Annotated in this window: 57 protein-coding genes (1 of these 57 running past the window's edge); 34 read left to right on the forward strand and 23 right to left on the reverse strand. The window is 68.4% G+C overall.

The window, feature by feature from the left end:
- Positions 1–4 precede the first annotated feature (4 nt).
- Complete coding sequence (locus RN51_RS02725; protein ID WP_045262515.1) at positions 5–652, reverse strand: TetR/AcrR family transcriptional regulator; 648 nt, start codon at positions 650–652, stop codon at positions 5–7.
- Positions 653–809: 157 nt separating this feature from the next.
- Here RN51_RS02725 and RN51_RS02730 point away from each other — a divergent pair, with 157 nt between their 5' ends.
- The 6 genes from RN51_RS02730 (at position 810) to RN51_RS02755 (ending at position 8657) form a co-directional block, all read left to right on the forward strand.
- Positions 810–2468, forward strand: a complete 1659-nt coding sequence (locus tag RN51_RS02730; RefSeq protein WP_045262516.1) for an ABC transporter substrate-binding protein — start codon at positions 810–812, stop codon at positions 2466–2468.
- Positions 2469–2539: 71 nt separating this feature from the next.
- Positions 2540–3364: an ABC transporter ATP-binding protein gene (locus tag RN51_RS02735; protein ID WP_045262517.1), complete on the forward strand. Its 825-nt coding sequence runs from the start codon at positions 2540–2542 to the stop codon at positions 3362–3364.
- On the forward strand, positions 3361–4167 hold the full coding sequence (locus RN51_RS02740) for an ABC transporter ATP-binding protein (RefSeq protein WP_045262518.1): 807 nt from the start codon (positions 3361–3363) through the stop codon (positions 4165–4167). Before RN51_RS02735 ends, RN51_RS02740 begins: the two co-directional genes overlap by 4 nt.
- Entirely contained in the window at positions 4164–5252 is a 1089-nt protein-coding gene (locus RN51_RS02745; protein ID WP_045262519.1) for an ABC transporter permease, read from the forward strand. Before RN51_RS02740 ends, RN51_RS02745 begins: the two co-directional genes overlap by 4 nt.
- Position 5253: 1 nt before the next feature.
- Positions 5254–6411 (forward strand): ABC transporter permease, encoded by a 1158-nt coding sequence (locus RN51_RS02750; protein WP_052674551.1) that lies wholly within the window; start codon positions 5254–5256, stop codon positions 6409–6411.
- Positions 6411–8657 carry a glycoside hydrolase family 3 N-terminal domain-containing protein gene (locus tag RN51_RS02755; protein WP_045262520.1) on the forward strand — a complete coding sequence of 749 codons (2247 nt, stop codon included), beginning with the start codon at positions 6411–6413 and terminating at the stop codon, positions 8655–8657. The genes RN51_RS02750 and RN51_RS02755 overlap by 1 nt, the downstream gene beginning before the upstream one ends.
- Positions 8658–8763: 106 nt before the next feature.
- On the opposite strand, the gene soxR is transcribed toward RN51_RS02755, so the two are convergent.
- Positions 8764–9213, reverse strand: coding sequence for a redox-sensitive transcriptional activator SoxR (soxR, locus tag RN51_RS02760; RefSeq protein WP_045262521.1), 450 nt, complete (start codon positions 9211–9213; stop codon positions 8764–8766).
- A gap of 119 nt (positions 9214–9332) precedes the next feature.
- Between soxR and fdxA the strand changes: the two genes are divergently transcribed.
- Genes fdxA through RN51_RS02780 form a run of 4 tightly spaced genes read left to right on the forward strand, consistent with a single transcriptional unit; the run spans position 9333 to position 12201 of the window.
- Positions 9333–9659: a ferredoxin gene (fdxA, locus tag RN51_RS02765; RefSeq protein WP_045262522.1), complete on the forward strand. Its 327-nt coding sequence runs from the start codon at positions 9333–9335 to the stop codon at positions 9657–9659.
- A complete protein-coding gene (locus RN51_RS02770) occupies positions 9656–11029 on the forward strand; it encodes an FAD-dependent oxidoreductase (protein WP_045262523.1) in 1374 nt (457 codons plus the stop codon). Before fdxA ends, RN51_RS02770 begins: the two co-directional genes overlap by 4 nt.
- Entirely contained in the window at positions 11026–11535 is a 510-nt protein-coding gene (locus RN51_RS02775; RefSeq protein ID WP_045262524.1) for a flavin reductase family protein, read from the forward strand. Before RN51_RS02770 ends, RN51_RS02775 begins: the two co-directional genes overlap by 4 nt.
- A gap of 36 nt (positions 11536–11571) precedes the next feature.
- On the forward strand, positions 11572–12201 hold the full coding sequence (locus RN51_RS02780) for a superoxide dismutase (RefSeq protein WP_045262525.1): 630 nt from the start codon (positions 11572–11574) through the stop codon (positions 12199–12201).
- A 10-nt stretch (positions 12202–12211) separates the two neighbouring features.
- Here the strand turns inward: RN51_RS02780 and RN51_RS02785 are convergent, their stop codons facing one another.
- The gene (locus tag RN51_RS02785; RefSeq protein WP_045262526.1) at positions 12212–12514 is read right to left on the reverse strand and encodes a metal-sensitive transcriptional regulator; all 303 of its coding nucleotides are present in this window, start codon (positions 12512–12514) and stop codon (positions 12212–12214) included.
- Between the two features lie 256 nt (positions 12515–12770).
- Here RN51_RS02785 and RN51_RS02790 point away from each other — a divergent pair, with 256 nt between their 5' ends.
- A complete protein-coding gene (locus RN51_RS02790; protein WP_045262527.1) occupies positions 12771–14417 on the forward strand; it encodes an FAD-dependent oxidoreductase in 1647 nt (548 codons plus the stop codon).
- Here the strand turns inward: RN51_RS02790 and RN51_RS02795 are convergent.
- Entirely contained in the window at positions 14414–15421 is a 1008-nt protein-coding gene (locus RN51_RS02795) for a LacI family DNA-binding transcriptional regulator (RefSeq protein WP_045262528.1), read from the reverse strand. The two genes, RN51_RS02790 and RN51_RS02795, sit on opposite strands and share 4 nt — an antisense overlap.
- Positions 15422–15505: 84 nt before the next feature.
- Entirely contained in the window at positions 15506–17176 is a 1671-nt protein-coding gene (locus tag RN51_RS02800) for a glycoside hydrolase family 13 protein (RefSeq protein WP_045262529.1), read from the reverse strand.
- Positions 17177–17401: 225 nt separating this feature from the next.
- Here RN51_RS02800 and RN51_RS02805 point away from each other — a divergent pair, with 225 nt between their 5' ends.
- Entirely contained in the window at positions 17402–17833 is a 432-nt protein-coding gene (locus RN51_RS02805) for a DUF1761 domain-containing protein (RefSeq protein WP_045262530.1), read from the forward strand.
- Positions 17834–17846: 13 nt separating this feature from the next.
- On the opposite strand, the gene RN51_RS02810 is transcribed toward RN51_RS02805, so the two are convergent.
- The gene (locus RN51_RS02810; protein WP_045262531.1) at positions 17847–18743 is read right to left on the reverse strand and encodes an SDR family oxidoreductase; all 897 of its coding nucleotides are present in this window, start codon (positions 18741–18743) and stop codon (positions 17847–17849) included.
- A gap of 167 nt (positions 18744–18910) precedes the next feature.
- Here RN51_RS02810 and RN51_RS02815 point away from each other — a divergent pair, with 167 nt between their 5' ends.
- Positions 18911–20248, forward strand: coding sequence for a hypothetical protein (locus RN51_RS02815; RefSeq protein WP_231579194.1), 1338 nt, complete (start codon positions 18911–18913; stop codon positions 20246–20248).
- Positions 20249–20293: 45 nt separating this feature from the next.
- On the opposite strand, the gene purQ is transcribed toward RN51_RS02815, so the two are convergent.
- The 3 genes from purQ to RN51_RS02830 form a co-directional block, all read right to left on the reverse strand.
- The gene (gene purQ / locus RN51_RS02820) at positions 20294–21001 is read right to left on the reverse strand and encodes a phosphoribosylformylglycinamidine synthase subunit PurQ (protein ID WP_045262533.1); all 708 of its coding nucleotides are present in this window, start codon (positions 20999–21001) and stop codon (positions 20294–20296) included.
- On the reverse strand, positions 20998–21246 hold the full coding sequence (purS, locus tag RN51_RS02825; protein ID WP_017831295.1) for a phosphoribosylformylglycinamidine synthase subunit PurS: 249 nt from the start codon (positions 21244–21246) through the stop codon (positions 20998–21000). The genes purQ and purS overlap by 4 nt, the downstream gene beginning before the upstream one ends.
- Before the next feature lie 78 nt (positions 21247–21324).
- Complete coding sequence (locus RN51_RS02830) at positions 21325–21858, reverse strand: adenine phosphoribosyltransferase (RefSeq protein WP_045262534.1); 534 nt, start codon at positions 21856–21858, stop codon at positions 21325–21327.
- Between the two features lie 233 nt (positions 21859–22091).
- Between RN51_RS02830 and RN51_RS02835 the strand changes: the two genes are divergently transcribed.
- The 5 genes from RN51_RS02835 to RN51_RS02855 all read left to right on the forward strand — a co-directional run bounded on the left by RN51_RS02835 (position 22092) and on the right by RN51_RS02855 (position 28036).
- Positions 22092–23402 (forward strand): ABC transporter substrate-binding protein, encoded by a 1311-nt coding sequence (locus RN51_RS02835; RefSeq protein WP_045262535.1) that lies wholly within the window; start codon positions 22092–22094, stop codon positions 23400–23402.
- A 99-nt stretch (positions 23403–23501) separates the two neighbouring features.
- Positions 23502–24590, forward strand: coding sequence for a carbohydrate ABC transporter permease (locus tag RN51_RS02840; RefSeq protein ID WP_045262536.1), 1089 nt, complete (start codon positions 23502–23504; stop codon positions 24588–24590).
- Positions 24587–25477: a carbohydrate ABC transporter permease gene (locus RN51_RS02845; protein WP_045262537.1), complete on the forward strand. Its 891-nt coding sequence runs from the start codon at positions 24587–24589 to the stop codon at positions 25475–25477. Before RN51_RS02840 ends, RN51_RS02845 begins: the two co-directional genes overlap by 4 nt.
- 5 nt (positions 25478–25482) lie before the next feature.
- Entirely contained in the window at positions 25483–26913 is a 1431-nt protein-coding gene (locus RN51_RS02850; protein WP_197073169.1) for a GH1 family beta-glucosidase, read from the forward strand.
- A 127-nt stretch (positions 26914–27040) separates the two neighbouring features.
- Complete coding sequence (locus RN51_RS02855; RefSeq protein WP_045262539.1) at positions 27041–28036, forward strand: LacI family DNA-binding transcriptional regulator; 996 nt, start codon at positions 27041–27043, stop codon at positions 28034–28036.
- Positions 28037–28124: 88 nt separating this feature from the next.
- On the opposite strand, the gene RN51_RS02860 is transcribed toward RN51_RS02855, so the two are convergent.
- Both RN51_RS02860 and RN51_RS02865 read right to left on the reverse strand, forming a co-directional pair.
- Positions 28125–29186, reverse strand: coding sequence for a hypothetical protein (locus RN51_RS02860; RefSeq protein ID WP_156149066.1), 1062 nt, complete (start codon positions 29184–29186; stop codon positions 28125–28127).
- A complete protein-coding gene (locus tag RN51_RS02865; RefSeq protein ID WP_045262541.1) occupies positions 29159–30031 on the reverse strand; it encodes a DUF1266 domain-containing protein in 873 nt (290 codons plus the stop codon). The genes RN51_RS02860 and RN51_RS02865 overlap by 28 nt, the downstream gene beginning before the upstream one ends.
- A gap of 124 nt (positions 30032–30155) precedes the next feature.
- On the opposite strand from RN51_RS02865, the gene RN51_RS02870 reads away from it, so the two are divergent.
- On the forward strand, positions 30156–30842 hold the full coding sequence (locus tag RN51_RS02870; protein WP_045262542.1) for a TetR/AcrR family transcriptional regulator: 687 nt from the start codon (positions 30156–30158) through the stop codon (positions 30840–30842).
- Between the two features lie 72 nt (positions 30843–30914).
- Here RN51_RS02870 and RN51_RS02875 read toward each other — a convergent pair whose 3' ends face one another.
- Positions 30915–31733, reverse strand: a complete 819-nt coding sequence (locus RN51_RS02875; RefSeq protein WP_045262543.1) for a matrixin family metalloprotease — start codon at positions 31731–31733, stop codon at positions 30915–30917.
- Between the two features lie 235 nt (positions 31734–31968).
- Positions 31969–32607, reverse strand: coding sequence for a GntR family transcriptional regulator (locus RN51_RS02880; protein ID WP_045262544.1), 639 nt, complete (start codon positions 32605–32607; stop codon positions 31969–31971).
- 185 nt (positions 32608–32792) lie between these two features.
- Here RN51_RS02880 and RN51_RS02885 point away from each other — a divergent pair, with 185 nt between their 5' ends.
- The 4 genes from RN51_RS02885 to RN51_RS02900 are packed head-to-tail and all read left to right on the forward strand — an operon-like array spanning position 32793 to position 38216.
- Positions 32793–34070 (forward strand): NRAMP family divalent metal transporter, encoded by a 1278-nt coding sequence (locus tag RN51_RS02885; RefSeq protein WP_045262545.1) that lies wholly within the window; start codon positions 32793–32795, stop codon positions 34068–34070.
- Between the two features lie 4 nt (positions 34071–34074).
- Entirely contained in the window at positions 34075–34839 is a 765-nt protein-coding gene (locus RN51_RS02890) for a LamB/YcsF family protein (protein WP_045262546.1), read from the forward strand.
- A gap of 45 nt (positions 34840–34884) precedes the next feature.
- Positions 34885–36489 carry an urea amidolyase family protein gene (locus RN51_RS02895; RefSeq protein WP_045262547.1) on the forward strand — a complete coding sequence of 535 codons (1605 nt, stop codon included), beginning with the start codon at positions 34885–34887 and terminating at the stop codon, positions 36487–36489.
- Positions 36486–38216: an acetyl/propionyl/methylcrotonyl-CoA carboxylase subunit alpha gene (locus RN51_RS02900; protein WP_045262548.1), complete on the forward strand. Its 1731-nt coding sequence runs from the start codon at positions 36486–36488 to the stop codon at positions 38214–38216. The genes RN51_RS02895 and RN51_RS02900 overlap by 4 nt, the downstream gene beginning before the upstream one ends.
- A 114-nt stretch (positions 38217–38330) precedes the next feature.
- Here RN51_RS02900 and RN51_RS02905 read toward each other — a convergent pair whose 3' ends face one another.
- A complete protein-coding gene (locus RN51_RS02905) occupies positions 38331–39659 on the reverse strand; it encodes a uracil-xanthine permease family protein (protein WP_045262549.1) in 1329 nt (442 codons plus the stop codon).
- Positions 39660–39771: 112 nt separating this feature from the next.
- Between RN51_RS02905 and RN51_RS02910 the strand changes: the two genes are divergently transcribed.
- On the forward strand, positions 39772–40035 hold the full coding sequence (locus tag RN51_RS02910) for a type II toxin-antitoxin system VapB family antitoxin (protein ID WP_045262550.1): 264 nt from the start codon (positions 39772–39774) through the stop codon (positions 40033–40035).
- Positions 40032–40427: a type II toxin-antitoxin system VapC family toxin gene (locus RN51_RS02915; RefSeq protein WP_045262551.1), complete on the forward strand. Its 396-nt coding sequence runs from the start codon at positions 40032–40034 to the stop codon at positions 40425–40427. The genes RN51_RS02910 and RN51_RS02915 overlap by 4 nt, the downstream gene beginning before the upstream one ends.
- Positions 40428–40431: 4 nt before the next feature.
- Here RN51_RS02915 and RN51_RS02920 read toward each other — a convergent pair whose 3' ends face one another.
- Complete coding sequence (locus RN51_RS02920) at positions 40432–41310, reverse strand: phosphoribosylaminoimidazolesuccinocarboxamide synthase (RefSeq protein WP_045262552.1); 879 nt, start codon at positions 41308–41310, stop codon at positions 40432–40434.
- 77 nt (positions 41311–41387) lie between these two features.
- Here RN51_RS02920 and RN51_RS02925 point away from each other — a divergent pair, with 77 nt between their 5' ends.
- The 7 genes from RN51_RS02925 to RN51_RS02955 all read left to right on the forward strand — a co-directional run bounded on the left by RN51_RS02925 (position 41388) and on the right by RN51_RS02955 (position 47506).
- Positions 41388–41936 carry a GNAT family N-acetyltransferase gene (locus RN51_RS02925; RefSeq protein WP_045262553.1) on the forward strand — a complete coding sequence of 183 codons (549 nt, stop codon included), beginning with the start codon at positions 41388–41390 and terminating at the stop codon, positions 41934–41936.
- Between the two features lie 82 nt (positions 41937–42018).
- Positions 42019–42645: a PadR family transcriptional regulator gene (locus RN51_RS02930; RefSeq protein ID WP_045262554.1), complete on the forward strand. Its 627-nt coding sequence runs from the start codon at positions 42019–42021 to the stop codon at positions 42643–42645.
- Positions 42642–44213 carry an MFS transporter gene (locus RN51_RS02935; RefSeq protein WP_045262555.1) on the forward strand — a complete coding sequence of 524 codons (1572 nt, stop codon included), beginning with the start codon at positions 42642–42644 and terminating at the stop codon, positions 44211–44213. Before RN51_RS02930 ends, RN51_RS02935 begins: the two co-directional genes overlap by 4 nt.
- A 202-nt stretch (positions 44214–44415) precedes the next feature.
- Complete coding sequence (locus tag RN51_RS02940; RefSeq protein ID WP_045262556.1) at positions 44416–44652, forward strand: DUF2442 domain-containing protein; 237 nt, start codon at positions 44416–44418, stop codon at positions 44650–44652.
- 41 nt (positions 44653–44693) lie between these two features.
- The gene (locus RN51_RS02945) at positions 44694–45233 is read left to right on the forward strand and encodes a GNAT family N-acetyltransferase (protein ID WP_045262557.1); all 540 of its coding nucleotides are present in this window, start codon (positions 44694–44696) and stop codon (positions 45231–45233) included.
- A 69-nt stretch (positions 45234–45302) separates the two neighbouring features.
- Entirely contained in the window at positions 45303–46781 is a 1479-nt protein-coding gene (locus RN51_RS02950; RefSeq protein WP_082066305.1) for an amino acid ABC transporter substrate-binding protein/permease, read from the forward strand.
- A complete protein-coding gene (locus tag RN51_RS02955; protein ID WP_045262558.1) occupies positions 46778–47506 on the forward strand; it encodes an amino acid ABC transporter ATP-binding protein in 729 nt (242 codons plus the stop codon). Before RN51_RS02950 ends, RN51_RS02955 begins: the two co-directional genes overlap by 4 nt.
- Positions 47507–47581: 75 nt before the next feature.
- Here RN51_RS02955 and RN51_RS02960 read toward each other — a convergent pair whose 3' ends face one another.
- The 4 genes from RN51_RS02960 to RN51_RS02975 form a co-directional block, all read right to left on the reverse strand.
- On the reverse strand, positions 47582–48883 hold the full coding sequence (locus RN51_RS02960; RefSeq protein ID WP_045262559.1) for an MFS transporter: 1302 nt from the start codon (positions 48881–48883) through the stop codon (positions 47582–47584).
- Positions 48880–49359, reverse strand: a complete 480-nt coding sequence (locus RN51_RS02965; protein WP_045262560.1) for a winged helix-turn-helix transcriptional regulator — start codon at positions 49357–49359, stop codon at positions 48880–48882. Before RN51_RS02965 ends, RN51_RS02960 begins: the two co-directional genes overlap by 4 nt.
- A gap of 198 nt (positions 49360–49557) precedes the next feature.
- A complete protein-coding gene (gene purD / locus RN51_RS02970; RefSeq protein ID WP_045262561.1) occupies positions 49558–50835 on the reverse strand; it encodes a phosphoribosylamine--glycine ligase in 1278 nt (425 codons plus the stop codon).
- 68 nt (positions 50836–50903) lie between these two features.
- Positions 50904–51578, reverse strand: a complete 675-nt coding sequence (locus RN51_RS02975; protein ID WP_082066316.1) for an NUDIX hydrolase — start codon at positions 51576–51578, stop codon at positions 50904–50906.
- A gap of 48 nt (positions 51579–51626) precedes the next feature.
- Between RN51_RS02975 and RN51_RS02980 the strand changes: the two genes are divergently transcribed.
- The gene (locus tag RN51_RS02980) at positions 51627–51995 is read left to right on the forward strand and encodes a sterol carrier family protein (RefSeq protein ID WP_045262563.1); all 369 of its coding nucleotides are present in this window, start codon (positions 51627–51629) and stop codon (positions 51993–51995) included.
- A 35-nt stretch (positions 51996–52030) separates the two neighbouring features.
- On the opposite strand, the gene RN51_RS02985 is transcribed toward RN51_RS02980, so the two are convergent.
- From RN51_RS02985 to RN51_RS03000, 4 genes are read right to left on the reverse strand one after another with little or no spacing between them, the layout of a single operon-like run.
- The gene (locus tag RN51_RS02985) at positions 52031–52483 is read right to left on the reverse strand and encodes a hypothetical protein (RefSeq protein WP_045262564.1); all 453 of its coding nucleotides are present in this window, start codon (positions 52481–52483) and stop codon (positions 52031–52033) included.
- A gap of 59 nt (positions 52484–52542) precedes the next feature.
- On the reverse strand, positions 52543–53316 hold the full coding sequence (locus tag RN51_RS02990) for a heme ABC transporter ATP-binding protein (protein ID WP_052674552.1): 774 nt from the start codon (positions 53314–53316) through the stop codon (positions 52543–52545).
- Positions 53313–54386, reverse strand: a complete 1074-nt coding sequence (locus RN51_RS02995; RefSeq protein WP_045262566.1) for a FecCD family ABC transporter permease — start codon at positions 54384–54386, stop codon at positions 53313–53315. The genes RN51_RS02990 and RN51_RS02995 overlap by 4 nt, the downstream gene beginning before the upstream one ends.
- Positions 54383–55489, reverse strand: coding sequence for a heme/hemin ABC transporter substrate-binding protein (locus RN51_RS03000; RefSeq protein WP_045262567.1), 1107 nt, complete (start codon positions 55487–55489; stop codon positions 54383–54385). The genes RN51_RS02995 and RN51_RS03000 overlap by 4 nt, the downstream gene beginning before the upstream one ends.
- Before the next feature lie 162 nt (positions 55490–55651).
- On the opposite strand from RN51_RS03000, the gene RN51_RS17910 reads away from it, so the two are divergent.
- Positions 55652–55664: the beginning of an HtaA domain-containing protein gene (locus RN51_RS17910; protein WP_156149067.1), read on the forward strand. Its footprint extends 3386 nt past the window's final position; only the first 13 of its 3399 coding nucleotides appear in the window; the start codon lies at positions 55652–55654; its stop codon lies beyond the right edge, outside the window.

Raw genomic sequence — 55664 nt, forward strand, 5'->3', positions numbered from 1 at the left:
GGGGTCAGGAGGGGTGGACGTAGGTCGTGAGCTCCGGGCCGGGGTGCAGCACGCCGTTGACGATCGCCCGGATCGCGAACTCGCTGGTCGCGCCGAGCTCGATCGCCTCCGGGCGCAGGAGCCACTGCAGCTGCAGCCCGTCCATCACCGCGAGGATCGCCGCAGAGGCCGCGGCGACGGAGTCAGGATCGCGCACGCCCTCCTGGGCGCACAGCTCGTGGAACGCGTCGGCGACCTCGCGCCGCAGCGTCGTGTACCTGTCGTCGAAGAACGGGCGCGAAGGATGCTCGTCGGTGACGGATTCCGCGGAGAGCACCGTGTACGCCTGCACGATGCCCGGTCGCTTCTCGTTCGTGAAGGCGGTGCGCACGAGGTGCAGGAACAGCTCCGGTCCTCCGGGGATGTGCTTCTGGGCGAGGCCTGCGACGTCGTCTCTGTCGCGGTAGGCGAGCACCTCGAGCAGGAGCTTCTGCTTCGAACCGAAGTGGTGCAGCACTCCGGCGTGCGTGATGCCGACCTGCTCGGCGACGTCTGCCAGGGTCCCGTTGGTCGAGCCCTTGTTTCCGAAGATCTCGATCGCGGCCTTGAGGATCTGCTCGCGTTTCTCGAGCGTCGCCGGGCGCACGCGTACTGTCTGGTCGCTGTCTGCCACCGCGGCCTCCTCTCCATCGTGGGACTGTGCTTGCGGTCAAACTTACTACTCGGTAACCTCACGGAAGCTTACTTTCTCGACAGTAAGCAAATCACGATGGCCGGCGGGCCCCCGTCCGCCGGCGACACAGCACAAAGACCCGTGCCTAGGAGAAGCAATGAAGCTCAGAAAGTCTCTGATCGCCGCGACCGCGATCACCGCACTCGGCGTGTCAGCCCTCGCCGGCTGTTCGGCGGGCGGTGGATCCGCTGACGGCGGTTCCGCATCCCTCACCATCGCCAAGCCGGACGGCGCGATCACCACCGAGTCGAACAACCCGTTCGTCGGCGACTCCGCCGCGTCGAAGTACGGCTACGCCAAGGTCGTGTTCGAGACCCTGGCCCTCGTGAACCAGACCGGCGACCGCGGTGTCACGCCGTGGCTCGCCGAGAGCCTCGAGTGGAACGACGACTACACGCAGCTCACGGTCGTCCCCCGCGCCGACGTCACCTGGAGCGACGGCGAGCCGTTCACGGCCGAGGACATCGTCTTCTCCTTCGAGACCGCCTCGATCCCCGCCCTCGACACCGCCGGCCTCAAGTTCGAGGGCGCCGAGGTCGACGGTGACAAGGTCGTGCTGAGCTTCGGCGACTCCAAGTACGTCAACCAGGCACGCGTGCTGCACGTGCCGATCGTCCCCAAGCACATCTGGGAGAACTTCGACGACCCGGCCACCGACCCCGTCAAGGGCGACGACCTCGTCGGCACCGGCCCCTACGCGATGGCGAACTGGTCGACCGAGTCGGTCACGCTCGACGCGCGCGACGACTACTGGGGCGGCGACCTCGCCGTGCCGGAGCTGCACTACGTCTCGTACGGCGACAACACCGCCCTCACCACGGCCCTCGCGAACGGCGACGCCGACTGGGCGCAGGCGTTCATCCCGCAGATCCAGGAGCAGTTCATCTCGGCCGACCCCGAGCACAACCAGTTCCTCGCCTCGCCGACCACCGGCTCTGCCACGCTGTTCATGAACCTGCAGCAGAAGCCGTTCGACGACCCGGCCTTCCGTCAGGCGCTCGCCTGGGTGATCGACCGCGACGCCTACGTCGACATCGCGCGCGAGGGCGCCAGCGAGGCCGTCTGGTCGGTCACCGGTCTGTCGTCGATCCTCGAAGACGAGATCCAGCCCGAGTTCCAGGGCGTCGACTACAAGGTCGACGCCGAGAAGGCGCGTGGCCTGCTGGAGACCGCCGGCTACACCTGGAAGGACGACGCCCTGATGGACCCCGACGGCACGCCCGTCTCCTTCACGCTCTCCGTCCCGTCCGGCTGGAGCGACTGGAACACCGCGCAGGAGCTCATCGCCGAGGACGTGAAGGACAGCATCGGCGCCGAGGTCAAGATCGACATGCCCGACTGGGGCGGCTGGGCCGATCCCCGCGACAACGGCACGTTCTCGGCGATCATCCACTGGCTGGAGGACAGCGGCACCGCATACGGTCTCTACACGTCGACCATGGACCCGCGCTGGATCTCGCCCGAGGGCAAGGCCGGCTTCAACTTCGGCCGCTTCGACGACCCGGAGGCGACCGCTGCGCTGAACACCTACGCCAACGCCTCGTCCGACGAGGAGCGCACCACCGCGATCGACACGCTGCAGACGATCTTCTCGGAGCAGGTGCCGGCCATCCCGCTGGGCGCCCACCCGCTGCTGGGTGAGTTCAACACGCGCAACTACGTCGGCTGGCCGTCGGAGACCGACACCTACGCGTCCGCCGACCCGACGCAGCCGAACATCGTGCAGATCCTCACGAAGCTGAAGCCCGCCGAGTAAGCACCACCCGAAGGGGAGCCCGGTCCGGTCACACGGCTCGGGCTCCCCACCAGGTCGACGAAGGACACCCCATGCCAGATCCCCTGCTCACCGTGCGCGACTTCTCCGTCGTGTACGACGTCGATCCGCCCGTCGAGGCGGTGAAGAACGTGACCCTCGAACTGCAGCGCGGCGAGATCCTCGGCCTCGCCGGGGAGAGCGGATGCGGCAAGACCACGCTCGCCTACGGTGTGCAGCGCCTGCTGCGTGCCCCGGCCGTGATCACGGGTGGCAGCGTCACCTTCCACGATGCGACCGGCATCGACGTCGACATCAACGCGCTCGACGTCGACGCGATGCAGCGGTTCCGCTGGGACAAGGTGTCGATGGTGTTCCAGGGCGCGATGAACGCCCTCAACCCCGTGGCGACGATCGGCTCGCAGCTGGAGGACGTGTTCGAGATCCACCGCCCCGACATGAACCGCAAGCAGCGGCGTGCCGAGGCCGAGGAGCTGCTCGAGATCGTCAAGGTCGGCCGTCAGCGTGTGCGCTCCTTCCCGCACGAGCTCTCCGGCGGCATGCGTCAGCGCGTCATGATCGCCATGGCCCTGGCGCTGCGTCCGCAGCTGATGGTCATGGACGAGCCGACGACCGCGCTCGACGTGCTGGTGCAGCGGGAGATCCTCAAGCAGATCTCGCAGCTGCGGCACGAGTTCGGCTTCTCGGTGATCTTCATCACCCACGACCTGCCGCTCCTGCTGGAGATCAGCGACCGGATCGCGATCATGCGCGAAGGCGAGATCATCGAGCTCGATACGGCAGAGCGCATCTGGACGCAGCCGGAGCACGAGTACACGAAGACGCTGCTGTCGTCGTTCCCCCGGCTCACCGGGGAGAGAGGGGTGCTGGTGCGATGACCACCCTCGAATTCCGCCACGTCACGAAGGCCTACAACGTCCGAGGTGCAGGGCAGATCAAAGCCCTCGACGACGTGAGCTTCACCCTGACGTCGGGCCAGACGATCGGCCTGGTCGGACAGTCCGGCAGCGGCAAGTCCACGATCGCGAAGATCCTCACCCAGCTCGAGACCCCGACCAGCGGCGAGGTGCTGCTCGACGGCACGCCCATCCCGCGCCGCGGCAAGGGCCTGCGAAAGTACCGCCAGCAGCTGCGGATGGTGTTCCAGGATCCGTTCGCCTCGCTCAACCCCTACCACTCGATCCGCTACCACCTGGAGCGGCCCATCCGCCTCGACGATGTGGTGCCCAAGAAGGACACCGAGAACGAGGTGCGCCGACTCCTCGACCGGGTGCGCCTCGATGCGGACGCGGTGATCGACCGCCGCCCCCACGAGCTGTCGGGTGGTCAGCGTCAGCGTGTGGCCATCGCCCGTGCCCTGGCCTCGCGTCCCTCGCTCCTCGTCGCCGACGAGCCGGTGTCGATGCTCGACGTCTCCATCCGGCTCGGCGTGCTGAACCTGCTCGCCGACCTGCAGCGCGAAGAGGGACTAGGCGTGCTCTACATCACGCACGACCTGGCCACGGCCCGTCACTTCAGCGACGAGATCATGGTCCTCAACCAGGGGCGCGTGGTCGAGTACGGCACCGCAGACGACGTGATCCTCGACCCGCAGGACCCCTACACCCGCGAACTGCGCGCGGCCTCTCCCGATCCGGAGAAGCATTTCGCCGCAGCGGCATCGAACGGAGGCGCGCTGTGAGCACCGCATTCCCCCAGCTCGACGACAACGACCTCGTCGCCCGCGATGCCCTCGAGGTCGGCACGACGGCGACCAAGGCAGAGCGCACCAGGCGGCCGGTGCCGTGGCGCTTCTTCGCCGGCCGTGCGGCGTTCTACCTGTTCACGCTCTGGGCAGCGATCACGATCAACTTCTTCCTGCCCCGCCTCATGAAGGGCGATGCGGTCAGCTCGTATCTCGCGCGCAACCGCACCGTGAGCCCCGAGGCGGCAGATGCCCTGCGCGTGCTGCTCGGCATCGACACCGACACCTCGATCTGGCAGCAGTACCTCGAGTACTGGGGGATGCTGCTGCGCGGCGACCTCGGCATCTCGACCCTGCACGGTTTGCGGCCCGTCGCCGAGGTGCTCGCCGCCGCCCTGCCCTGGACGCTCGGGCTGGTCGGCATCGCGACCATCATCTCGTTCGCGATCGGCACGCTGCTCGGAGCCGTCGTCGGATGGAAGCGGGGAAGCAGGCTCGACGCGATCATCCCGGTGACGACGTTCTTCAACACGATCCCGTACTTCTGGCTGGGACTCATCGCGATCGCGATCTTCTCCTCGACCCTGAAGTGGTTCCCGTCCTCGCACGCCTACGACAAGGGGCAGTCGCCGGAATGGAGTCTCGACTTCATCGGCCAGGTGATCATGCACGGCACGCTCCCGGCACTGACCATCGTGGTCGCCTCGCTCGGCGGCTGGGTGCTCGGCATGCGCAACATGATGCTGACGGTGCTCGACGACGACTACATCACGGTCGCGCAGGCGAAGGGCATGCCCAACAAGCGGGTGCTCTGGGGCTACGCCGCCCGCAACGCGGTGCTGCCGCAGATCCAGAGCTTCGCGCTGTCGATCGGCTTCATCGTCGGCGGCACGATCGTCATGGAGATGGTCTTCAGCTATCCGGGTGTCGGCAAGCTGCTGCTCGACGCGACCAACGCCAAGGACTTCGCCCTCATGCAGGGCGTGTTCCTCGTGATCACGCTGTCGGTGCTCGTGGCCAACATCCTCGCCGATGTCGTCTACGCCTACCTCGACCCGCGCACGCGCCAGATGGAGTCCTGACATGACCGTTCCCACCACCGCAGCGACCACGGCGCCGGACGGATCGGCCGTCGTCTCCGGCATGCCAGAGACCGCCACGTTGCGCACCCCGCCGGCGGGAACGCCACCGCGCAAGACCTTCTGGTCGCAGCTCGCGCAGGCGTTCGCGATGTTCCGCAACCCCAAGTCGATCGCCGGGCTCATCATCCTCGGGGTGTTCGTGCTCATCGCGATCCTCGCCCCGTGGATCGCCCCGTACGGGCCGACCCAGAAGGACCGCACGGCGCTGCGTCAGCCGCCCTCCTGGGAGCACTGGCTGGGCACGACGCACATGGGCGAAGACGTCTTGAGCCAGATCATCTACGGCACCCGCGGGGTGATCGTCGTCGGCTTCCTCGCGGCGTTCATCGCCACGATCATCGCGATCACGATCGGCGTGATCGCCGGCTACGTGCGCGGCTGGAAGAGCGAATCGCTCTCGGCGCTGACCAACGTGTTCCTGGTGATCCCCGGCATCCCGCTCATCATCATCATCGCCTCGCAGTTCGAGAACCCGCCGCTGATCGTGATCGCCGCGGTGCTCGGGATAACGGGATGGGCATGGGGTGCCCGCGTGCTCCGTGCGCAGACCATGTCGCTGCGCAACCGCGACTTCATCCAGGCCGCCCGCGCGAACGGCGAGCCGCTGCGCCGCATCATCACGGTCGAGATGCTCCCGAACCTCATGGCGCTCATCGCCTCGAGCTTCGTCGGCACCGTGACCGCGGCCATCCTCGGGCTCACGACCCTGGCCTTCATCGGCGTGATCCCGGTCAGCAACCTGAACTGGGGCACCATCCTTTTCTGGGCGCAGCAGAACGGCGCCTTCCCGCGGCTGTGGTGGTGGTACGTGCCGGCAGGGCTGTGCATCGCGATCATCGGCGTCGCGCTCTCGCTCATCAACTTCGGCATCGACGAGTACGTCAATCCGAGGCTGCGGTCGGCCGGAGAGCGGGCCAGGGCGATGAAGAAGAAGGGGCTGAACGTGAACGACGCCGTCACGGTGGTCCGCAGCGTGCCCCTGCCGAAGAAGGCACCCGATCCCGTATCGTCGGCGACCTCGTCGGGCGCTTCCGACACGACCGACACGACCGACTCCTCGAAGACCTCGACACCGAACACGAACCAGAACACGAAGTGATGACCTCTCAGACTCTGACCACGCAGCTTCCGTACCAGGACCCCGCCCTCTCGATCCCCGAGCGCGTGGCGGACCTCCTCAGCCGCATGACGCTGGAGGAGAAGGTCGGGCAGATGCTCCAGCTCGACGCCCGCGACGACATCGACGACCACATCGCCCGTCGGCACGCGGGGTCGATCCTGCACACCTCTCCCGAGCGCATCCTGCGGGCGAACGAGCTCACGGCGCAGACCCGGCTCCGCATCCCGCTGCTGGTGGGCGAGGACTGCATCCACGGGCACTCGTTCTGGCCCGGGGCGACCATCTACCCCACGCAGCTCGGCATGGCCGCGTCGTGGGATTCCGAGCTCGTGGAACGCGTCGCCCGCGCCACGGCCGAGGAGGTCGCGGTGACCGGCATCCACTGGACGTTCTCGCCCGTGCTGTGCATCGCCCGCGATCTGCGCTGGGGCCGTATCGACGAGACCTTCGGCGAGGACCCATTCCTCATCGGCGAGCTGGCCTCGGCGATGGTGCGCGGCTACCAGGGCGAGGGACTCGACGACCCCACGGCCATCCTCGCCACGGCCAAGCACTTCGCCGGGTACTCCGAGACCCAGGGTGGGCGCGACGCGAGCGAGGCGGACATCTCCCGCCGCAAGTTGCGCTCGTGGTTCCTGCCGCCGTTCGAGCGCGTGGCCCGCGAGGGCTGCCGGACGTTCATGCTCGGCTACCAGACCACCGACGGCGTGCCGATCACCACCAACGACTGGCTGCTCAGCGACGTGCTGCGCGGGGAGTGGGGCTATACCGGCACGCTCATCACCGACTGGGACAACGTCGGCCGCATGGTGTGGGAGCAGCGGATCCAGCCCGACATCACGCACGCGGCCGCGGCGGCCGTGCGCGCCGGCAACGACATGATCATGACCACGCCGGGCTTCTTCGAAGGAGCGCTGGACGCGGTGGCGAAGGGCATGCTCGACGAGGACGCCTTCGATGCGGCGGCTGCCCGCATCCTCACCCTCAAGTTCGAACTCGGCCTGTTCGAGAACCCTCGTCTGCCCGGCACCGAGCTCGACGCCGTGGTGGGCAGCGCGGAGCACGCGCAGCTGAACCTCGAGGTCGCCCGCCGCTCGCTCGTGCTGCTCGAGAACGACGGTGTGCTGCCCCTCGACCCTGCGGCTTCCCTGAAGGTCACGGTCACCGGACCGCTCGCCGACGACGCGCAGACTCAGCTCGGCGACTGGGCCGGCGGGTCCGGGCAGGCGGGATGGCTCGACGGTCAGCCCCGCGAGATGATCACGACCGTGCTCGACGGGCTGCAGGCGATCGACGGCTGGAGCGTCACGCACACCCGCGGCGCCGACATCCTCACGCTCGAGGAAGACCCGCAGGGGGCATTCTTCCCCGACAAGCAGCCCCGTCCCCCGGTCGTGCGGGCCTGCGAGCCCGATGCCGCGCTGATCGCGGAGGCTGTGGCTGCCGCTGCGGAGTCCGACGTCGTCGTGGCGGTCGTCGGCGACCGGATCGAGCTCGTCGGCGAGGGCCGCTCCACCGCGACCCTCGAGCTCATCGGTGGGCAGAACGCCCTGATCGATGCGCTCATCGCGACCGGGAAGCCCGTCGTGATCGTGCTGCTCGCCTCGAAGCCGCTCGTGCTCCCGGCGTCCGCGTCGAAGGCGGCAGCCGTGATCTGGGCGGCGAACCCCGGCATGCAGGGCGGGCGTGCGCTGGCCGAGATCATCTCCGGGGCGGCCGAGCCGTCCGGGCGTCTGCCGATCTCCTTCGCCCGCCACGTGGGTCAGCAGCCGACGTACTACAACCAGATCCGCGGACAGCACGGCGACCGCTACGCCGACCTCACGCAGTCGCCGACCTGGGCGTTCGGAGAGGGCCTGTCGTACACCACTGTGGAGTACTCGGACCTCGTGCTGGAGGAGACCTCGTTGGGGGAGTCCGACACGATCGTCGGGCACGTCACGGTGTCGAACACCGGCGACCGACCTGCTCGCGAGACCGTGCAGGTGTATGTGCGCGACTCCGTGACCAGCGTGAGCTGGACCGACAAGGAGCTCAAGACCTTCCGCCAGGTCGACCTCGCTCCGGGCGAGTCCGTGCGGGTGCAGCTCGAGCTGCCGGTGTCCGACTGCACGATCGTCGACGCCGCGGGCACGCGTCTGGTCGAGGCCGGCACGTTCGAGCTGCTGGTCGGCCCGAGCTCCCGCGATGAGGTGCTCCTCTCCGCGGACTTCGAGGTGCGCTGAACCGTCGAGACCCACTCTCCTCGCCCAGACCCACTCCCGCCGACGCATGCGGCGATGGGTCTCGGCGGCGGGAGTGGGTCTCGCTGCGTTCGCAGGGGAGTGGGCCCTAGTCCTGCAGTCGCTGCGGACCGGCGCCTTGCGTTCCGAGCGCGTCGTCGGGGTTGAGCAGTCCGCAGGCCTTCATCGACAGGCAGCCGCAGCCGATGCAGCCGGTGAGTTCGCGTTCCAAGCGTTCGATGCCCTCGCGACGTTTCTCCAGCTCACGCTTCCAGCGGCGGGAGGCCCGCTGCCAGTCCTCGTGGCTCGGGGTCTCGGTCAGCGGCACGTCGGCGAAGGCCGTCTGCACGTCGGAGAGCGGGATGCCGAGGCGCTTGGCGACGGTGATGAGCGAGACGCGGCGCAGCATGTGTCGTGCGTAGCGGCGTTGGTTGCCCGGGGTGCGGGTCGACGCGATGAGCCCGAGGGTCTCGTAGAAGTGCAGCGCGGAAGCGGCGACTCCGGTGCGTCGGGTCATCTCGCCGATCGTGAGCGGCTCGTCGGGCGCATGCGGACTCATCAGGCCGCCTTTCCTTCGATTTGACCTCAAGTGTACTTGAGGTTTTACGGTAGTCAGATGGCCCGGCAAGGGCTGATCGACCCGAACGAGGACAACGTGACCCGAACGAAGACCCTGCGATGACCTATGTGATCGCCCTGCCGTGCGTCGATGTGAAGGACAAGGCCTGCATCGACGAATGCCCCGTCGACTGCATCTACGAGGGCGAACGCTCGCTCTACATCCACCCGGACGAGTGCGTGGACTGCGGCGCCTGCGAACCCGTCTGTCCCGTCGAGGCGATCTTCTACGAAGACGACCTGCCCGACGAGTGGCAGGACTACTACAAGGCCAACGTCGAGTTCTTCGATGAGATCGGGTCTCCCGGCGGTGCCGCGAAGACGGGCATGCTTGCCTTCGACCACCCGATCATCGCCGCGCTCGCGCCCCAGGGAGAGCACGCATGACCGCCGCCGGTTCCCCCTCCACGGAGCCGCGCATCGCCATCGTGGGAGCGGGCCCTGCGGGCATCTACGCCGCCGACATCCTGCTCGACCGCATCCCCACGGCGGCCATCGACCTGTTCGAGAAGCTCCCGGCACCCTACGGTCTCGTCCGCTACGGCGTCGCGCCCGACCATCCGCGCATCCGGAAGATCACCGATGCACTGCACGAGGTGCTCGTGAACCCGCGCATCCGGCTGCGGTGCAACGTCGAGATCGGCGTCGACATCGGGATCGACGATCTGCGTGCCGCATACGACGGCGTGATCGTGGCGACGGGCGCCGACCTCGATGTCGCGCTCGACATCCCCGGCATCGATCTGCCCGGCTCGTTCGGCGCCGCCGACTTCGTGGCCTGGTACGACGGGCACCCCGATGCGCCGCGTACCTGGCCGCTCGCCGCCGAGTCGGTCGCGGTGCTCGGGGCCGGCAACGTCGCGCTCGATGTCACGAGGATCCTGGCCAAGCACGCCTCGGCGCTGACCCACACCGACACTCCTGACGCCGTGCTCGAGCAGCTCGCCGCCAGCCCGTTGCGCGATGTGCACCTCTTCGCTCGGCGAGGACCGGCAGATGTGCGGTTCTCGGCGATGGAGTTGCGCGAGCTCGCGGAGCAGGACGATGTCGATGTGATCGTCGACCCCGAAGAAGTCGCTCTCGACGAGCACGCCGAGAGGATGGTCGCGCAGTTCTCGCAGCGGCGCATCATCGTGCGCACCATGACCGAGTGGGCGGCCATCGACCCCGCGGCCCGCACGGCCTCGCGCCGCATCCACCTGCACCTGCGCCAGCGCCCGGTGCGTCTGCTCGGCACCGACACCGTGACCGGCATCGAGATGGAGCGCACCGCGTCCGACGAGCTCGGTCGCATGGTCGGCACAGGCGAGCTGCTGCGCTACGACGTCGGAGCGGTCTACCGCGCTGTGGGGTATCGATCGACGCCCGTGCCGGGGGTGCCGTTCGACACTACGCTCGGAGTCGTGCCGCATATCGAAGGTCGCGTCGTCGACGCGCAGGGCGACCCCATCCCGCGGCTCTATGCCACGGGCTGGATCAAGCGCGGGCCTGTCGGACTCATCGGCTCGACCAAGTCGGACGCCGCGCAGACCATCGGCCATGTCGTCGACGACCTCGCATCCGTCGAGCGAGAAGCGCGGGACGCCGACCCGGTCGCCCATCTCTCGCACGCGGTCGACCTCGACGGCTGGTTGCGCATCGACGCGGCGGAGCGCGACGCGGGAGCTGCGCGTGGCCGCGAGCGGACGAAGATCGTCGAGCGCCAGGAGATGGTGGCACATGCGAAGCAGGAACAGATGATGGAGGTCGGTCGATGACCGCGACACCCGTGCCCACCCCGGTCGGCGAAGGGCTCAAGGCTGCGTTCCGCACGCATCCCGCCGGCGTCGCCATCATCACCGCCAGCACTCCGGACGGACCGGTCGGCCTCACGGCGTCGAGCGTCGCATCCGTCGCGGTCGACCCGGCGGCGATCGTGTTCTCCGTGACCAGGGCCACGGGGTCCGCGGGAGCGATCCTCGGGGCCGACACCTTCGTGGTGCACCTGATCGACGACGAGCACTCCGAACTCGCGCAGAGCTTTGCGGTCAGTGGGTCCGAGCGCTTCACCCCCGAGCAGGGGTGGGCGACGCTGCCGACCGGAGAACCGCACCTCCCCGAGGCCAGAGCGGCGCTGCGGTGTCGCACCATCGAGACCGTCGCAGTGGGGTCGTCGACCGTGGTCATCGCCGAGGTCATCGAGGTGCTGTCCGGTCCGTCTGGGCGTCCTCTGGTCTACCTCGACCGCCGTTTCCACTCGCTCCCGCACGACCCAGAGCACTGATCCGCACCCTGACCGCACCATCGAAAGGAAGACGTCATGTCCACTCTCTACACACTCCCCGAGCTGCCCTACGACTACTCCGCGCTCGAGCCGCACATCTCCGGCAAGATCATGGAGCTGCACCACTCCAAGCACCACCAGGCGTATGTGACGGGTGCGAACACCGCGCTGGAGCAGCTCGCCGCCGCCCGCAGCGCCGGTGACCTCGCGAACGTCAACAAGCTCGAGAAGGACCTCGCGTTCAACCTCGGCGGCCACATCAACCACTCGGTGTTCTGGCAGAACCTCTCACCCGAGGGCGGCGGAGCTCCGGAGGGCGAGCTCGAAGCTGCACTCGTCGATGCTTTCGGCTCGATCGACGCCTTCCGCGCGCACTTCACCGCGACCGCGCTCGGCGTGCAGGGATCGGGTTGGGCCGTGCTCGCCTGGGACAGCGTGGGCGCCCGCCCCGTGATCTTCCAGCTGTTCGACCAGCAGGGGAACGCGCCGCTCGGTGTGACGCCGCTGCTGCAGCTCGACGTCTGGGAGCACGCCTACTACCTCGACTACCTCAACGTGCGCGCCGACTACGTCAAGGCGTTCTGGAACCTCGTGAACTGGCCCGACGTGCAGCGCCGCTTCGAGGCTGCGCGCACCGCGACGAAGGGTCTCATCGTCGCAAGCTGACCGCTCCGCGTCAGGCGAGGGAGAGGAAGAGCTTCTCCAGTTCGGCCATCGACACCCCTGCGGTGTCGGTGGCCGCTTCCGTGTCGGTGTCACCCGAGGTGGCCTCGGTGTCGGTCAGGCAGTCCTTCATGGCGGAGGCGATGATCTGGAACCCGGCCTTGTCGAGGGCGGAGATGACGGCGGCGAGCTGGGTGACCACAGTCCGGCACTCGTCGCCCCTTTCGACAGCGGCGATCACGGCGCCGAGTTGGCCTTGGGCGCGCTTGAGGCGGTTGGCGATCTTGCGCTGGGTCTCGGCATCTGCGGATGTCATGTGGCTCCCTGAACGGCTGCTGTGCGAACAACTATACCCCCTGGGGTATAGTTTCCTCTCGAATACCCACCGGGGTATCAGTGAGGAGCAAGAAGATGTGTCGAGCGGTTCGTTGCAAGACCTGCGGCAAGACCACCTGGGCGGGCTGCGGACAGCACGTCGAGTCCGTGCGTCGGACAGTGCCGGCGGCGCAATGGTGCACGGGGCACACCGCCGAACCGGCTCAGGGCGGCTTCTTCTCGAGGCTGTTCCAGCGATGACCACCGCCGAACGACTCCGGGTCGTCATCGTGGGCGGTGTCGCCGGTGGGATGTCGGCCGCCGCACGTCTGCGTCGCCTCGACGAGAACGCAGAGATCACGGTCTTCGAGCGAGGGCCGGAGGTCTCCTACGCGAACTGCGGCCTGCCCTACTACGTCGGCGGGGTGATCGCCGAGCGCGATTCGCTGCTCCTGCAGACGCCCGCGTCTCTGCATGATCGCTTCCGGCTCGACGTGCGCGTGCGCCACGATGTGGTGCGCATCGACACCACACACAAGGTGGTCGAGGTCGTGGACCTCGAAGCGGGTCATCGTTTCGTACAGCACTACGACACTCTCATCCTCGCCACGGGGGCCCGACCGCGTCGCGCGGCGCCCACGTCCGGCATCCCGGTGCGCAGCCTGCGCACCGTCGAGGATGCGGATGCCATCGATGCCGCTCTCTCGAGGGCGGGCGTCCCGATCGTGGTCGTCGGTGGGGGCTACACGGGTCTGGAGGCGGTCGAGAACCTCGTCGCGCGCGGTGCGTCAGTCACTCTCGTGCAGCGCGGCCCCCGACTGCTCACGCCACTCGATGCGGAGATGGCCGCCCCGATCGCGGCGGAGGTCCGTGCGCACGGCGTCGACGTGCGCCTCGGCGTCGAGGTCGTCGGCTCTGCCCAGGGGGTTGTCACGCTGAGCGACGGCACCTCGGTTCCCGCGGCCCTCGTGATCGACGCGGCAGGAGTCGTCCCTGAGACCGCGCTGGCGGAGGGTGCCGGCATCCGGATCGGCTCGACCGGGGGCATCGAGGTCGACTCGATGTGTCGCACGAGTGCTCCCGACGTGTTCGCGGTGGGCGACGGTGTGGAGAAGCACGATCTCGTGGGCGGGGAGGCGGCGCTCATCACGATGGCGGGTCTCGCGAACCGTCACGGACGCATGGTGGCCGACCTCATCGCGGGGCGGGCCGAGACCGCGCGACCCGCTCTCGGCACCGGCATCGTCCGGGTGTTCGGTGTCACGGCGGCGAAGGCAGGGTGGAGCGAGCAGCAGCTCCGTGCGGCGGGGCGCGACTTCTACGCGGTGCACGTGCACCCCGGGTCGCACGCCGGGTACTACCCCGGTGCCGAGACGCTGTCGATGAAGCTGCTCGCCGATCCGACCTCCGACGCCATCCTCGGCGTGCAGGTCGTGGGGCGGGACGGCGTCGACAAGCGGATCGACGTGGTGGCCACTGCGATGCAGGCCGGACTCCCGGCCGCCGAGCTCGCGCATCTCGAGCTGGCCTATGCGCCGCAGTTCGGCTCGGCCAAGGATGCGGTGAACATCCTCGGCTATGTCGCAGAGAACACCCGGACGGGGATGACTCCCACGATCCAATGGCATGAGCTCGATGCCGAGCTGCGGGCGGGCGCGACCCTTATCGATGTGCGTTCGCCGGCGGAGCACGGATCCGGAGCGATCCCCGGCGCCGTCAACGTGCCGCTCGACGAGCTCAGGGACCGATCCGAGGAGCTGCCGGACGGACCGATCCTCGTGCATTGCCAGGTCGGTCTGCGCGGACACATCGCCACGCGGCTCCTCCGGCAGCGGGGCGTCGCGGCGCGCAATCTCGACGGAGGCTATCGCACCTGGCGTGACGCCGTCGTGCTCCCCGGCTAGACCAGCCGCGCTGTTGTCCCGCGCACGTTCAACTCGTACGGCAACGCCGACGGGATGTGCACCGCATCGGGGGTGGCGAGCTTCGCCAGCACGGCGTCCGCTGCGCGCTCACCCTGTCCCAGCGGGAACTGGTCGACGGTGGTGAGGCGGAAGAACTCGCCGAGCTCGTGTCCGTCGATGCCCACGATCGACAGCTCGTCCGGCACGCTGAAGCCGAGGTCGCGGGCCGCGAGCAGCGCGCCGATGGCCATCTCGTCCGATGCCGCGAAGACGGCGGTCGGACGGGGTCCCGGTCGGCCGAGCAGCTGCTTCGCCGCCCGGTAGCCGCCCTCCACCGTGAAGTCGGCGGGTTCGAGGAAGGCGTGGTTCAGGGGGATCCCCGCCGTGGCGAGAGCCTTCTCGAAGCCCAGGCGACGGTTGGTCGGGATGTGGAAGTCGATGTCGAACTCGGGGTTGGCTCCGATGTGCGCGATGTCGGTGTGGCCGAGGCCGATCAAGTGCTCGGTGGCCAGCTGCGCGACGGCGACATCGTCGACGGTCATGGTGTCGAGCTTCGGGTTCGGACCGCCGATCGCGATCACGGGAAGCCCGAGGTCGAGCAGATACTGCGTCTCGTCCTCGTCGAGCTCGATCGACACCGCGATCACGGCGTCCACTCGCTGCCGCCGCAGGAAGGTGTCGAACACGTGTCGGCGCACGTCCTTGTCGGCGGTGATGTTGTACAGCGTGATGTCGTAGCCCTCGCGCATGAGCGCGGCCGAGACGCCGGAGAGCACCGTGCTGAAGAACCACCGGTCGAGGAACGGGACGATGACCCCGACGTTGCGGGTGCGACCCGATGCCAGGCTCGACGCGCGGGACGACACCACGTAGCCGAGGGTCTGCGCCGCGGCCTGCACCCGCTCCTTCGCGGAATCGGACACGTGGCCGCGCCCGCTCAGTGCGCGCGAGACGGTCGCGGTGGAGACTCCGGCGAGCCGGGCGACCTCATCGATGCTGGCCATGGCTTCCTCTGTCGAAAAGCTCCGGTCGCGGTAGCTGTCGCTTCACGGGGAGGTGAGCGACAGCAACCGCGACCGGAGGGGGTGTCAGGCGTGGGTTGCGGAGGTGTACCAGACGGCGGTGTCGACCGGGACGGCCGCTCCTTCGAACGGCTGACTCTGCAGGATCACCAGGGCGTCGGCCGGCAGCTCGATCGGGTCGGTGCCGAGGTTCGCGACCACGTGCACGTCGCCACGGCGGAACGCCACCGCGTCGGGACCAGCGTCCTCCCACACCAGCGATCCGCTGCCGAAGCCGTGCTCACGACGCCCGGCGAGCAGGCGCTTGTACAGCGCGAGCGTCGACGCGGGGTCGACCTCCTCCACATCGCGGGCGTATGCCGCCCAGTCGGCGGGCTGGGGCAGCCACGACAGTCCGGTGTCGTTGAAGCCGAAGGCCGGAGCCTCTGCGTTCCAGGGGAGAGGCACGCGGCACCCGTCGCGTCCGTATCGGGCACCGTTCGTGCGGAACCAGGTCGGGTCCTGACGGTACTCGTCGGGGATCTCCATCGCCTCGGGCAGTCCGAGCTCTTCGCCCTGGTAGAGGTACGAAGAACCGGGCAGGGCCAGCATCAGAGTCGTCGCGGCGCGGGCGCGAGCGAGTCCGGTCGCGGTGTCCGGCTTGTCCGGGGTGTTCGGGCCGATGCCCTCGCCCTGGGGGTTGTCGGAGGTGAGGGCGAGGCGGGTCGCGTGGCGCACCACATCGTGGTTCGACAGCACCCACGTGCTCGGAGCGCCGACCTCGCCGAACGCGTCCAGCGATTCGCGGATCACGTCGCCGAGCTTCTTCGCGTCCCACTCCGTCATCAGGTACGGGAAGTTGAAGGTCTGGTGCATCTCGTCCGGGCGCACCCAGAGCGCGGTCTGCGTGAGGGTGGGCATCCAGGCCTCGCCGCAGAGGGCGCGGTCGCCGTCGTACTCGGCGAGCACCTTGTGCCAGTCGCGGTAGATCTCGTGCACGCCGTCCTGGCCCCAGTAAGGCACGTTCGACTCGCCGCCGCCCATGGAGTCCGCGTCGCTCGGGGGTGTGTAGTCGGGCAGGCCCTCGGTCTTGATCATGCCGTGGGCCACGTCGACCCGGAAGCCGTCGACACCACGGTCGAGCCAGAAGCGCAGGATCGAGCGGAACTCCTCCTGCACCTCTTCGTTGTTCCAGTCGAAGTCGGGCTGCGTGGCGTCGAAGATGTGCAGGTACCACTGGCCGGGGGTGCCGTCTGCCTCGGTCACGCGCTGCCACATGCCGCCGCCGAACACCGACTCCCAGTTGTTCGGGGGCAGTTCGCCGTTCTCGCCCTTGCCGTCGCGGAAGATGTAGCGCGCACGCTCCGGGCTGCCGGGTGCGGCCTTGAGCGCCTCCTGGAACCAGGGGTGCTGGTCGGACGAGTGGTTGGGGACGAGATCGACGATCACGCGGATGTCCCGGGCATGGGCGGCTTCGAGCATGTCGTCGAAGTCGGCGAGCGTGCCGAACAGCGGGTCGACGTCGCGGTAGTCGGCCACGTCGTAGCCGGCGTCGCGCTGCGGGCTCGTCATGAACGGGCTGAGCCAGATCGCGTCGACGCCGAGTTCCTGCAGAGCATCGAGGCGGCCCGTGATGCCCGGCAGGTCGCCGATGCCGTCGCCCGAGGCGTCCGCGAAGGAGCGGGGGTAGATCTGGTAGATGACGGCGCTGCGCCACCACTCGGAACCGGGGGCTGCGATCTGCTCAAGCTGTGCCATGGGAACAGGCTAGTGCAAACGCTTACATTCATGCCAGAGCGGGGATCGAATCGGTTCGAAGCGCCCGGTTTCCTCGGGGGCGGCCTACTCGGTTGCATGATCGTTCCCCACCTGCATGAGCCTCCGGCGTGCCTGGTCATGCAGCTGTCGCAGGATCATGCAGGTGTCACCCGCACGATAGGCCGCCCGGGAGTATGGTGAGGCATCCGACGAGTGGAGGCTGTCATGGTTCCCGAGATCAACTATTGGGCGGTCCTGCTGGCCGCCGCATCGAGCATGATCGTCGGCTCGATCTGGTACGCGCCGAAGGTGTTCGGCACACGCTGGTCGAAGCTCGCGAACGTCGACATGGACAGGCCGGCGGCGACGGCGGTGTGGCCCATCGTCACCACCGTGATCGTGAGCTTCATCACGGCGTGGGTGCTCGCCGGTGCCTCGTCGATCGCCTGGCACTTCTACGGCGGATCCTTCTTCTGGGGCACGGTCGTCACGGCGGTCACGCTGTGGGCAGGGTTCACGGCTGCACGTTTCATCACCCACGACGCCTTCGAGGGCCGGTCGACCCGGCTCACCACGCTGAACATCGCGCACGAACTGGTCACGGTCGTCGTGATGGCGCTGATCATCGGGGTATGGCCACCGGCCCTCGCGTCCTGAGCGTACGAAGCGGTCAGGGTGTCGGCATGCCGCCGTTCACGTTCAGGGTCTCTCCGGCGACGTAGCTCGACTCCGCCGAGGCGAGGAACACGTATGCGGGGGCGAGCTCGGCAGGCTGTCCCATGCGCCCGAGGGGTGTGTCCTTCCCGAACTCGGGGAGCTTCTCCTGCGGCTGTCCGTCGCTGGGCTGCAGAGGCGTCCAGATCGGCCCCGGTGCCACGGCGTTCACGCGGATGCCCTTCGGCGCGAGCTGTTCCGCGAGGCCCTTGGAGAATGCGTTGATCGTGGCCTTCGTCGAGGCGTAGTCCACCAGGATGCCGGAGGGCGAGTACGCCTGGATCGACGTCGTGTTGATGATCGTCGAGCCGGCCGGGAGGTGGGGCAGCGCCGCCTTGGTGATCCAGAACATTGCGTACACGTTGGTCTTGAAGGTGTCGTCGAACTGCTCGTCCGTGATGTCGGTGAGCGTTTCCTGATACACCTGCTTGCCGCCGTTGTTGACGACGATGTCGAGGCCGCCCAGCTTCGCGACCGCCTCGGCGACGAGGGCACGGCAGTACTCCGGGTCGCGCAGGTCACCGGGGATCGTGGCGACCGTCGCACCGGCGTCGCGCAGGATGTCGGCGATCCGACGCGCATCCTCTTCCTCCTGTGGCAGGTAGGAGATCGCGACGTCGGCACCCTCGCGGGCGAAAGCGATCGCGGTGGCCGCACCGATGCCGGAGTCGCCGCCCGTGATCAGGGCCTTGCGTCCGGTCAGGCGCCCCGTGCCGCGGTAGGACTCCTCCCCGAGGTCGGCGTGCGGGGTGAGATCCGCGTCGAGTCCGGGCTCCGGCATGTGCTGCTTCTGCGGCTCGATGTCGGCGTAGAGCGCGGACGGGTCTGTGAAGGAGTACTGGTCGCGGGGCATGGGGGATCCTTTCCGAGGTGGTTCGGGGGTGGGAGGACCATGCTCAATGCCCCGGAGAGATCGCACAAACGCCTTGCACGGTGGTGGCGCCTGCGCTACGAGAGACGGGATCTCGTCACTCCGCGACGAAATGTGGCCGAAAGACACTTCACCTGTCGACTGCTGTCATGACAGGCTTCGCATCGTCCCCCACGTCATCCGTGCGCCCAGCCCGCGAGGCTGCTGCCGTTCGAGAGGTCCCGATGCCCGGTTCCGCCCGCCGATCCGCCCCCTGGGCGACTGTCGCCGCGCTCGTCGTCGGGGCCGTGCTCGTGGGGGCCGCGCCTGCGGTCTCGGATGCCTTCGCGGCGCGAGCCGACGCCGCGGCTGATCCGGTCGCCGATCCGGCGGCGTCGGTCGCGCTGGCGTATGAGTTCCTGGATGCGCGCACCGACGAGTTCTGTGATGGAGCGGGCCGCTGCCTGCCGCGCAGCTATGAGGGCGGCTTCTTCACGACTCCGGCCTGGGATTTCACGCCCTCGTTCGTCTACGACGACGCACTCGTGATCATCGCCTACACCGCCCGCGGCCTTCCCGACGACCTCCGGCGTGCACGCGCGATCGGCGACACCCTGCTCTTCGTGCAGGAGAACGATCCGGTCGGCGACGGACGTACCAGGGCGTCGTACGAGCCGCACGGAATCCGTCAGGGGCGGGTGGAGATCACGGGAGCCGGGGCGTTCACGGGGAACCAGGCCTGGGTCGGTCTGGCCCTCACCCGTCTCGCGCACGCGACAGGGGATCACCGATACCTCGACGGTGCGGTGCGGGTCGGCGAGTGGATCCAGGACCACACGGCCGACATGACCAGAGCGCCGTACGGGTACACCGGGGGTGAGCTCGAAGACGGCACCTCGCTGACGTGGAAATCCACCGAGCACAACAGCGACATCGCCGGTTTCTTCACGCAGCTCGGCCAGCTCACCGGCGACCAGGTCTGGACGGACCGGGCAGCGGTCGCCGCGGGTTTCGTCGCCGCCATGCAGAGCGCCGACGGCCACGTGAACACCGGAACCGGCCTCGACGGCTCGACGATCAACACCCGTCCGATTCCGCTGGACGCCCAGACGTGGAGCGCCCTCGCCACGGGCGACCCGCGTTACGGGGCGGCGCTCGATTGGACGCTCGCGAATCTGCTCGCAACCGATGGCCCGTACACGGGACCGTCCATCAGCGAGGTCGATGTCTCCAAGGCGTGGTTCGAGGGCAGCGGACATCTCGCGCTCGCCCTCACGCTGCGTGGCGGTGCCGGCGACGCCGATCGTGCCGAGACGCTGCTGAGCAGTATCCGACTGGCGCAGCGCGACGCTCCGAACGGCGACGGCAAGGGGATCGTCGCCACGTCGAGCGACGGCCTCGACTCCGGATTCGGCGACCTGTACTACGCGAGCCTGCACACCGGCGCGACCGCCTGGTACCTGCTCGCCGCGATCGGGGACAATCCGTTCGCTCTCCCGGAAGACTGATCCGATCCGGACCGGCCGATGCGGTCGGTACGGCGGGGAAGGAGACTAGGCGGCGACGCGGGCGACCGCGGCGATCGCGCTCGTGAAGAACTCGACCCCGTCGACGCCGCTGCGCATCGCGGCGGCGGTGTCGGGACCGAAGCCCGCCTCGGTAGCGTGCTCGGGGTGCGGCATCAGGCCGACGACGTTGCCTGCTGCGTTCGTGAGGCCGGCGATGTCGCGCAGCGATCCGTTCGGGTTGACCCCGGCGTAGCGGAACGCCACGAGGCCCTCGCCCTCGATGCGATCCAGCGTCTGCTCGTCGGCGATGTAGCCACCGTCGGCGTTCTTGAGCGGGATCACGATCTCCTGACCGGTGCGGAACGCATTGGTCCACGCGGTGTCGGAGTTCTCGACCGTGAGCTTCTGGTCGCGGCGCACGAAGTGCTGGTGGTTGTTGCGGATCAGACCGCCGGGGAGCAGGTGCGCCTCCACCAGCATCTGGAAGCCGTTGCAGATGCCGAGCACGGGCATGCCCTTGGCTGCGGCGTCCTTGACCTCGCTCATGATCGGCGAGAGTGCGGCGATGGCGCCGGCGCGGAGGTAGTCCCCATAGCTGAAGCCACCCGGCAGGACCAGCGCGTCGACCCCCTCGAGGTCGTGCGATCCGTGCCACAGGGCGACGGCCTCGGCGCCGGCGATGCGGACGGCGCGCTGCGCGTCGCGGTCGTCGAGCGAGCCCGGGAAGGTGATGACGCCGATGCGGACGGTCACTCGGCGACCTCGATGCCGACCACGTCTTCGATCACGGAGTTGGAGAGCACTTCGTCGGCGATGCGCTTCGCCTCGGCGAGCACCTCGTCGGTGACCTCTCCCTCGACGGTGAGCTCGAAGCGCTTTCCGATGCGGACGTCGGTGAAGCCCTCGACGCCGAGGCGGGCGAAGGCGCCGGAGACGGCCTTGCCCTGTGGGTCGAGCAGTTCGGGCTTGGGCATGACGTCGACGACGATGGTGGGCATGACGGCTCCAAGAGTCGCGGGCGGACGGGCGCACTCAGTCTACTGCCCTCGCCGCATCCGCTCGGCGCCGTGGAGGAGTCAGGCGGAGTGGAAGACGGTGTGGAGGTCGCCCACGGCGTCACGGCCGCCGAGGCCGTCGATCTCGAAGAGCACGGAGATGCCGATCACGTGGCTGCCGAGGCGCTCGACCAGTTCGCGACCGGCGGCGAGGGTTCCTCCGGTGGCGAGCACATCGTCGATCAACAGCACGCGCGAGCCCACGGGCAGGTCGTCGTGCATCTCGATCGTGGCGGTGCCGTACTCGAGCGCATAGTCGACGGATGCGGCGGGCCGGGGAAGCTTGCCCGCCTTGCGGATCGGGATCAGGCCGACCCCTGCGGCGATGGCGGCCGCGCTGGCGAGGATGAAGCCGCGCGCCTCGATGCCGGCGATCACGTCGAACTGGCCGGCGAATGGCTCGATGATCGCCTCGGTCGTGACGCGGAGGGCATCGGCGTCGGCGAGGAGAGGCGTGATGTCGCGGAAGATGATGCCCGGCTGCGGGTAGTCCGGCACATTGCGGATCAGGGTCTCGGCGCGGACGAGGGCAGGGGAGAGTGTGGCTTCGGGCACCGCCCAAGGGTACGCCGTGTTCGCAACTCAGGAGAAACGCGACGGAGAGGACGCGCGGCCGCAGAGGCGCCAGGTCGCGCCTGGGTTATTCGGAAGCGGTGCCGCACCGCCACGGGTTGACACCGTGGGAGCGCTCCCATAGAGTTGCTGCTCGGTCGTGGGAGCGCTCCCACGACGTCCCGACGCATCACACGCACGACCACCACCGCACGACCACCACAAAGGAGTGAACTGTGAACACACGTGCCCGCCACCGGATCCTCGCGATCACCGCTGTGGCCTCCGTATCCGCCCTCGCCCTCGCCGGCTGCTCCGGCGACAACGGCGACAGCGGCGACGCGAACGGCGACGAAGAGGTCACGCTGACCGTGACCACCTTCGGCACCTTCGGCTACGAAGACCTCTACAAGGAGTACGAGAAGGCGCACCCGAACGTGAAGATCGAGGCGACCAACATCGACACGGGCGGCAACGCCCGCACCGATGCCTTCACCAAGATCGCCGCCGGCTCCGGTCTCAGCGACGTCGTCGCGATCGAGGAGGGCTGGCTCGGCGCGATCATGGACGTCTCGGACACCTTCGTCGACCTGCGCGACTACGGCATCGAGGACCGCAAGGACGACTGGGTCGACTGGAAGTACGGTCAGGCCACCGACGCCGAGGGCCGTGTCATCGGCTACGGCACCGACATCGGCCCGAGCGGCATCTGCTACAACGGCGCGGCTTTCGAGGCGGCGGGTCTCCCCAGCGACCGCGAGTCGGTCGCGGAGCTGCTCAACGGAGACTGGGCGAACTACTTCAAGGTCGGAGCCGACTACACCGCGAAGACCGGAAAGGCCTGGTACGACCACTCAGGGTTCGTCTGGAACGCCATGGTGAACCAGCTCGACGAGGGCTACTACACCGCCGACGGCGAGCTCAACGTCGAGGGCAACGACGAGCTCAAGGAGCGCTTCGAGCAGCTGGGTGCCGCGACCGAGGGCGGCCAGTCCGCCGCGCAGACGGCCTGGGACTGGAACGGCGGCAAGTCGTTCGTCGACGGCACGTTCGCCACCTTCGTCTGCCCGGGCTGGATGCTCGGCGTGGTGCAGGGTCAGGTCGAGGCCGGCGGGGGAGACGCCTCCACCGGATGGGACTTCGCCGATGTGTTCCCCGGCGGCGCGGCCAACTGGGGCGGCGCGTTCCTGTCCATCCCGGAGTCGTCGCAGCACAAGGAGGCCGCGGCCGAGCTGGCCGACTGGCTGACGCAGCCCGAGCGGCAGGTGAAGCAGTCCGCTGCGGCGGGCAACTTCCCCTCGACGATCAAGGCGCAGGAGGAGCTCGCGGCCGACGCGACGCCGAACGCCTTCTTCAACGACGCTCCGACCGGCGCGATCCTCGCCGAGCGGGCGAAGGGTGTGGTCGCGCAGTTCAAGGGCGCCGATGACTCGGTGATCCAGGAGAACGTCTTCGGCCCGGCGCTCAGCAGCCTGGACCGTGGAGACACCGACACCCAGGGCGCCTGGGATCAGGCCATCGGTCTGCTGCACGACCTCGTCGGCTGACCCACCCTCCTTCCCGTCGCAGTTTCTGTCGGTATCGCGCACGCATTCCGACAGAAACTGCGACGGGAACCCTCGGAACCCCCGGGACAAGGACACCCCATGACTCTCACCGCCCCTCCCGCGCAGACGCAGAGCGCGGCATCCGCGCCACAGACCGACGCCCCGGAGAAACGCTCCTGGCGGCACCGGCTCTCCCGGTTCGACCAGAACGCCTCGCCGTACTTCTACATCTCGCCGTTCTTCCTGCTGTTCGGGCTGGTCGGTCTGTTCCCGCTGCTCTACACGGTCTGGGTCGCCGTGCACGAGTGGGACCTGCTCAAAGGCGAGGGGGACTTCGTCGGCATCGGCAACTTCGCCAAGATCCTCGGCGATGCCATGTTCTGGAACTCGATCGGCAACACTCTGAGCATCTTCCTGCTCTCCGCGATCCCCCAACTGGCGGTCGCGCTGGTGATCGCCTACCTCCTCGACCGCGGGCTGCGGGCTCCGACGTTCTGGCGCATGAGCGTGCTCATCCCGTTCGTGGTCACACCGGTCGCTGTCGCCATCATCTTCTCGAGCATCTTCAACGAGGCCGACGGCCTGGCCAACAACCTGCTCAACCTCATCGGCATCGCCGACCAGGAGTGGAAGCACAACACCGCGCTGTCGCACATCGCGATCGCGGTGATGGTGAACTTCCGTTGGACGGGCTACAACGCCCTCATCCTGCTCGCCGCGATGCAGGCCGTGCCGCGTGACCTGTACGAGTCCGCGGCCCTCGACGGGGCCGGTGCCGCTCGCCGCTTCTTCTCCATCACGATTCCCACGATCCGTCCGACCCTGATCTTCGTGATCATCACCGCGACGATCGGCGGGCTGCAGATCTTCGCCGAGCCGCGTCTGTTCGACGTGTCGACGGCCGGGGGCATCGGCGGCAGCGACCGCCAGTTCCAGACGACCGTGCTGTTCCTGTGGGAGCTGGCGTTCTTCCGTCGCAACCTCGGCGAAGCGTCGGCGGTCGCGATCCTGCTGTTCCTGCTGATCGTGTTCATCGGCGTGATCAACTTCCTCATCTCCCGACGCATCTCCACGGGGGATGCACCGAAGGACCGCACCGCTCGCCGCCGCGCGCGCACCGCCGGCGCCGCAGCAGCCGCCGCCGCCGGAACGACGATCGCCACCACCACCGAGGAGAATGCGCGATGACCGCCACGCAGGCGCTGAGCGTCCCCGAGAAGATCCGCCGCCGTCGCGCCGCCACCGGGGGCACCGCCGGTATCGGCAGTCGCCCCGGCTTCCTCACCTACGGGCTCCTGGCGGCCTTCATCATCGGCAGCGTGTACCCGCTGTGGTGGTCGGTCGTGGTCGCGAGCGGCACCAACGCGACGCGCGGCGAGACGCTTCCGCTCATCCCGGGCGGCAACTTCTTCACCAACGCCGCCAAGGTGTTCGACGCGATCCCGTTCTGGCTGGCGCTGGGCAACTCGTTCCTCATCTCGGGCATCATCACCGTCTCGGTGGTCACGTTCTCGACCCTGGCCGGCTACGCCTTCGCCAAGCTGCGCTTCAAGGGGCGCGACGGTCTGATGATCTTCGTGATCGCGACCATGGCCATCCCGACGCAGCTGGGCATCATCCCGCTGTTCATGCTGATGCGCGAGCTGGGCTGGACCGGCTCGATCGGCGCCGTCATCGTGCCGACCCTCGTCACGGCATTCGGTGTCTTCTTCATGCGCCAGTACCTGGTGGACGTGATCCCCGACGAGCTGATCGAGGCCGCCCGCATGGACGGCGCGAACCAGTTCCGCACGTTCCTGACCGTGGGGCTCCCCGCCGCACGGCCCGCCATGGCGATCCTCGGCCTCTTCACGTTCATGACGGCGTGGACCGACTACCTGTGGCCGCTGATCGTGCTCTCCCCGCAGAACCCGACCCTGCAGACGGCGCTCAGCCAGCTGCAGTCGGGCTACTACATCGACTACTCGATCGTGCTCGCCGGAGCGGTGCTCGCGACCCTTCCGCTGCTCGTGCTCTTCGTGGTCGCGGGCCGGCAGCTGGTCAGTGGCATCATGGCTGGCGCGGTGAAAGGATGACCCGTATGACCCGCTCCTTCCCCGAGAACTTCCTCTTCGGCGCAGCCACGGCCGCGTACCAGATCGAAGGGGCGGCGTTCGAGGACGGGCGCACCGCATCGATCTGGGATGCGTTCTCGCGCGAGCCGGGCGCCGTGATCGGAGCGGAGAACGGCGACGTCGCGTGCGATCACTACCATCGGTACCCGCAGGACGTCGCGCTCATGAAGCGGCTCGGCCTGCAGACCTACCGGTTCTCCACCTCGTGGTCCCGGGTGCGTCCTGACGGCGGAGCGGTGAACGCCGCGGGCGTCGACTTCTACGAGCGCCTGGTCGACGAACTGCTCGCCGCCGACATCCTGCCCTGGCTGACGCTGTACCACTGGGACATGCCGCAGGCGCTGCAGGAGGCCGGGGGATGGACGAACCGCGACACCGTCGACCGCTTCCTCGAGTACGCGGGGACCATGCACGATGCGCTCGGCGACCGGGTGAACGTCTGGACCACGCTGAACGAGCCGTGGTGCTCATCGTTCCTCTCCTACACGGCGGGTGAGCACGCGCCCGGCCACACCAGCATCACGGAGGGGCTGCTCGCCGCGCACCACCTGCTGCTCGCCCACGGCAAGACGGTGCAGGAGCTGCGGGGGCGTGATGCCTCGCTCAACCTCGGGATCACGCTGAACCACACGGTCGCCGATCCTGCCGATCCGCAGAACCCGGCCGACGTCGACGCCGCCCGCCGCGTGGACGGCCAGTTCAACCGCTGGTTCCTCGATCCGATCTACCGCGGCAGCTATCCGGCCGACATCGTCGAGGACATCCGTGCGGTGGACGCGGAAGCGGTCGCCACGTTCGAAGCGGCCGTGCGTGGCGGCGACCTCGACGTGATCGCGCAGCACATCGACACCCAGGGCGTGAACTACTACCACGGCGACCTCGTCTCGGGCGCGGCACCGGCAGACCAGCCCGTCTCGGCAGAGCCCGACACCGAGCGAGTGCGTCGCAGCCCGTATCCGTCGAGTGAGGGCATCCACGCGGTCGAGCGAGGTCTGCCCCGCACCGCGCAGAACTGGGAGGTGCAGCCGGAGGGGCTCACCCGTGTGCTGCAGCGGGTGTGGACGGAGTACGCCGAGCCCGCGGGAACGGTGCTCTACATGACCGAGAACGGCGCGGCCTATGACGACGTCGTGGTGGTCGAAGACGGCGAGGCCCACGTGCACGACGCCGAGCGCACCGAGTTCCTGAGGCTGCACCTGGGGGCCGTGCTCGACGCGGCGGAGGCGGGTGTCGACGTGCGCGGCTACTTCTACTGGTCGTTGTTCGACAACTTCGAGTGGGCCTGGGGCTACGACAAGCGCTTCGGCATCGTGCGCGTCGACTACGACACGCAGGAGCGCACCCTCAAGGACTCCGCCCACGAGTACGCCCGCATTATCGCCGACCGCGCGCTCTGAGCGCCACCGGGCCTTTCGAATCGCGCGAATGGCTGGATCCGTGGTCGAGATGCGACCATTTGCGCGATTCGAAGCGACATGGTCGTTCGACCGGTGAGAATAGGGCGATGGAAGAGTGCGTGCGTTGATGTCGCCCCGAGCGACCATCGAAGAGGTGGCGTCGGCTGCCGGTGTCTCCCGATCGACCGTGTCGCGGGTCGTGAACGGGTCGACGGCCGTGAGTCCCGAAGCGCTCGCCGCCGTGCGCGCCGCCATCGACGAGCTCAACTATGTGCCCAACCGCGCGGCACGCTCGCTGGCATCGCGCCAGACGCACGCCATCGCGCTGATCGTTCCGGAAGACACCACGCGCTTCTTCGGGGACCCGTTCTTCGCGGCGATCGTCGCGGGCATCACCGGGGCGCTCGGCGGCTCCGACTACCTGCTCAACCTGCTGATCGCGAGCGATGACCCCGGCGACAAGATGACGAGCTTCGTCCGTAACGGTGGTGTGGACGGTGCGCTCATCGTGTCGCACCACACGAGCGATGCGTTCGTCGATCGGATAGCGGATGCAGTACCCGTCGTGTTCGGCGGACGCCCCGTGCGTCGACGCGAAGGCGACTACGTCGTCGACGTCGACAACGTCGCCGGGGCGAGGAACGCGACCCAGCGGCTGATCGACATCGGCCGCACGCGCATCGCCACGATCTCGGGTCCGCTCACGATGGTCGCCTCGGAGGATCGTGTGCAGGGCTTCCGGGCCGCTCTTGCCGGAGCGGCGCTCACCCCCTACGCGGAGGAGGAGGGCGATTACAGCGAGAGCAGCGGGGCAGAGGCCGCGAGGCGCTTGCTCGACGGAGGTCGACCTGACGCGATCTTCGTCGCGAGCGACCTGATGGCCCGCGGTGCGCTGACGGCACTGCGGTCGGCTGGACTTCGAGTACCGGAGGACATCGCCCTGGTCGGCTTCGACGACTCCTCGGTCGCCGTCACGACGGATCCGCCGCTCACCACCATGCACCAGCCGATGTATGCGCAGGGTGAGGCCATGGCACGGGTGCTGCTGTCACGTCTCGCGGGCGAGAATCCGCCGACCACGACGATCCTCCCGACCGAGCTGGTGGTCCGCGCCTCCGCCTGAGGTCTGCGCGGCAGGCCCCGACGGGAAAGACACGGCTGCGGCCCTGGCGCCCCCTCCGGGCCAGGCCCACAGCCGTGCGTCTGAGGGCTCAGTCGACGAACGAGCTGAGCAGATCACCGCCGAACAGGGTGAAGGCGGTGATGCCGGCGGAGAGCAGCAGCACCGCGGCGGTGCCGGCCACGGCGAAGACGGAGATCCCGCGACCTCCCAGCCGCTGTCCGCGCAGGCCGACCGACACTCCCGCTCCGGTGGCGATGGCTCCGGCCGCGTCGTCGCGGTACAGCTCGGTGCGGGCGGCGAAGCGCCGGTGGAACTCCTCGGCCAGGGTGACCGCGGACGCCATGGTCTCGGCCCGATCGAACCGCGTGCGCGACGGCAGGTAGACGTAGAGGCGATCGGAGACGAGCTCGATCTCGGCACCGGAACCGAGATCGAGTACCCGGGCCATCAGGTCGGGCGTGAAGATGTAGAGGGCATCCCGCTGATACCCCTCCGGAACGAGGAGACGGAACGTCTTCGCGAAATCCCCCTCCAGCTCCATGCGGGCCGCTCCGCGTCCGAGTCCGAGAGTGGGGACGATGCTGTGCTTCCGGTTCGCCAGCACGATGTGCGGAACGGACGCGGGAAGCGGCAGCTCGATGAAGGCGAACGGGCGTTGGATCGTCGCGCGCTCCTGCCCGCGCGAGACCGAATGGTGCATCCCCAGCTCGAAGGGCATCCGCTCGTCGTCGCAGGCGATGACTGCCCGTTCGCGACCGTGCACGACCCTGGTGAATGCCGCACCGGGACGCCGGGTGCGCTCGAGGATGTCGGCGTACGCCCAGCCGTTCTGCCACGCGAACGCGGCGATCTTCACTCGACGGCTCAGGCCGACCGCCCACCACAGGAAGCCGACGGCGGCGAGCACCGTGTACCCGATGACGAAGACCCCGAGGATCGGTGCGACCGTCAGGATGTCGCCGCGCCCGAGGAACCACAGTCCGGTCAGCATCGCGATGGCGAACAGCAGCACGGCCACCAGGATCACCAGGAATCGGCGGTGCGGCGGGATCCCGCAGGTGCGCTCGTAGGTGAGGATGTCGCGGAGACCGGCGCTTCGTCTCAGCGGTTCCAGGTCGACGGCTACAGGCTCCATGACAGCGTCGCCCACGGGCCGTTGCGCTTCTCCGTCGCGGCGGCCTTGAAGTCGGACCAACCGTCTCCGAACTTCTCGAACGACTTCTCGTCGACGTTGCCGTCCGACCAGTGCATCACGCGACCGACGATGTAGCTCAGCCCGAAGTCGGCCCAGGACTCGAATGCCGGGCGGGCGTCGACGTTGATGCGGTGGATGATCGCTCGCGCTTCGGCGATGTCGGCGTGCCCGAGCGCGACACCCCAGGTCGCCATCGCCACGGCCTGACCGATCGCGTAGCCGTCGAGGGTCTTCACGAACAGGTCGGGGGTGACGATGTCCTTGCCCACGCGCTTGCGCACCTGCGCTTCCGCGTACTCGATCGAGGTGATGAAGGTGCGGGCGTCGCGCTTGTCCCCGCCTTCCTGCACGATCGCGGCGAGCCATTCCTTGGCCTTCGGCGCTCGGGCCAGACGCTGAGCGAGTTCGGTGCGCACGGCGAGGTAGAGCACCCACACCTCGCGGCGTCGCCGGACTGTGCTGAGTCGCTCGATGTTGGCCAGCCACTCCTCTCGCGTGTGCACACCCCACTGGTCGACGAGCACCTTCTTCTCGCGGTCGCCGAGGAGCGAGGCCGTCGGATCGTTCCAGTGCCCGGAGGGGAGGTTGACGATCTGCAGGAAGCCGAGCGCGATCTCGTCGGCCTCCACGCCGGTGGCGGGGTACTCCGGCGAAGCCTTGACCTTGGCGTCCGGGAGGATCCAGGTCACGAGGAAGAACAGCACGATGACGCCGACGATCGCCCAGGCCCACCACTGTCCGACGAGCCACTCGAAGATCGAGGTGATGCTGTTGAAGTCGACGCTCGCGAAAGAGTGCATTGATGCTCCTGGGAGGGGGTGAATCCGCGCCTGCTCATAGATTGAACAAACATTCAGTGAGTAATCTATACGGCGGGGGGCGATTCGGAAAGACAGGCCGGCGGGACTCAGGAGGTGGATGCCGATGGCACGCTCCGACGAGCAGAACCGGGTGGCCAGGGAGCGCGCCAGGGAGAACATCCTGCAGGCGGCGATCGAGGCGTTCAGCGAGCGAGGCGTCGCGGGGGCGAGCATCGCCGAGATCACGAAGCGGGCCGGCGTCGCGCAGGGCCTCGTGAACTACCACTTCGGCGGCAAGGAGCAGCTCGTCGCGGCCGTGATCGACCGGTGGTTCGAGACCGTGCTCGGGTTCGCCCGTGTCGATGGCACGCCGGACGAGATGCTCGCCGCGGTGATCGACGGCGCCCTCACCGCGACGGCGTATGCCATACCCCTGCAGCGGGCCGTGCTCGCGATGCAGCAGCAGCCGGCCACGCATCGGCTCTTCGCGGAGTCGGAGGCGCGGCACGAGGCGGGTGCCACAGCGGCCGAAGATGCGGTCCGCGACCTGTTCCGTGCACGCGGGGCCGAGGATCCGGCGCTCGAGGAGGTCATGCTGCGCAGCACCATCGAGGGCGTCTTCGTGAAGTCCGCCGTGTTCGGCGACACCTACCCGCTCGAAGAGGCGCGACGGTGGATGTTCCGTCGGTACGGGCTGCCAGAGCCCACCGCTCCCATCGCGCCTCCGGCTCCGCTCCGCGACGGTGAACCGCGGCCGCGGGCGACAGCGGCCCTGCGTCCGGATGAGGCTGTGCCGAACCCGCGCCTCTGATGCGGCGGCAGACGAACGCGGGGCCCGGTCGAGAACGACCGGGCCCCGCTGTCTCCGACGGTGCGGAGTGCGTCAGTTGCCGTAGAGCGAGACGACACCGGCGGTGTCGACGCTCGTCATCGACAGGTCGTCGGAGGAGCCGTTGCACTGCGGGTAGTGCATGATCGATGAGGAGTCGTACGGCGTCAGCGGACGCCAGTTGTTGTCCTCGAAGCAGGTGCCGGCTTCCGGGCGGGTGTGCTCGTGGCGGAAGCCGAGAACGTGGCCGAGCTCATGTCCGAGCACGTTCGTCGGAGTCCAGGACGACCCGGGGGTCCAGATCGAGTCGTCGATGAGCACGTTCTGCAGGCGCGGTGCCGTGCTCGGGAAGAAGGCCCTGGCGATGTACTGCGTCGTCTGCACCGGCTCGACCGAGAACAGGACGGCGTTGTTGCGCGTCGTGCAGTTGGCGTCGGCGCTGCTGTCGTAGATGAAGTTCACCTTCGACGACGCGGCCTCCCACAGTGCGGCGCCGCTCTCCATCGCGTTGACCACGTCGGCGTGACGAGCGCCGAAGGCGGTGCTGACGCAGTAGGTGAGGTTGCCCACCTGGGCGTTCGACCACTTGTCGTCGATGTTGTTGACCGTGTTGACGATCAGCCCGTTGGTCACGGGGTCGGCACCGAGGAGCTGCTCGTAGAACGACCGCAGCTCGCCCTGGTTGGAGATCACCTCGTCGCCGTTGACGACGTAGGCGCCGTCGACGTCTCGGTAGGTCGACGCCTCGAACTCCTGGAAGGTGGGGATGTCGTCGGCGTCGGGCGTGGAGTTGGCGGCAGCGGGGATGACCGTGCCGAGGCAGAGCGCAGCAGCCGCGGTAGCGGCGAACGCCAGTTTTCTCGTGAGTCGCAAAGTAGTAGTCCTTTTCGATCTGAACGATTCCGCGCACCCCCTCGGTACGCGGCCTCCGGGTGGACAGGGGAGCAGCTCTGCGCCCCGATCCCTCCGAAGTCCGCTCACGGTAAGCACCGCTTTCACGGGATGGCAAGGCATTTCCCGGCACGTTCACAGATTTATGCACTCAGGTCAGAAATACCGAACACTGTTCTGGTCGAAGGTGCTCCCAGGAGCCGCGAGAGGTCGGGGGTCAGGGGTGACCCATGCGGGCGAAGGCTCCCAGCACGCTGCGTTCGGAGGCTGTGAGGTATCGCTCGAGCTCTTCCGCGGCTGCCTCGGGACCCCTCTCGAGGAGGGCTGTGAGCACCGCACGGTTCCGGCGGACGAACGGCTCATGCAGCGACCGCGGCTCGTCGATCTCGAGGAAGACGAGCCGCAGCTCGGCGGCGACGTCGCGGTAGGTGCGTGCCAGGCGTGCGCTGTCTGCGAGGGCGACGATCGCGTCATGGAAGGCCATGTTCGCGCTGCCGATGCGCCGCCAGTCCTCGTGCGGCAGCTGCTCCTCGGCCTCGGCGAGGGCGTCGTGCATGAGCTGTACGGCAGGGTGCTCCGGCTCCGACTGGCGTAGGGCCGTGCACTCGATCACGCGGCGGGCGCGGTAGATGTCGATCACGTCGGCGATGGTGGGGGAGGCCACCGAGACGCCGCGGTGCGGGATGTGCTCGACGAGGCCCTGCTCCGCGAGGACGCGGAACGCTTCGCGAAGGGTGTTGCGTGAGACGTCGAACTGCTCGGCGAGGGCAGACTCCGACAGGCGGGAGCCGGGGGCGAAGTCGCCGTCGATGATGCGCTGACGGAGCACGTCGGCGAGCGGGCCCTGCTGGTTCATGCCTTCATCGTAGGCGTCGGTGCTCGAGTCGGTGCTCCCGGATCGTTCGCGACTGTGCGGGGGAAGTCATGCGACAGCCATCGGTCTGTAGCACGACCGAAACATGATTGTTGAACAATCGAGTTCTATCCGTTCTACACTGGGGGTCACCCGACACCCACCAACGACGATGGGAATCCCCCTCCATGTCTGAGCAGTCCACTGCCTCCCTCTCGCCGGAAGACGAAGCACGTCTCTCCTCGGCCAAGAAGCGCGCCGGGCGCAGCGCCGTCATCGGTGCGATCTTCCTCATGGCCACCAGCGCCATCGGCCCCGGCTTCATCACCCAGACCGCCACGTTCACAGCGACGATGGGTGCGGCGTTCGCGTTCGCGATCCTCATCTCGATCCTCGTCGACATCGCGGTGCAGCTGAACATCTGGCGCATGATCACCTCCTCCGGAAAGCGCGCGGGTGAGCTCGCCAACAGCGCCATCCCCTTCTCCGGGCATCTGATCGCCGTGCTCGTCGTCATCGGAGGGCTGGCCTTCAACATCGGGAACATCGCCGGTGGCGGACTCGGTCTGAACGCGCTGCTCGGAATCGACGCGAAGCTCGGCGGCGTCATCACCGCGATCCTCGCGATCATCATCTTCCTGGTGAAGAAAGCCGGCCCCGTGATGGACGTCGTCCTGGTCGTGCTCGGCCTGGGAATGATCGTGATGACCCTGATCGTCGCCTTCATCGCCCAGCCGCCGATCGGCGAGGCGTTGCGTCAGACCTTCGTGCCCGATGAGCTCAACTTCGCGACCATCACCACGATCGTGGGCGGAACCGTCGGCGGATACATCACCTACTCCGGCGCCCACCGCTACCTCGACTCGGGTCACACGGGTCCGGAGCACGCCGGCCCCGTGATGCGCGCGGCGACCAACGGCATCCTCGTCACCGGCGTCATGCGCTACGTGCTGTTCCTCGCGATCCTCGGTGTCGTGGCCTCCGGCGTCACCCTCGACCTGTCCGGGCAGGGTGCGAACCCCGCCGGTCAGGCGTTCGGCGCGGTGCTCGGCGACGCGGGCCTGCGCATCTTCGGTGCGATCTTCTGGGCCGCGGCGATCAGCTCGGTCATCGGTGCCGCGTACACCTCCGCGACCTTCCTCTCCACGTTCACGACCAAGCTCAAGGGCGGGTGGCCGCTGCAGCTCGCCACCGTGGCGTTCATCGTCGTCTCGCTGGCGGTGTACCTGTCGATCGGCACGGCTCCTGCGGCGATCCTCGTCTTCGTCGGAGGCTTCAACGGGCTGATCCTGCCCATCGGTCTCACGGTATTCATGTACATCGGCTGGTTCCGCCGTGACCTGCTTGGCTCGAAGAAGTACCCGATGTGGCTGCTCGTCGCCGGTACGCTCGTGACGCTGCTCACCTGGTACATGGGGATCGTGTCGATCGGTCCCATCTTCGCCTTCCTCGGAATCGGAGCGTGATCGCATGACGTCGATCGACTTGAACTCGGACCTCGGCGAGAACGTCGCCGACCGGATCGTCAGCGACGACGAGAGCATGCTGCGCCTCGTGACGAGTGCGAACGTGTCGTGCGGGTTCCACGCCGGGAGCCCTGAGGGGATCCGGGACACCCTCGCGGCAGCGGTGCAGGGCGGCGTCGTGATCGGCGCGCACCCCGGCTACCGCGACTACGAGAACTTCGGGCGCACGAAGGTCGACATCGATTCGGCCACCTTGCAGGCCCATGTGGAGTACCAGCTCGGTGCGCTGATGGGGATGGCCTCCGCGGTCGGCGGCAGGGTGTCATACGTCAAGCCCCATGGGGCGCTGTACAACACGATCGCGCGCGATGAACGGCAGTCGAAGGACGTCGTCGCGGCTATCAGGGCGATCGATCCGAACCTCGTGCTGCTGGGATTGTCCGGCGGTGTCGTGCTCGACGTCGCCGAGCGGGCCGGGCTCGCTGTGGCCGCCGAAGCCTTCGCTGATCGCGCGTATCAGCCGGATGGGCAGCTCGTGTCGCGCACCGAAGACGGAGCGGTGCTGCACGACCCCGACACGGTGGCCGAGCGCATGGTGCGTCTGGCCGCCGAGGGCGTGATCCGTGCGATCGACGGCACCGATGTGCCCGTGGTCGCGCAGTCGATCTGTGTGCACGGCGACAGCCCCGGATCGGTGGCGATGGCCGCTGCGACCAAACGGATGCTGCAGGATGCGGGCATCACCATCGCCCCGTTCGCGGGAGCCTGACGTGTCCGTCGTCGCCTCCGTCGCCGACGCGGACCGCCTCGTCTGATGCGCATCCTCACCGCATCCGATCACGCCCTGCTCGTCGAGGCGGCCGACCTCGACGAGGCGATGCGCCTGAACCTCGCCTGGGACGGACTGCCCGGAGTCCTCGAGCGCATCCCCGGTGCCAGGACCGTCCTGGTGCGTTTCGACCCGCTTCGCATCTCGGCGGCCGACTTGGGGTCAGTGCTGGAGGCGACAGAGGTCGATGCGGCGCACCTCCCGGCGACCGGCGATGCCGTCATCCCCGTGCGGTACGACGGCGAAGACCTCGACGAGGCGGCGTCGCTGCTGGGCGTGTCGGCGGAAGAGCTCGTCAACAGACATCTCGCTGCCGATTGGCGGGTCGCCTTCTCGGGGTTCGCCCCCGGCTTCGGGTACGTGGTGAGCAGCGATCCGCTGTTCGACGTGCCGCGCCGATCGTCGCCGCGCACCCGCGTGCCTGCCGGTTCGGTCGCTCTCGCCGGGCAGTTCACCGGGGTGTACCCGCGCGAGAGCCCCGGCGGATGGCAGCTGATCGGCCGCACCGATGCCGTGATGTGGGACATCGACCGCACCCCGCCCGCCCTGTTCGCACCCGGTGTGACCGTGCGGTTCGAGCGCGTGCAGGAAACAGCTCGGCTGGAGGAAAGTCATCCGGGCCGAAACGGAGATGACCCGGCGCGCACTGGGCGTGTCGCGGAGCAACACGCGGCGACGGATGCGGATGGTCTGGGTTTCGGCACAGATGCTGCGGTCGAGGTCATCCGCCCGTCGCTGCAGCTGCTGGTGCAGGATGCCGGGCGTCCCGGTTATGCGGCTCTCGGGGTCTCGGCGTCGGGGGTGGCTGACCGTCGGGCGATGCGCGACGCCAACCGGGCTGTGGGCAACGCGGCCGATGTCGCGGTGCTGGAGAGCGTCGGGGGAGCGGTCCTGCGGTTCCGGGGTGCCGGAGTCGCGGCGGTCACCGGTGCTCTCGGTGCTCTCACCGTGCAGGACGCCGAGGGGTGTGAGCGCTCCGTCGCGCACGGTGAGCCCTTCGCCACGGTCGACGGCGACGAGCTGACTCTCGGTCACCCCGAACGCGGGCTGCGCTACGTCATCGCCGTGCGCGGCGGGCTGGATGTCCCCGCTGCTCTGGGCAGCCGCGCCGCGGACACGCTCGCCGGGCTCGGCCCGGAAAGACTCGGAGCCGGTGCCGTCATCCGGATCGGCGATGCCGGCGTGCACCCGGTCGAACCCGATGCCGTGCCGCGCGATCTGCCGGCCCCCGGCGAGCTCATCGACCTGGAGATCACGCTCGGCCCGCGCGACGACTGGTTCACGGCGTCGGCACTCGCCACCCTCACCGGGCAGGAGTGGACGGTCACGCCACGGTCCGATCGTGTGGGCATCCGCCTTCAAGGCGATGTCCCGCTCCAACGCTCCCGTCGCGGCGAACTCCCGAGCGAGGGTGCCGTCACCGGCGCGATCCAGGTGCCGCCCGACGGACAGCCGGTCCTGTTCCTCCCCGATCATCCGCTCACCGGGGGATACCCCATCATCGGTGCGCTCACGGATCGCAGCCTCGACCTCGCGGGTCAGCTGGCTCCGGGAGTGCGTCTTCGTCTCACCGTCAAGGAGTCCTCATGACCACCGCGTCATCCACGCAGAAGGTGCTGATCGCGAATCGCGGAGAGATCGCGGTCCGCGTGATCCGCGCCTGCGCCGAAGCCGGGTACTCCTCGGTCGCGGGCTATGCGGATCAGGATGCCGATGCCCTGCACGTGCGCTTGGCGGACGAGGCCGTGGGGCTGGGCGGCTCCACGGGGGCCGAGACGTACCTGTCCGTCGACGCGCTGCTCGCGGCCGCACGGCAGTCGGGGGCGACCGCCGTGCACCCCGGATACGGATTCCTGTCGGAGAGCGCGGCCTTCGCCCGTGCCGTGGAGGACGCGGGGCTGGTCTGGATCGGACCGACCCCCGAGAGCATCGACGCGCTCGGTGACAAGATGACCGCGCGCCGTATCGCCCAGCGGGTCGGAGCGCCGCTCGCCGCCGGCACCGATGAGCCTCTGGCAGGGCCTGAGGAGGCGGTGGCGTTCGCCGAGGAGCATGGTCTCCCCATCGCGATCAAGGCCGCGTTCGGCGGCGGCGGACGCGGGCTCAAGGTGGTGCGTGAGCTTTCCGAGGTCGCCGAGGCCTTCGACGCGGCCACCCGCGAGGCGATCGCGGCGTTCGGTCGAGGAGAGTGCTTCGTGGAGCGCTTCCTCGAGAGTCCACGCCACATCGAGGTGCAGGTGCTCGGCGACGGACTCGGCGGTGTCGTGGTGGTCGGCGACCGCGACTGCTCGATGCAGCGCCGTAACCAGAAGCTCATCGAGGAGGCGCCCGCTCCCGGGCTCTCCGTCGAGCAGCGGACGCGGTTCCACGATGCAGCGCGCTCGATCTGCGGTGAGGTGCAGTACCGCGGAGCCGGCACCGTGGAGTTCCTGCTCGCCGCCGACGGCACCATCTCGTTCCTCGAGGTGAACACCCGACTGCAGGTGGAGCATCCGGTCACCGAAGAGGTCACCGGGACCGACCTCGTGCGCGAGCAGTTCCGCATCGCCTTCGGCGAGGGCCCGTCGTTCGTCGAGACACCGACACCCGTCGGGCATGCCTTCGAGTTCCGCATCAACGCCGAGGACCCCGGCCGTGGCTTCCTTCCCAGCCCCGGTCGCGTCGACCGTCTGCGCATCCCCGGCGGACCCGGTGTGCGGTGGGACAGCGGTATCGACGAGGGCGATGTCGTGCAACCGGCCTTCGACTCGATGATCGCCAAGCTGATCGTGCATGCCGACTCCCGCGATGCCGCCATCGTGCGCGCACGGAGGGCTCTGCGCGAGCTCGCGGTCGAGGGACCGGCCACCGTCATCCCGTTCGATGTGATGGCGCTCGACGAGCAGGCGTTCGCCACGGCGACCTTCGCGGTGCACACGCAGTGGATCGAGAAAGCGCTGCTGCCGAAGCTCGAGGCCCAGCTGCGACCGGCAGCGGTGCCGGAAGCCGCCCTGCAGCGCTTCCCGGTCGAGATCGACGGCCGACGCGTGATGCTCGGGATCCCGGCGGGGTTGTTGTCGGGCCTCGGTCGTCCGGCGGACCCCGCGGCCGCGGCACCTACGACCGATCCGAGTGAGCTGCGCTCGCCGGTGCCCGGCACGCTCGTGCGCTGGCTCGTCGACGACGGCGCCGAAGTCACGGAGGGTGAGCCCGTCGCGGTCCTCGACGCCATGAAGATGGAGACCACGGTCACGGCGCACCGCTCAGGAGTCCTGTCGCAGCGCGCCGAGCTCTCCGCCGTGGTCCCTGTCGACGCTGTGCTCGCCGTCATCGCCTGACCGCTGCGCCCCATGCGTCCCCGCCGCGTCGGGGTTCCTCGTCGCTCCCGTCGCACTTTCTGTCGGTATCCCGAGGGCAGAGCGACAGAAAGTGCGACGGGAGCAGAGGGGGTCCTACTCGGGGTCGCCGCCGAGCGGGCCGACCGCCTCCAAGGGCTTGGGGTCGTCGGCGCCCGTCTTGCGCAGGCGGGCGATGAGGTTGCCCAGGTGGTAGATCAGGATCGCCGCGACCGTGGCGATGACGATGCCGCCCAGCTCGAACCCGGAGGCCTCGTCCTTGATCATGAAGCCGCCGACGGCCATGATCAGCGCGACGGCCGCCGTGTACTGGTTGACCGGGCGGGAGAAGTCGACCCGGTTGTCGACCCAGATCTTGATGCCGATGACACCGATCAGACCGTAGAGTGCGGTCGTCACGCCGCCGAGCACACCGGCGGGCACCGAGTTGATGACCTCGCCGAACTTCGGGGAGAGGCTGAGCAGGATCGCGGCGGCGCCGGCCACCCAGTAGGCGGCGGTGGAGTAGACGCGGGTGGAAGCCATCACGCCGATGTTCTCTCCGTAGGTCGTCGTGCCCGAACCGCCGAAGAATCCCGCGAGCGTGGTGGAGACGCCGTCCGCGATCAGTGCCTTGCCGGTCTGCTGGTTCACGGTCGAGTCGCCGGTCATCGTCGCGACGCCGCGCACGTGCCCGACGTTCTCGGCGATCAGGACCAGGACGACCGGGAGGAACATCGCGAGCGCGGTGAGGGTGCCGGGCTCGGTGAAGTTCGGGAAGTGGAAGGTCGGGAGGCCCACCCAGTCCGCCTTCTCGACGGCCGAGAAGTCGAGCTCTCCACGGAACCCCGCGAAGATGTAGCCGGCGATCACGCCGAGGAAGATCGAGATGCGGCCGAGGAAACCGCGGAAGACGACGGCGAAGAGGATGGTGATGGCGAGAGTGAACGTCGCCGTCACGGGTGCTGCGGCGTAGTTGTTGTGTGCGGCCCCGGCGAGGTTGAACCCGATGAGGGCGACGATCGTGCCGGCGAGGACCGGGGGCAGGAAGCGATCGACCCACTTCACTCCGACCGTGTGCACCACGACGCCGATGATCGCCAGCAGCACGCCGACCGCGACGATGCCGGCCAGGGCGGTGCCCATGTTCGCAGAGGCGGTCGCGGCGGTGACGGGGGCGATGAAGGCGAACGATGAGCCGAGGTAGCTGGGGAGCTTGTTGCGTGTGACGAGCAGGAACAGGATCGTTCCGAGGCCGCTGAAGAGCAGCGTGGTGGCGACCGGGAACCCGGTGATGATCGGCACGAGGAACGTGGCGCCGAACATCGCGACGACGTGCTGGAGTCCGATCGCGATCGTCGCGGGCCAGTTCAGACGCTCATCGGGACGGACGACGGCGCCGGGTTCGACCGTGCGGCCGTTTCCGTGCAGCTTCCACAGGGCCATGCGGGCTCCTCAGGGTTCGGGGGATGGCAGGAGTGCCGGAGCAACATTACCGATTCCTGAGTTTTCACTGAACGTCTTCTACCATGGTAGATGGCGAGGTAGAATGGTAGACATGAGCCTGAACATCAAGAACGAGACGACGCATGAGCTGGTGCGCCGGCTCGCGGCGCTCACCGGGCAGAGTCAGACCAGTGCGGTGGAAGATGCCGTTCGACGGCGCCTCGCCGAGCTGGAGGAGCAGCGCTCAGGCGAAGAAGAGGAGCGCCGTCGCCGTATCCGGGCGGTGATCCGCCGGGCGCAGCAGATTCCCTCCACCGGACGCACGACCGAGGAGATCATGGACGAGCTCTACGACGAGACGGGTATGCCGCGTTGATCGTCGATTCCTCGGCCCTCGTGGCTGTCTTGATGGCTGAGTCCGACGCTGCCGAGATGGGCGAACTGTTGGAGGCGGGCCCCTTCTCACTGTCCGCGGCCACGCTCACGGAGTGCATGATCGTGCTCCGCGGTAAGGGAGGTGAGGCGAAGGTGCTCGCGCTGGACGAGCTTCTGGAAGTGACGGGTGCGACCGTCGTTCCGCTCGACGAGGCCCAGGCGCGCCTGGCAGCCAGGGCGTACGTCAGATTCGGACGCGGTTCCGGGAGCGCCGCTCGGCTGAACTACGGCGACTGCTTCTCTTACGCGCTCGCGATCAGTCGCGACGAGCCTCTGCTCTTCACGGGTGACGACTTCATCCACACCGACGTGCGCCGGGTGGAGCTGGCCTGAGGCGTCAGGCGCCGAGTCGCTGGATCAGCTCGCGGTAGCGGTCGGCGGTGCGCTCGACCACGTCGTCGGGAAGAAACGGCGGCTCGCCCTCCTGGTCCCAGTTGGCGGCGAGCCAGTCGCGCACGATCTGCTTGTCGAAGCTCGCCATCCGCTCGCCGGGAGTCGTGCCGGTGCGCCAGGCCTCGGCATCCCAGTAGCGGGATGAATCGCTCGTGAGCACCTCGTCGGCCAGGCGCAGCGTGCCGTCGGCGTCCGTGCCGAACTCGAACTTGGTGTCGGCGAGGATCAGACCCTTCTCCTCGGCGATGCCGGCCGCAGCCGTGTAGATGGCAAGGGACGTGTCGCGCAGCTCGGCCGCGCGTTCGGCGCCGACGAGTTCGACCGTGCGCTCGAACGTGATGTTCTCGTCGTGCTCACCCATCGGGGCCTTGTATGCCGGAGTGAACAGCGGCTCGGGCAGACGGTCGCCGTTCTGCAGACCCGCAGGCAGCGGGATGCCGCACACCGTGCCGCTCTCCCGGTACTCGGCCCATCCGGAACCGGTGATGTAGCCGCGTACGACGCACTCGATCGGCAGCATCTCGAGCGACTGGGCGAGCATCGCGCGATCGGCCACGGCCTCAGGCAGCTCGCCCTCGGCGATGTGGTTGGGGAAGTCGGAGAGCTGCGCGAACCACCAGCGGCTCAGTCGCGTCAGCAGGGCGCCCTTGTCGGTGATGCCGGGGGAGAGGACGAAGTCGAAGGCGCTCACCCGGTCTGAGGCGACGACGAGGATGCGCGTGTCCGCCGGATCCTCGGAGGCGTACAGGTCGCGGACCTTGCCGGAGTAGATGTGCCGCCAGCCGGGGATGCTCTGTGCCGTGCCTTCTGAAGGTGTGCTCACCCGCCCATTATCCCGGTTCCCACCGCCGCCGAACGCCGTGGCATCGAGGCGTCGGTGGGGAGTCCTAGCCTGGTGGCGTGAACACCGACATCCTCACACCGCGCCTTCGGCTGTCCCGCCCGACCGCCGCCGACCTCGATCCGCTGTTCGGGATCTCGGCCGACCCACGGGTGTGGACGCATTACCCCAGCCTTCGCCATCAGCGTCGGGAGGACACCCTTGCCGCGATGGCACGCTGGGAGACGAGCTGGTCCGCCGCCGGTCTGGGGTCGTGGGCGGTCCGCCTGCGCTCCACGGGTGAGCTGATCGGCAACGGCGGGTGCACGCTGCTCGGTGGCGAGGTCTGGAACCTCGGGTATCGGCTGTCGGCCGACCATCACGGTCAGGGGTACGCCACCGAGCTCGCCCTCGCTGCGGTCGAGGCGGCGTGTGCGGTCGATCCCGATCGCCCCGTGATCGCATATCTCGTCGAGCACAACCTCGCGTCGGCGCGAGTCGCCGAGAAGGCGGGGCTCGAACCCGTGCACCGTGCGCCGGATGCGGGAAACCCCGATCCCTCCGTGTGGCGACTCGTGTACGCCGACCGTCCGCTCACGGAGGCGCAGCTCGCGGCGACCTCGCTGTGAGAGTTCATCGATCCGTCACGACTTCGTCTTCTCGGCGGGCGGAAACAGGCGTATAGTCCACATGGACTAATTGAGGTGGGACATGAAGAAGGATGCCGTCGACCGGCTCACCCCCATGGGGGTGATGGTGCTCGCGCTGCTGCGCGAAGGCGACATGCACCCCTATGAGATGGTGCGTCTCATGCGGGCCCGCCACGACGACCGCCTGCTCACGATCACCAACGGGACGCTGTATCACACGGTGTCCCGGCTGCATCGTGCGGGCCTGATCGACGAGCTCGGCATCGACCGCGAGGGAAATCGGCCCGAGCGGACGACCTACTCCTTGACGGAGACCGGACGTGAAGCGGTCGTGACGTGGGTGCGGCGTGAGCTGCCCCGCATCGATCACCCGGCCGACTTCCGCATCGCGCTCGCCGAGGCGCACAACCTCGAGCGTCCGGAGGTCGTCGACCTCCTGCGCGCGAGGAGGATCGCACTGGTCGACGATCACGCACGGCATCGAGACGGGCTCGGCAAGGCCAGGGAGAAGCACGTGCCGGAGCAGGTGCTGGTCGAGATCGAGCGTCAGGAAGCCCTGCTGACGGCAGAGCTCCGCTGGCTCGACTCGCTCCTCGATCGTCTCGAAACCGAGGTCCTGCCGTGGGGTCCCACGGCATTCCAGAACTCAGACCGCTACCGCGCTCAGCGAAAGGCTGCACAGCAATGACAGATACGCCTCGCGACGGAGACCGCCCGCCGGTGTCCGCGCCCTCCACCTCCGGTCCGTCGACCGGCACGTACTCCGTGGGCCACAAGCCCGCGAGTCCCTGGCCCGCCCTCTGGGCGCTGGTCATCGGCTTCTTCATGATCCTCGTCGACACCACGATCGTCTCGGTCGCGAACCCGGCGATCAAGGCCGCCCTCGACCCGAACACGAACAACCTCGACAACGTCGTGTGGGTCACGAGCGCGTACCTTCTCGCATATGCGGTCCCGCTGCTGATCACCGGTCGCCTGGGCGACCGCTTCGGTCCGAAGAACATCTACCTCATCGGCCTTGCGGTGTTCACCCTCGCCTCTCTGTGGTGCGGGCTGTCCGATTCGCTCGGAATGCTCATCGCCGCGCGCGCCGTGCAGGGTCTCGGCGCTGCGTTCATGACGCCGCAGACCATGGCCGTGATCACCCGCACGTTCCCGCCCGAGCGTCGCGGCGCTGCGATGGGCCTGTGGGGTGCCACCGCCGGTGTCGCCACGCTCGTCGGACCGCTCGTGGGCGGCCTGCTCGTGGACGGCTTCGGCTGGGAGTGGATCTTCTTCGTGAACATCCCGGTCGGCATCGTCGCTTTCGTGCTCGCCTGGCGTCTGGTTCCGAAGCTGGCCACGCACCCGCACCGCTTCGACGTCGTGGGCGTGGTGCTCAGCGCCGTGGCACTGTTCCTCATCGTGTTCGGACTCCAGGAAGGAGAGAAGTTCGACTGGGGCGTGATCTGGGGCCCGATCTCGGTCTGGAGCCTGATCATCGCCGGACTCGTCGTGCTCGGGCTGTTCATCTTCCAGCAGGCGAAGACCCGCAGCGAACCTCTCGTGCCGCTCGAGCTCTTCCGCGACCGCAACTTCTCCGGGGCGAACGTGGCCATCGCCGCGGTCGGCTTCACGGTGACGAGCATGTCGCTGCCGATGATGTTCTTCCTGCAGACCGCGCGCGGGCTCACCCCGACGGAGGCGGCGCTGCTGCTGATCCCGATGGCGGTGCTGTCCGGAGTGCTCGCTCCGGTCGCCGGCAAGATCCTCGACCGGGTGGATCCGCGCATCATCCTGATCCCTGGGCTGCTCTGTGTCGCCGGGGCGCTCGTCTGGTACTCGGCGCTGATCAACATGGACACGCCGATCCTGATGTTCCTCCTGCCGTCGGCGCTGATGGGTATCGGCAACGCCGGAATGTGGGGCCCGCTCGCCACCACTGCGACGCGCAAGCTCCCGCCGCGTCAGGCGGGCGCAGGTGCCGGCATCTACAACACGACCAGGACCATCGGATCGGTGATCGGATCGGCCTCCATCGCGGCGTTCATGCAGTCCAGGCTCGAGGCGAACCTCCCGGGCCTCGCAGACGCCCCGGCCGGGATCTCGACCGGCGGTGCACTGCCGCCGCAGGTGGCGGACGGGTTTGCCGCAGGGATGTCGCAGGCGATCTTGCTGCCGGCGTGCGTCATGGCGGTCGCGCTCATCGCCTCACTGTTCCTCGGTCGGTACGACAAGACAGAGGTGCCGGCTCCCGCATCCGCGCGCACCGAGTAGTCGACGACTCTCCCTCCACGATGAGTCCGAGGGGTGCGTACTCCGCACCCCTCGGACTCATCGTCGTCCCGGCTCGGTTCGGTCCGGCGGGCCGAGCTACGGCCGGTAGAATCGGCCGCGAAGACGAGGTTCGATGACCGCGAACTGCGGGCGCTCCGACGGTTGATCGAGCACCGGCGCGAGCTGATCGAGGGGGCCTGGCATGAGCACTTCGGTGGATGACGCGGTCGCGGTGGGGGCCCAGATCGACGAACGGGACCTTCACGTGCGGATGAAGGACGGACGCACCATCAGCGTCCCCCTGAGCTGGTTCCCGCGTCTTGCCGATGCGAGCGCGGAGGAGCGTGCGGATTGGTATTTGATCGGCGAGGGTGAGGGCATCCACTGGCGACAGCTGGATGAGGACATCTCCATCGCCGCGCTGCTTCGAGGCCGCTGACCCGTTTTGTCGGGCACTCCGAAATGTGATGTCATCGGGCGATGACGATCGCACTCTCTCGACCGAGCATCGACCTCTTCGACTCCTGGGCCGCCGCCGTGGCCGAGTTCGAGGGCGGACAGGTCGACGGCGGCGGTATCGAGAAGGGCTTCGTGCCCGACCGGGCCGCTTTCGAGGCGTTCGTCGAGCGCGCAGAGCTCTACGCCACGCCTGGTGCGGTGCTCCCGCAGGGCCACGTGCCCTGTGACCACTACTGGATCACCGAGGGCGACCAGGTGGTCGGCTTCCTCTCCTTCCGCCGGGAGCTCAACGACCACCTGCGCCGCTTCGGCGGCCACATCGGCTATTCGGTGGTCCCTTCCCGTCGCCGCGAAGGGATCGTGCGCGAGGCGATGCGGCAGGTGCTCCGCCAGGCGAAGGTGGAGGGCTACGAACGCGTCATGCTCACGTGCGACGACGACAACATCGGGTCCATCCGCACGATCGAGGGAGCCGGTGGAGAGCTCGAAGACGTGATCGAGGCGCCGGAGACGGGACAGCCTCTCGTGCGCCGGTACTGGATCGATATTTCGAGTACCTGACTCGCCGCGAGCTAGGGTAGTTCCTCGGCGGTCGTCCGGTCGCTGCTGTCGACCCGAGGAGCACACGTCGTGATCCGAAATCCATCCACCGCGGCTGGCCGCCTGCGCCGATCGGTGCGCACCGTCGGCGCGGCCGCACTCGTCGCGTTCGTCGCGGTCGGGGCACTGCTCGCCGGTGCCGCCCCCGCCACCGCCGCGAACGACGGCGACAAGTACGTCATCGGCACCGACACGACGTTCGCGCCGTTCGAGTTCACGAATGCCGACGGCGACCTCGTCGGTATCGACATGGACCTGCTCCGCGCGATCGCGAAGGACCAGGGGTTCGAGGTCGAGATCCGTCAGCTCGGATTCGACGCCGCCGTCCAGGCTCTGCAGTCGAACCAGGTCGACGCGGTCATGGCGGGCATGTCGATCACCGAGGAGCGGCAGAAGACCTTCGACTTCAGCGAGCCGTACTTCACCAGCGGCATCCAGCTCGGAGTTCTCGAGTCGAGCGACATCCAGTCCCTCGACGACCTCGACGGCAAGAGCGTCGCGGTCAAGACCGGCACGCAGGGGCAGACCTTCGCCGACGAGAACAAGGACGAGTACGGCTTCACCGTCACCCCGTACCAGGACACGACCGACATGGTCGACGCGGTGAAGGCCGGCCAGGCGGTCGGCTACTTCGAGGACTTCCCGGTGCTCGCCTACGGCATCCAGCAGGGCTCCGGCTTCCGTCTGGTCGGTGAGCCCGAGCTCGGCGGCGAGTACGGATTCGCAGTCAACAAGGGGCAGAAGCCCGAGCTGATCGAGATGTTCAACGCGGGGCTCGCGAACCTGAAGTCCTCGGGTGAGTACGACAAGATCGTCGACACCTACCTGTCGGGTGGCGAGGAGTCCACGCAGCCGACCGACATCTTCTCCGTCGCGGTGAAGTACTGGCCGGCGCTCATGGAGGGCCTGTGGCTCACGATCCTCGCGACGATCGTCGCCATCGTGGCCGCGTTCATCCTGGGACTCATCTTCGGTTTCGGCCGGGTCTCGAAGTTCGCGCCGTTCCGCTGGGTCGCCACCGCCTACGTGTACATCTTCCGCGGCACTCCGATCCTCATCCAGGCGTTCTTCGTGTTCTTCGCGATCCCGCAGCTGTTCCCCGGCCTCACCTTCAACCCGTTCGTCGCCGGAGCGATCACGCTCTCGCTCAACACGGGTGCCTATATGACCGAGATCATCCGCGGTGGCATCCAGGCGGTCGACCCCGGCCAGAACGAGGCCTCGCGCTCGCTGGGTCTGAGCCACTGGAAGACCATGCAGAAGGTCGTGCTGCCCCAGGCGTTCCGCATCATGGTCCCGTCGTTCGTGAACCAGGGCATCATCACCCTCAAGGACACGTCGCTGATCAGCGTCATCGGCCTCGCGGAGCTGACGTTCGTGTCGCGCCAGATCATCGCCTCGACGTACTTGTCGGCACAGGTGCTGACGATCGTCGCCATCATCTACTTCGTCGTGATCACGCTGCTGACGCTGCTCGCGAACCGCCTGGAGAGGACGTTCAACGCATGAGCAAGATCCTGGTGCAGAACCTGCACAAGTCGTTCGGCGACAACGAGGTGCTCAAGGGCATCGACCTGGCCGTGGAGGATGGCGAGGTCGTCGCGGTCATCGGCCCGTCGGGCTCGGGGAAGTCCACTCTGCTGCGCTGCCTCAACAAGCTCGAGGAGCCCACGTCGGGGCACGTCATCATCGACGGCGTGGACCTCACGGACAAGAGCGTGAAGCTCGACGAGGTGCGCCAGCGCATCGGCATGGTGTTCCAGCACTTCAACCTCTTCCCGCACATGACCGTGCTCGAGAACATCACGCTCGCGCCGGTCGAGTGCGGGAAGCTGACCAAGGCGGAGGCGAAGGAGCGGGCGCTGTCCCTGCTGGAGCGTGTCGGCCTGTCGGAGAAGGCGGGCGCGAAGCCGGCATCCCTCTCCGGTGGTCAGAAGCAGCGCGTGGCGATCGCCCGCGCACTCGCGATGGACCCCGAGATCATGCTGTTCGACGAGGCGACGAGCGCGCTCGACCCGGAGATGGTCGGCGAGGTGCTCCAGGTCATCCGCGACCTGGCCTCCGGCGGCATGACGATGGTGCTCGTGACGCACGAGATGGGCTTCGCGCGCGAGGTCTCCGGCCGCACGGTCTTCATGGACGGTGGTGTCGTGGTCGAGGAGGCCCCTCCCGCCGAGCTGTTCGGTGCCCCCAAGAACGAGCGTCTGAAGGACTTCCTCTCGAAGGTGCTCTGAGTCCGCCCCGTTCGAATCGCGCAAATGGCTGCATCCCACTCTCGGATGCAGCCATTTGCGCGATTCGAACGACCGTCAGGGGGCCGGATGCCTGCGGATGGTCGCGCTGACCAGGGCGGCGACGGCGCACAGGCCGGCGGCGGCGAACCACGCGACCGTGTACTGACCGGTGTGGTCACGCACGATGCCGGCGAGGATCGAGGCGATGCCGGCACCGATCTGATGCGCCGCGAACACCCAGCCGAACACGAGTGGACCCTTGTCGCCGAAGACCTCACGGCACAGTGCGATCGTCGGCGGCACGGTCGCGACCCAGTCGAGCCCGTAGATGACGATGAACACGACGATGCTCGGCTGCACGTCGGCGGAGAGCAGGCTCGGAAGGAAGAGCAGGCTCACCCCGCGCAGTGCGTAGTACGCGGCGAGGAGGATGCGCGGATTCACGCGGTCTGTGAGCCAGCCCGAGAACACGGTGCCGACGATGTCGAAGATGCCCACGACGGCGAGAAGCCCTGCCGCGGTCGTCGTCGCCATCCCGTGGTCGTGGGCGCTGGGGATGAAGTGCGTGCCGATCAATCCGTTGGTCGTCGCCCCGCAGATCGCGAAGCCGATCGCCAGCGCCCAGAAGGTCTTGGTGCGCGCGGCCTCTCGGAGCGTCGAGAGGGCGAGCTTCGCGGCGCCCCACGCCGTGCCTCGACGCACGGGTGCAGAGGTGGGTGCGAGTGAGGTCTCGCCGTAGCGGGCGACACCGAGGTCGCTCGGCCGGTTGCGGAGGAAGATCCAGACGAGCGGCACGACGGCGAGAGCGCCACCCGCGATGATGAGTGACGCCCCGCGCCATCCGACATCCTCGGCAGCGGCCGCGATCACGGGGAGGAAGACGAGCTGACCTGTCGCGCTGCCCGCGGTCAGGACACCCGAGACGAGTCCGCGCCGGGTGGCGAACCAGGTGTCGGTGATGGTCGCCGCGAACACCAGTGCCATCGAGCCCGTGCCGAGTCCGATCAGCACGCCCCAGGTCAGGATGAGCTGGCCTGGTGTCGCCACGAACACGCTCAGGGCTGAGCCCGCCCCGATCACGATAAGAGCGACGACCGTGACCGCGCGGATCCCGAAGCGCTGCATGAGCGCCGCGGCGAACGGGGCGATGAGCCCGTAGAGCAGCAGGTTGATCGAGACGGCGAGCGACAGCTCGGCCGTGGTCCATCCGAACTCCTCTTCGAGAGGAACCATGAGAACGCCGGGGGCTGCGCGGAAACCGGCGGCGCCGATCAGAGCGATGAGAGCCACGAGGGCCACAGTCCACGCGGGGTGGAATCGACGCCGTCCTGCGTCGAGGGGTTCCTCGATCGGCCCGTCGAGCGATTCGGCGGTCATGCCGCGCGTCCGGTGAGGAGGACGAACGGCTCCCCGCCCATGCTGCGTCGCGCCCAGCGGGTGCTGTCGACGTCCAGCGATGCGGCGCAGGTGGCGCACCAGTCGACCGAATCGGAGACCTCGCCGCAACGGCCGCAGCTCACCGTCAGACCCCAGGGGCCGTCGGGATCGGTGGCTCGCGAGAACCGGGCGTAGGCGTGCAGGATCGGGAGTGTCTGCCGTCCCGCGGTCGTCACCCCGTAGCCGCTGCGCGCATCGGCGGGGTCTTCGCGCTCGACGAGTCCTGCTTCGCTCATCGCGGTGAGTCGTCGAGACAGCACGGAGTCGGCCGCGCCGGTGGCGTCCCGCAGCTGGTCGAAGCGGGTGCGTCCGGAGAAGAGCTCACGCAGGATGAGCAGCACCCAGGGGTCGGCGAGGATGTCGGCGGAGCGCGCGATGGGGCAGGTCGCGGATGACCAGTCGGAGCGGAGCGGCATGCGACAACTTTCTTGAAGAAAGTATCGGTTGTCAATCGACGTCACTCACGTTGGCAGTTATCCGCTCCGCATTCGGCGGATATCGTGCGCTCGGCAGCGCGGGCGGCGCCGACTGTCCGTGCACTCGCCGAGCGCACGGACGGTCGGCGGGGCGAAGCCGTGCGTTCGCGCAGCAGCGCGATGCGACCCGGCGGGCGGTTACTCGGCGACGCGGGCGGCGATGTCGGTACGGTAGTGGGAGCCGTCGAGGCGGATGCGGGCGATCGCCTCGTAGGCGCGGTCTCGCGCGGTGCGGAAGCCGGAGGCGACGGCCACCACGTTCAGTACGCGTCCGCCCGTGGCGATGAGCGATCCACCCGGGGCATCGGGGCTCGCGGTGGCGGCGTGCACGATGCGGACGCCCTCGACGGCCGCGGCGTCGGCCAGGCCCTCGATCGGACGGCCGGTCTGCGGCGACTCGGGATAGCCCTCGCTGGCCAGGACGACCGTGATCGCGACGTCGTCGCTGAACACGGGGTCCGGCTGATCCTCGAGGGTGCCGGATGCCGCGGCGAACAGCAGCTCCGACAGCGGGGTGACCAGACGTGGAAGCACGATCTGCGTCTCGGGGTCTCCGAAGCGGGCGTTGAACTCGATCACGCGCACACCGGCCGGGGTCAGGATCAGCCCTGCGTAGAGGAGTCCGATGAACGGGGTGCCCTCCGAGTCGAGCTGCCGCACCACGGGAAGCGCTACGTCGCGGGTGACCTCTTCGACGAAGGCCCGCTCGCTGCCGAACTGCTCGTCGAGCCACGGCAGCGGCGAGTAGGCGCCCATGCCTCCCGTGTTGGGTCCTGCGTCGCCGTCGAGTGCGCGCTTGAAGTCCTGCGCGGGGCTGAGCGCGCGCACGGTGTCGCCGTCGCTCAGGAAGAACAGGGAGACCTCGGGGCCGGAGAGGAACTCCTCGATCAGCACCGGGCCGGCGGGGAGGTACTGCTCAGCGTGCGCGAGCGCCTCCGCGCGGTCGGACGTGACGATGACGCCCTTGCCCGCAGCGAGCCCATCGGCCTTGACCACGTAGGGGGCACCGAGCTCGTCGAACGCCGACTCGACATCGGCCGTGGTGGCGGCACGGACCGCGCGGCCGGTCGGCACACCCGCGGCGTCCATCACGCGCTTCGCGAACGACTTCGAGCCTTCGAGCTGGGCCGCGGCCTTGCCCGGTCCGAACACCGGGATGCCACGGACGCGCAGCGCGTCGGCGACGCCGGCGACGAGCGGCGCTTCCGGGCCGACGACGACCAGGTCGATGGCGTGCTCATGAGCGAAAGCGGTGACCGCTCCGCCGTCGAGCGGATCGACCGAGACGGGGACGGCATCCTGTGCGATGCCGGCGTTGCCCGGAGCGACGAAGATCTCATGCTCCGTCTGCTCCGCCCGCAGAGCGAGGATGATCGCGTGCTCACGGGCACCGGAACCGAGGACGAGAATCTTCACCCGTCCAGACTACCGAGGGTCGGCTGTCGGGTTTCGGCGGGCGGGGCACCATGCCCGCGCGGTGAGGTTCAGAGGTCGACGGTCCGCTCGATCGAGGCATCCCACGGCAGGGTCCAGCCGGCCGCGTCGAAGAGGGCATCGAGCACCATCGCGGTGAAGCCCCAGACGATCGTGCCGTCGACGTCGAACGCCGGACCGCGGAACGTGCGGCCCATGCGGGTGATCGTCGAGGTGAAGCGGGTCTCGGGGTCGAGCAGCTGCGCGACGGGGACTCGGAACACCTCGACGGTCTCTGCGTGATCGACCGCCACGACCCGCGACGGCGACTGCCACCAGGCCAGGACGGGTGTCACCAGGTGGTTGCTCGCGGCGAGGGGGATCACCGGCAGAGTCGCCAGCACCTCGACGCCTGTCGGGTCGAGTCCGGTCTCCTCCTCGGCTTCGCGCAGGGCGGTGGCGATGACGTCGGCATCGTCCGGCTCGACCCTGCCTCCGGGGAACGAGACCTGTCCGGGGTGGGACGAGAGCGTGGGTGCGCGTCGTTGCAGCAGCACATCGAGGTCGCGGGCGATGGTCGAACCGGTCGTGGGGGCGGGGATTCGGTCGAGCACGCCGAACAGGATGAGCACGGCCGCGTCGTGGGCGCTCTTCGGGTCGGCGAGGCGAGGGATGCGCACGCCCCACGAATGGTCGGCGACCGCCGCGAGCAGCTCGGCGCGGGCGCCCGTCGGATGCATGCTCATGCGTCCGAGCATAGGACGCCGCCGGGCGTGCGGTCGTAGTCTGGAGCGATGGCCAAGAAGATCGACATCGTGGACGGACGCACGGCTCTCGATGCCGTCCGCGCCGCGGAGGCCTCGGGGGCGAAACCGCAGCGCACCGAACTCGCCACGGCCGTGCGGTACCTGCTGCAGCTGCTCGACGAGAAGGCACCGGGCAACAGCGTCGAGGTGCGCGTCCCACCCTTCGGCGCGGTGCAGGTCATCCAGGGTCCCCGGCACACCAGAGGCACACCGCCGAACGTGGTCGAGATGGATGCAGCGACCTGGATCGCTGTGGCGACAGGGGCGGAGCGATGGGTGGATGCTGCTTCGGGCGGACGCATCCACGCCTCGGGCACGCGCGCCGATCTGAGCGACGTTCTGCCGGTGCGGCCGTAGCGCGGAGCCGGTCAGGTCGGACAGTCGAGTCCGGTTCAGGGCTTCGGGTGCCGCGCAGTCTCATCGATGAGCTGCTGCACCCGGGTGGGGTCCGCGTCTCTGGCGAGGGCGACGTAGTGGTCCATGACGGCGGGTCGATACCGCACCGGCATCGTCTGTCCCGGTGCGAGCCGGGTCAGCTCGGTCACCGTGAAGTCCTCATCTGCGATGCCGCGGAACGAGGCTCCGTCCGCGGTCGTCACATCGAGCATGAGCACCAGGCGGACGCCGCCGTCGCTGCTGACCTCGCGCCAGTCGACGAGGGTGCCGATGGCGAGTGCTCCTGCGCGGAGTTCGGTGTTGCGCCGTCGGGCTTCACCGCTCAGGAGCGGGTTCAGGGCGACACCGGGAAAGGCGGGTCCGACGCCGAGAGACTCACGGCTCAGGTCGGGCCGGAGCTGCTCCATCAGATCGCTGAACCGCTGTCTCTTCTTCTTGGAACCGAACATCCTGGCTCTCCCTCGCGCTCGGTCAGCAATCTACCGGCCTTCGGGCGACCCCGCACGGTTCAGCGCCGAGCGACCACGAGTGGCACACCGGTCGTGGGGTGGGGGAACACATCCACCGCCTGACCGTAGACGTGCTCGATCCGCTCGGCGGTGAGCACCTCCGTGGCTGTACCCGTCGCGGCGACCCGCCCGCCCGAGAGCAGCGTGACACGGTCGGCGTGCGCGAGGGCGGCGTTGAGGTCGTGCAGCACGATGGCCACCGCGATCCCCGCATCGGCACGTCCTCGGATCAGACGCATGACGTCTTCGTGATGCTTGAGGTCGAGGGCCGCGGTCGGCTCGTCGAGCAGCAGGACGTCGGTGCTCTGGGCGATCACGCGGGCCAGGGCGACCCTGGCGCGCTCGCCGCCGGACAGCGAGGGCACCGCCCGGGCTTTCAGGGCGGCCACCTCGGTCTGGCGCATCGCCCAGGCAACCTGCGCGTCGTCGTCCTCGGCTGCAGGGGTGCGCGCCCACGGCCTCCGACCCATGCGGACGACCTGCTCCGCGTCGAAGGGGAACGTCACCGTGTTCTCCTGCAGCAGCACCGCGCGCTGCTGGGCGAGCGTGCGCGGTGTGATCCGGTCGATCGATCGTCCGTCGAGCTCGACGCTTCCCGCGTGTGCGGTGACATCGCCGGCGAGCACTCCGAACAGGGTGGACTTGCCCGCGCCGTTCGGGCCGACCAGGGCGTGGATCTCTCCCGCGTGGATCTGGATGGAGGCGTCGTCGAGGATCGTCCGTCCTTCGCCGACGCGCACCGTGAGCCCCGATCCGCGCAGCCGCACGCTCATGCCCATCCTCCCGAGCGACGGCGCGTGCGCACGAGCAGCCACAGGAAGAAGGGGCCGCCGACGAGCGAGGTGATCATGCCGATGGGCAGATCCGCGAGCGGCACGGCGGTGCGAGCGACCAGGTCGGCGACGGCGATGAGCAGTGCGCCACCGAGTGCCGAGGCGATCACGAGCGGCAGGTGGGCAGGGCCGATCATCATGCGCATCAGGTGCGGGACGACGAGGCCGGCGAATCCGATGATCCCGGCGAACGCGACAGCAGCGCAGACCAGGAGTGCGACCGTGACGATCACGACGATCCGCAGCAGTTCCACATTGACGCCGAGGTGTCGGGCGGTGCGCTCGCCGAGTGCGAAGAGGTCGAGGCTGGGCGCGACGATCAGGGCGACGACGACGCCGATCAACACCAGGGGTGCGACGAGCTGGATGTTCGACCACAGTGCGCCGTTGAGGGAACCGAGCTGCCAGAACACGATCTGCTCGCGCGTCGACGTGGTGCCGAGAAAGGTGAAGAAGGCCATACCGGCCCCGGCGATCGCATTGATCGCGATGCCCGTCAGCAACAGGGTCACGACTTCGGTGCGCCCGCCGGACCGACTGATGAAGTACACCGAGAACACGGCGACCAGGCCGCCGAGGAAGGCGAACGCGGGCGTGGTCCACATCCCGAATGTCGCCAGGCCGAACGTGATGCTCGCTGCCGCGCCGAGAGCAGCGCCCGAGGAGACCCCGACCACGCCGGCATCCGCGAGCGGGTTCCCGAAGATCGCCTGCATGAGCACGCCCGAGACGGCGAGGGCGGCACCGACGAGGAGCCCGAGCACGATGCGCGGCATCCTCAGGTTGAAGATCACGCCGTAGTCGGTGGAGGTCGCCGGAGCCCAGGGGGTATCGATGCCGGCGCCATGCAGCAGCACGCCGATCAGCGAAGTGGGGGAGAGGTCGTACTGCCCGCTCGTGATCGACACGATGCAGGTGATGGCCAGCGCGACGACCAGACCGACCGTCACCAGCGCGAAGCGCAGCCCCCGGTGTCTCGACGGAGTCGGTGTGACGACCTCCCCGGTCACTTCGCGGACTCGGGAGCGTAGAGGGCGCGGGCCAGGGCGCCGATCACACCGGCGGTGCGTGGACCGAAGCTGAGGATCTCGCTGTCGGCCATGTCGATCACTCGACGGTTCGCCCCGGCCGGGGTCTGCGCCACGGCAGGGATCCGCTCGATCAGCCCGTCGATACCGCCGACGGATTCGAGTCCGTCGGTCATCATCACGAGAACGTCGGGCTGGGCGGCGACCAGTGCCTCGGCGGTCATCGGCTTCATGCCCTCCCAGCCGATCTCGGCCGCCACGTCGATCCCGCCGACCGCGTCGATCAGCGAGTCGGCTCCGGAGTCCTCGCCGAAGATGTAGTACACGTTGGCGCTGCCGCGCACGTAGAGGAAGAGCATCCGCGCTCTGTCCGACCCTGCGGCGGGGACCACCTCGGCGACCTCGTCGAGGGTCTCGTCGAGCGAGGCATAGAGCCGGGCGATCAGGGCCTCGCCTCGACCGGGCACTCCGAGGGCGGTGGCGATCTCAGTCACCAGATCGTCGGTGGTGTCGATTCTGCGGTCGCTCGAGATCACGACCACGGCGATCCCCGCGTCACGCAGCTGTTGGCGCACCTCCTTCGGGCCGATCGTCGTGTCGGTGAGGACGACGGTGGGTGCCAGCTCGAGGATCGCCTCCGCGTTGAGCGTGTGGCCGGCCTTCGTGACGACCGGAAGGTCTTCGGTGCCGGCGAACACGGTGGAGGCGTCGCGCCCGACGACCTGTTCGCCGAGACCGAGTGCGAACACGGTCGATGCGATCGTGCCGGAGATGTCGATCGGGAGGATGCGGTCGATGTCGGTGATCTCGACCTCGCGGCCCTCGTTGTCGGTCACTGCCACGGGGAGCTTCGGGGCGCTGTCGTCGTCGACGGGCTCGATCGCGTGGGTCGGGAGGCAGGCGGTCGAGGGGCCTTCGTGCGTGCGCACGTCGTCGATGAGGTCAAGGGAGGCGAGCGGGACGGAAGCCTGCGGGCAGTCGTCCTCGGCGACCGTGGCCGGTGCTGCCGTGGCTTCCGGATCCGCGCATGCCGCGAGCCCGACGGCGAGAGCGGCGACGAGGAGAAGGGCGGAGACGCGACGCATTAGGCAAGGCTATCCTAAAACTTGACGCCGGATGATCCGCGCCTCTACGCTCAGAGATGTCGGCTTACTTAGCTAAGCCTAACCAAAACCCTACCCCGCCCGATTGCATTGCGGCACCGCCGGCGCGCGTGCTCTTCTGCGCGCCCGGAGCCGTGGAGAACCGTGAACGCCACAG

Origin of the sequence: Microbacterium oxydans, assembly GCF_000956405.1 — a bacterium.
GTDB classification, from domain to species: domain Bacteria; phylum Actinomycetota; class Actinomycetes; order Actinomycetales; family Microbacteriaceae; genus Microbacterium; species Microbacterium oxydans_C.

What these genes read in the sequence shown, in the direction of transcription:
- RN51_RS02905 (WP_045262549.1), bottom strand. Translation starts at nt 39,659, where the DNA reads ATGGCCCTGTGGAAGCTGCACGGAAACGGCCGCACGGTCGAACCCGGC.
- RN51_RS02880 (WP_045262544.1), bottom strand. Translation starts at nt 32,607, where the DNA reads ATGAACCAGCAGGGCCCGCTCGCCGACGTGCTCCGTCAGCGCATCATC.
- fdxA (WP_045262522.1), top strand. Translation starts at nt 9,333, where the DNA reads ATGACCTATGTGATCGCCCTGCCGTGCGTCGATGTGAAGGACAAGGCC.
- RN51_RS02855 (WP_045262539.1), top strand. Translation starts at nt 27,041, where the DNA reads ATGTCGCCCCGAGCGACCATCGAAGAGGTGGCGTCGGCTGCCGGTGTC.
- purS (WP_017831295.1), bottom strand. Translation starts at nt 21,246, where the DNA reads ATGCCCACCATCGTCGTCGACGTCATGCCCAAGCCCGAACTGCTCGAC.
- RN51_RS02965 (WP_045262560.1), bottom strand. Translation starts at nt 49,359, where the DNA reads ATGCCGCTCCGCTCCGACTGGTCATCCGCGACCTGCCCCATCGCGCGC.
- RN51_RS02935 (WP_045262555.1), top strand. Translation starts at nt 42,642, where the DNA reads ATGACAGATACGCCTCGCGACGGAGACCGCCCGCCGGTGTCCGCGCCC.
- RN51_RS02890 (WP_045262546.1), top strand. Translation starts at nt 34,075, where the DNA reads ATGACGTCGATCGACTTGAACTCGGACCTCGGCGAGAACGTCGCCGAC.
- RN51_RS02785 (WP_045262526.1), bottom strand. Translation starts at nt 12,514, where the DNA reads ATGACATCCGCAGATGCCGAGACCCAGCGCAAGATCGCCAACCGCCTC.
- RN51_RS02990 (WP_052674552.1), bottom strand. Translation starts at nt 53,316, where the DNA reads ATGAGCGTGCGGCTGCGCGGATCGGGGCTCACGGTGCGCGTCGGCGAA.
- RN51_RS02975 (WP_082066316.1), bottom strand. Translation starts at nt 51,578, where the DNA reads ATGAGCATGCATCCGACGGGCGCCCGCGCCGAGCTGCTCGCGGCGGTC.
- RN51_RS02865 (WP_045262541.1), bottom strand. Translation starts at nt 30,031, where the DNA reads ATGCACTCTTTCGCGAGCGTCGACTTCAACAGCATCACCTCGATCTTC.
- RN51_RS02900 (WP_045262548.1), top strand. Translation starts at nt 36,486, where the DNA reads ATGACCACCGCGTCATCCACGCAGAAGGTGCTGATCGCGAATCGCGGA.
- RN51_RS02770 (WP_045262523.1), top strand. Translation starts at nt 9,656, where the DNA reads ATGACCGCCGCCGGTTCCCCCTCCACGGAGCCGCGCATCGCCATCGTG.
- RN51_RS02740 (WP_045262518.1), top strand. Translation starts at nt 3,361, where the DNA reads ATGACCACCCTCGAATTCCGCCACGTCACGAAGGCCTACAACGTCCGA.
- RN51_RS02815 (WP_231579194.1), top strand. Translation starts at nt 18,911, where the DNA reads ATGACAGGCTTCGCATCGTCCCCCACGTCATCCGTGCGCCCAGCCCGC.
- RN51_RS02780 (WP_045262525.1), top strand. Translation starts at nt 11,572, where the DNA reads ATGTCCACTCTCTACACACTCCCCGAGCTGCCCTACGACTACTCCGCG.
- RN51_RS02810 (WP_045262531.1), bottom strand. Translation starts at nt 18,743, where the DNA reads ATGCCCCGCGACCAGTACTCCTTCACAGACCCGTCCGCGCTCTACGCC.
- RN51_RS02840 (WP_045262536.1), top strand. Translation starts at nt 23,502, where the DNA reads ATGACTCTCACCGCCCCTCCCGCGCAGACGCAGAGCGCGGCATCCGCG.
- RN51_RS02885 (WP_045262545.1), top strand. Translation starts at nt 32,793, where the DNA reads ATGTCTGAGCAGTCCACTGCCTCCCTCTCGCCGGAAGACGAAGCACGT.
- RN51_RS02795 (WP_045262528.1), bottom strand. Translation starts at nt 15,421, where the DNA reads ATGGCCAGCATCGATGAGGTCGCCCGGCTCGCCGGAGTCTCCACCGCG.
- RN51_RS03000 (WP_045262567.1), bottom strand. Translation starts at nt 55,489, where the DNA reads ATGCGTCGCGTCTCCGCCCTTCTCCTCGTCGCCGCTCTCGCCGTCGGG.
- RN51_RS02775 (WP_045262524.1), top strand. Translation starts at nt 11,026, where the DNA reads ATGACCGCGACACCCGTGCCCACCCCGGTCGGCGAAGGGCTCAAGGCT.
- RN51_RS02800 (WP_045262529.1), bottom strand. Translation starts at nt 17,176, where the DNA reads ATGGCACAGCTTGAGCAGATCGCAGCCCCCGGTTCCGAGTGGTGGCGC.
- RN51_RS02945 (WP_045262557.1), top strand. Translation starts at nt 44,694, where the DNA reads ATGACGATCGCACTCTCTCGACCGAGCATCGACCTCTTCGACTCCTGG.
- RN51_RS02940 (WP_045262556.1), top strand. Translation starts at nt 44,416, where the DNA reads ATGAGCACTTCGGTGGATGACGCGGTCGCGGTGGGGGCCCAGATCGAC.
- RN51_RS02980 (WP_045262563.1), top strand. Translation starts at nt 51,627, where the DNA reads ATGGCCAAGAAGATCGACATCGTGGACGGACGCACGGCTCTCGATGCC.
- RN51_RS02910 (WP_045262550.1), top strand. Translation starts at nt 39,772, where the DNA reads ATGAGCCTGAACATCAAGAACGAGACGACGCATGAGCTGGTGCGCCGG.
- RN51_RS02730 (WP_045262516.1), top strand. Translation starts at nt 810, where the DNA reads ATGAAGCTCAGAAAGTCTCTGATCGCCGCGACCGCGATCACCGCACTC.
- RN51_RS02735 (WP_045262517.1), top strand. Translation starts at nt 2,540, where the DNA reads ATGCCAGATCCCCTGCTCACCGTGCGCGACTTCTCCGTCGTGTACGAC.
- RN51_RS02805 (WP_045262530.1), top strand. Translation starts at nt 17,402, where the DNA reads ATGGTTCCCGAGATCAACTATTGGGCGGTCCTGCTGGCCGCCGCATCG.
- RN51_RS02870 (WP_045262542.1), top strand. Translation starts at nt 30,156, where the DNA reads ATGGCACGCTCCGACGAGCAGAACCGGGTGGCCAGGGAGCGCGCCAGG.
- RN51_RS02955 (WP_045262558.1), top strand. Translation starts at nt 46,778, where the DNA reads ATGAGCAAGATCCTGGTGCAGAACCTGCACAAGTCGTTCGGCGACAAC.
- soxR (WP_045262521.1), bottom strand. Translation starts at nt 9,213, where the DNA reads ATGAGTCCGCATGCGCCCGACGAGCCGCTCACGATCGGCGAGATGACC.
- RN51_RS02895 (WP_045262547.1), top strand. Translation starts at nt 34,885, where the DNA reads ATGCGCATCCTCACCGCATCCGATCACGCCCTGCTCGTCGAGGCGGCC.
- RN51_RS02930 (WP_045262554.1), top strand. Translation starts at nt 42,019, where the DNA reads ATGAAGAAGGATGCCGTCGACCGGCTCACCCCCATGGGGGTGATGGTG.
- RN51_RS02755 (WP_045262520.1), top strand. Translation starts at nt 6,411, where the DNA reads ATGACCTCTCAGACTCTGACCACGCAGCTTCCGTACCAGGACCCCGCC.
- RN51_RS02850 (WP_197073169.1), top strand. Translation starts at nt 25,483, where the DNA reads ATGACCCGCTCCTTCCCCGAGAACTTCCTCTTCGGCGCAGCCACGGCC.
- RN51_RS02960 (WP_045262559.1), bottom strand. Translation starts at nt 48,883, where the DNA reads ATGACCGCCGAATCGCTCGACGGGCCGATCGAGGAACCCCTCGACGCA.
- RN51_RS02985 (WP_045262564.1), bottom strand. Translation starts at nt 52,483, where the DNA reads ATGTTCGGTTCCAAGAAGAAGAGACAGCGGTTCAGCGATCTGATGGAG.
- RN51_RS02750 (WP_052674551.1), top strand. Translation starts at nt 5,254, where the DNA reads ATGACCGTTCCCACCACCGCAGCGACCACGGCGCCGGACGGATCGGCC.
- RN51_RS02845 (WP_045262537.1), top strand. Translation starts at nt 24,587, where the DNA reads ATGACCGCCACGCAGGCGCTGAGCGTCCCCGAGAAGATCCGCCGCCGT.
- RN51_RS02790 (WP_045262527.1), top strand. Translation starts at nt 12,771, where the DNA reads ATGACCACCGCCGAACGACTCCGGGTCGTCATCGTGGGCGGTGTCGCC.